Below are 55,902 nucleotides of genomic sequence, written 5' to 3'. Positions count from 1 at the left end.
TGACCACGATTTCCTGGATCGCCTGCTCCTCGCCTGCGGGCAGGCCGCAGGGCACGAGGTACTGGGTGTCGTCGGTGAAGTACTTGTTCTGGTAGTCGTAGTTGCCCTCGGGCGCCACGATGCGGATCACAGGCAGGGCGCGCGCGCTGTCGCCGGAGCCCAGGACCGGGCAGGTCACTTCGTCGCCGCTGATGAACTGCTCGCACAGCACATCGGTGTCGAGCGCGGCGGCCTGGTCCACGGCATCGGCCATTTCAGAGTAGCCCTGCACCTTGGCCACGCCGATGGACGAGCCTTCGCGGGCCGGCTTGACGATCAGCGGCAGGCCCAGGTCGTCGGGGATGGCTATCACCTGCTGGCGGTCGTAGGCGCCCCGGCGCAGCAACGTGTACCGCGGCGTCGGCAGCCCCTCGGCCAGCCAGACGCGCTTAGTCATGACCTTGTCGATGGAAATGCTCGAAGCCATCACGCCCGAGCCCGTGTACGGGATGCCCAGCAACTCGAGTGCGCCCTGCACGGTGCCGTCTTCGCCGAAGCGGCCATGCAGCGCGATGAAGCAGCGCTGGAATCCCTCGCGCTTGAGTTCCGACAAGTCGCGCTCGGCCGGATCGAAGGCGTGGGCATCCACGCCTTTCGATTGCAGCGCCTTGAGCACACCGCTGCCCGACATCAACGAGACCTCGCGTTCAGCCGAATGGCCGCCCATGAGCACGGCGACCTTGCCGAAGCCCTTTGAATCTTTTTTGCCTGCGGTCATGCGCCGCCTCCTGTTTCCGCCAGCTTGGCCGGCACGCCGCCTATCGATCCGGCACCCATGCACATCACCACGTCGCCGTCGCGGACCATTTCCTGGATGGCCGCCGGCATGGCCGCGATGTCATCCACGAACACGGGCTCGACCTTGCCGGCCACGCGCACCGCGCGCGCCAATGAACGGCCATCGGCGGCGACGATGGGCGCCTCGCCGGCCGCATACACCTCGGCCAGCAGCACCGCGTCGGCCTGGCTGACCACCTTGACGAAATCCTCGAAGCAGTCACGGGTGCGGGTGTAGCGGTGCGGCTGGAACGCCAGCACCAGGCGGCGGCCCGGAAACGCGCCGCGCGCGGCCGCCAGCGTGGCCGTGATCTCGACCGGGTGGTGGCCGTAGTCCTCGATCAGGGTGAAGTGGCCCCCACCGTTCGCGGCAGTCACCGGCACGTCGCCGTAGCTCTGGAAGCGGCGGCCCACACCCTTGAATTCGGCCAGCGCCTTGCACACCGCCTCGTCGGGGACGTTGAGCTCCACCGCGACGGCGATGGCCGAAAGCGCATTGAGCACGTTATGGTGCCCGGCGAGGTTCAGCTTGACCTGGAGGTCGGGCAGCGTCACGCCGTTGCGCCGCTGCACGGTGAAATGCATTTGCCCGCCCACAGGGCGTATGTCGACGGCCCGCACCTGGGCCTCTTCGCTGACGCCGTAGCTGGTCACCGGGCACTGCACGTCGGGGACGATGTCGCGCACCGCCGGATCGTCGATGCACAGGATCGCCGTGCCGTAGAAAGGCATGCGGTGCAGGAATTCGAGGAATGCACCCTTGAGCTTGCCGAAGTCGTGCCCATAGGTTTCCATGTGGTCCGCATCGATGTTGGTCACCACGGCCATCACCGGCATCAGATTCAGGAACGAAGCATCGGACTCGTCCGCCTCGACGACGATGTAATCGCCACTGCCCAGCTTGGCGTTGGCGCCCGCGCTGTTCAGGCGCCCGCCGATCACGAAGGTGGGGTCCAAACCGCCTTCGGCCAGCACGCTGGCCACCAGGCTGGTGGTCGTTGTCTTGCCATGGGTGCCGGCGATCGCGATGCCCTGCTTCAGGCGCATCAGCTCCGCCAGCATCATCGCCCGCGGCACGACGGGAATCACGCGCTTGCGCGCGGCCAGCACCTCGGGGTTGTCGGCCTGCACGGCCGTGGATGTGACCACCGCGTCGGCACCGATGATGTGGCTGGCCGCGTGGCCCACATAGGTCTTGATGCCCAGCGCCTGCAGCCGGCTCAGGGTCGGGCTGTCATGCAGGTCGGAGCCCGAGATCAGGTAACCCTGGTTGCGCAGCACCTCGGCGATGCCGGACATGCCGGCGCCGCCGATGCCAACGAAGTGAATATGTTTGACGGCGTGTTTCATTTGCGGACCAACTCTTCGCAGGCCGCGACCACTTCGGCCGTGGCGTTGACTCTTTGCATGGCCTTGGCGGCCAGCGCGCGCCGGATCAATTCCGGCCGCTCGATTTTCTGGATCAGGTCGGCCAGCCACTCGGGGCTGAGATCGCGCTGCTGCACCAGCCAGCCGCCACCGGCATCGACCAGGAACCGGGCATTGGTCGTCTGGTGATCGTCCACGGCCGAGGGGAACGGCACGAACACCGCCGCCGCTCCCACGGCCGCGATCTCGGTCACCGTGCTGGCGCCGGCGCGGCAGACGATGAGATCGGCCTGCGCGTAGGCCTGCGCCGTGTCGTCGATGAAAGGTGTGAGTTCGGCCTGCACACCGGCGACGGCGTAGTTCGCACGCAGCTCGTCGATCTGCTTGGCGCCGCTCTGGTGAAGCACCGTCGGGCGCTTTTCCGCCGGAATCATCGCCAGCGCCTTCGGCACCGTATCGTTCAAGGCCCGCGCGCCCAGGCTGCCCCCCACCACCAAGAGTCGCAGCGGCCCCGTGCGCGAGCCGAGGCGCTCCGCCGGTCCGGGCTGCTGCACGAAGGCGGGACGCAGCGGATTGCCGACCCAGGCTGCCTTCTTGAACACGTTGGGGAAAGCCGTGAATACGCGATCGGCCACGCCCGCCAGAACCCTGTTGGCCATCCCGGCAATGGAGTTCTGTTCGTGCAGCACCAGCGGCTTGCCCAGCAGCACACTCATCATGCCGGCGGGGAAGGTGATGTAGCCGCCCAGGCCGATCACGACGTCGGGCTGGACCCGGCGCACGACCTGGATGCTCTGCCAGAAGGCCTGCAGCAGGCGCAGCGGCAGAAAGAACAAGGTCTTCACGCCCTTGCCACGCACGCCCGAGAAGGCAATGGTTTCGAAGGCGAAGCCGCGCGGCGGCACCAGCTGGCTTTCCATGCTGCCGGGCCCGCCCAGCCAGTGGACTCGCCACGAGCGTTCGCGCAGCGCCTCGGCCACCGCGAGCCCCGGGAAGATATGGCCGCCGGTACCGCCGGCCATGACAAGAGCGCAGCGCTGGCTCATCGCCGCCCTCCCCGCATCAGAACCTTGTTCTCGTAGTCGATCCGCAGCACCACGGAAATCGCCACCAGGTTCATCAGGATGGCGGAGCCGCCGTAGCTCATCAGCGGCAAGGTGAGTCCCTTGGTCGGCAGCGCGCCCAGGTTCACGCCCATGTTGATGAAGGCCTGGAAGCCGATCCAGATGCCGACCCCCTGTGCCACGAGCCCGGCGAAGACACGATCCAAGGCGATGGACTGGCGGCCGATGTGCATGATGCGGCGGGTCATCCACAGAAATGCGACGATCACCGCAAGGACGCCGATCAGGCCGAATTCCTCGCCAATCACCGCCAGCAGGAAGTCGGTATGGGCTTCAGGCAACCAGTGCAGCTTCTCCACGCTGCCACCCAGGCCGACGCCAAAGATCTCGCCGCGCCCGATGGCGATGAGCGAATGGGAGAGCTGGTAGCCCTTGCCCAGTGCGTGCTTTTCGCTCCAGGGATCCAGGTAGGCGAAGATGCGCTCGCGACGCCAGTCCGACAGCGCGATCATCAGCACGAAGGCGACCGTCATCACCGCGGCGATCAGGAAGAACATGCGGGCGTTGACGCCGCCCAGGAACAGGATGCCCATGGCGATCACGGCAATGACCATGAAGGCGCCCATGTCCGGCTCGGCCAGCAGCAGCAGCCCCACGATGGCCACGGCCGCGGCCATGGGCAGCACGGCGCGGAAGAACCGCTCCTTGACGTCCATCTTGCGGACCATGTAGTCGGCCGCGTAGAGCAGCACCGCGAACTTCGCCAGCTCGGAGGGCTGGAAGCTCATGAAGCCCAGGGTGATCCAGCGCCGGGCGCCGTTCACTCCCTTGCCCACGTGCGGGATCAGCACCACCACCAGCAGGAGCAGGGAAAGCACGAACAGCCAGGGAGCCACCTTCTCCCAGGTAGTCATGGGCACCTGAAACGCGAGCAGAGCGACGATGAACGACAGCACCATGAAGGCCGCGTGGCGCAGCAGGAAATGAGTGTGGGCGTAGCGCGCGAACTTCGGATTGTCCGGGAGCGCGATCGAGGCCGAATACACCATCACCAGGCCGAACGCCAGCAACGCCACCGTGACCCACAGCAGGGCCTGGTCGAAGACCTGCACCCGCACCGGCTGCGCGGCGCGGCCGTAACCCAGGCGTTGGGCGAAGGCGTTCATTCGGTGCCGTCCAGTTCCACGCCGGCCTGCTCGGCGGTGGCGCGCACAGCGGCGCGGAACACCTGGGCGCGGTGCGGGTAGTCCCGGAACATGTCGAAGCTGGCGCAGGCCGGGGACATCAGCACGGCATCGCCGGCATGGGCGCGTTGCGTGGCCAGCGAAACCGCCTGCTCCATTGACTCCGCGTCCAGCAAGGGCACGCCGGTCGGCTCGAGCACCGCACGGATCTGAGGTGCATCGCGTCCGATCAGCACGGCGGCCCGGGCGTGGCGCGACACCATGGGTGCCAACGGCGAGAAATCCTGGCCCTTGCCGTCGCCGCCGAGAATGACCACGACCTTGCGCTCGGCGCCCAGGCCCTGCAGTGCCGCCACGGTGGCGCCCACGTTGGTGCCCTTGCTGTCGTCGAAGTATTCGATCTGGTTGATGATGCCGACCGACTCCACCCGATGCGGCTCGCCGCGATATTCCCGCAGGCCATAGAGCATGGGGCCGAGCGCGCAGCCGGCGGCGCTCGCCAGCGCCAGGGCCGACAGCGCATTGACGGCGTTGTGGCGGCCGCGGATGCGCAAGGCGTCGGCGGGCATCAGGCGCTGGAAGTGCAATTCCTCGTCGATGTCCTTGCGCTTTTTCAGCGTCTCGTCGGCTTCCAGCGCCCGCACCAGCCAAGCCATGCCATTGACGACCTCGATGCCGAAGTCGCCCGGCCGCTGCGGCATATCGGCGCCAAAGGTCAGATACGGACGCTGCTCCATCTTGCCGCCCTTGATCCTCACAGCTTCGGGAAGCATCTTCATGACCAGCGGGTCTTCGCGGTTCATCACCATCAGGCCGCTCTTGCCGAACACGCGTGCCTTGGCGTCGGCGTAGGCTTGCATGTCGCCGTGCCAGTCCAGGTGATCCTGCGTCAGGTTCAACACCGCCGCAGCGGTGGGCTCGAAATCACCGGCGGTATCCAGCTGGAAACTCGACAGCTCTATCACCCAGACCTGCGGCAAAGCCGACGCGTCCATCTTTTGCGCCAGCGTGTCCAGCAAGGTGGGGCCGATGTTGCCCGCCACCGCCACGGTGCGACCGCTGCGCTCGACCAGTTGCCCCGTCAAGGCCGTGACCGTGGTCTTGCCGTTGGTGCCGGTGACGGCCAGCACGGCGGGCGCATACGACTGCTGGGCCTTCAAATCCGCCAGTGCGCCGGCGAAAAGGCTCAACTCGCCACCGATCGGCAGCCCGCTTGCGCTGGCCGCGGAGACCACCGGCGCGACTTGCGCCGGCGACAGCCCCGGGCTGCGGAACACGGCCCTGACTCCGTCGTCCAGCAGCGCGGCATCGAAGGCGCCTGCGACGAAGCGCGCCTGCGGTACCTGCTCGCGCAAAGCCGGCAGCTGGGGCGGCGCCTCGCGCGTATCGGCCACGGTGACCTGCGCACCGCAGCGCGCGCACCAGCGGGCCATCGCCAGGCCGGACAGGCCCAGGCCGAGGATGAGAACGTGCTGGTCTTTGAGGTGTTCCACGGGTTACCTCAGCTTCAACGTGGATAGGCCGAGCAGGCACAGCAGCATCGTGATGATCCAGAAGCGCACGACGACCTGCGTTTCGGTCCAGCCGCTCTTTTCGAAGTGGTGGTGCAGCGGCGCCATCTTCAGGATGCGGCGGCCCTCGCCGTATTTCTTCTTGGTGTACTTGAAATACGTCACCTGCGCCATCACGGACATGGCCTCGACGACGAAGATGCCGCCCATGATCGCCAGCACGATTTCCTGCCGCACGATCACCGCGATGGTCCCGAGCGCGCCGCCCAGGGCCAGCGCGCCGACGTCGCCCATGAACACCTGGGCCGGATGCGTGTTGAACCAGAGGAACGCCAATCCCGCGCCCGCCATGGCGGCGCAGAAGATCAGCAGTTCGGCCGACCCCGGGATGTGGGGGAAGAACAGGTACTTGGAATACACGGCGCTGCCGGTCACATAGGCGAAGACGCCCAGCGCCGAGCCCACCATAACCACCGGCATGATCGCCAGCCCGTCCAGGCCGTCGGTTAGGTTCACCGCGTTGCTGGCGCCCACGATCACGAGGTAGGTGAGGATCATGAAACCGAACACGCCCAGCGGGTAGCTCACTTCCTTGAAGAAGGGCAGCAGCAGGCCGGCCTTGGGCGGCAGGTTCACGTCGAAGCCCGATTTCACCCAGGTATAGAACAGCTGGAGCACGCGCCAGTTGGAGCTTTCCGAAATGCTGAACACCAGGTACAGGGCCGCCAGCAAACCGATCAGCGACTGCCAGAAATACTTCTCGCGCGAGCGCATGCCTTCCGGGTCCTTGTGCACGACCTTGCGCCAGTCGTCCACCCAGCCGATGGCGCCGAAGCCCAGCGTCACCGCCAGCACGATCCAGACGAAGCGGTTGGTGATGTCGAACCAGAGCAGCGTGGAAATGGCGATGGACAGCAGCACCAGCACCCCGCCCATGGTCGGGGTACCGCTCTTGACCAGGTGCGACTGCATGCCGTAGCCGCGCACGGGCTGGCCGATCTTGAGCGAAGCCAGGTGCCGGATCACCCACGGCCCGGCGATCAGGCCGATCAGGAGCGAAGTCATTGCCGCCATCACGGCACGGAAGGTGATGTACTGGAACACCCGCAGGAAGCCGAACTCAGGGCTCAGGGTTTGCAGCCAACTGGCCAGGCTAAGCAACATCGGTTGCTCCTTGTTCTTGTTGTTGTGCGAAGGCCGTGATCGCGTCCACCACCCGCTCCATCTTCATGAATCGCGATCCCTTGACCAGGACGCTCGCCACACGCGGCAATTCGGCCAGCACGGCGGCATTGAGCGAGTCGACGTCGGCAAAATGCCGGCCCTTCATCGCCGTCGACTGGTCGCCGAGCGTGAGCAACTGCTCGATACGCCGGGCCCTGGCGTAGTCGCCCACTTCGGCGTGGAACTGCGGCCCCTGGTCCCCCACCTCGCCCATGTCGCCCAGCACCAGCAAACGGGGCCCAGGCAGCTCGGCCAACACATCGACAGCGGCGCGCGCCGAATCCGGGTTGGCGTTGTAGGTGTCGTCGACCAAGGTGATGACGCGGCCGCCCAGCTTCACGCCCAGCGCGCGCGAACGGCCCTTGACCGGCTCGAAGGCTTCCAGGCCTTGCGTGACCGCAGCCGGCGGAACGCCCGCCGCCAGGGCGCAGGCAACCGCGGCCTGCGAGTTGCGCACGTTGTGGCGGCCGGCGATATGGAGTCGGTAGGACAAAAGGCCGGCGGGCGTTTTCACGCTCACCTGCCAATGCCCGCCTTGCCATTCAGTCCCGGCCAAAACGATGTCGGCATGTTGAGCGCCGAAAGTCATGCAGGCCCGCGAGCCCGCCAGTTCCTTCCACAGCGGCGTGAATTCCTCGTCTGCGGGGAATACGGCGACGCCGCTAGCGCCCAGTGCAGCCAGCACCGAGCCGTTTTCTCGCGCCACCGCTTCCACGGTGGCCATGAATTCCTGGTGCTCCCGCTGGGCGTTGTTCACCATGGCGACGGTGGGCGCGGCGATGCCCGCCAGGTAAGCAATCTCGCCTGGATGGTTCATGCCCAGTTCCAGCACCGCGATGCGATGCTCCGCGCGAAGCCGCAGCAGCGTCAGCGGCAGGCCGATGTCGTTGTTGAAATTGCCTTGCGTCGCCAGCATGGCCTGGGGCTGCCAGGCGCGCAGGATGGAGGCGATCATCTGCGTGACGGTGGTCTTGCCGTTGCTGCCGGTGACGGCGATGAGGGGCAGGTCGAACTGCGCGCGCCAGGCGGCCGCGAGCGAACCCAGCGCCAGCTTGCTGTCGTCGACCTCGATCCCCGGAAAGCCCGCGGGCAGTTTGCCGCGATGGGCGATCGCCGCCACGGCGCCCTTGGCCTGGGCTTCGGCCAGGAAATCATTGGCGTCGAATCGCTCGCCCTTGATCGCCACGAACAGGTCGCCCGGCTGCAGCGTGCGGGTGTCGCTGTGGACGCGCTCCACGGACAGCGAGCCGTCGCCCACCAGCTTGCCGCCTGGGATCCATGGCAGCGCCTGGGCCAAGGTGAACATGCCGCTCATTGCGCCCCCCTCGCACGAAGCGCGGCCCGGGCGTGCGCCTGATCCGAGAACGGCAGCTTGACGCCGGCGATCTCCTGGTAGTCCTCGTGCCCTTTGCCCGCGAGCAGCACCACATCCTCGGGTGCCGCCAGCCCGATGGTCTCGGCGATGGCCAGCGCCCGATCGGCCTGCACCTCCACGCATTCCCTGCGCGACAGGCCCAGCAGGATCTGGCTGATGATGTTCTCGGGCTTCTCGCTGCGCGGGTTGTCGCTGGTCACGACCACGCGGTCCGCATTCTTTTCCACCACGGCGGCCATCAGCGGGCGCTTGGTCGGGTCGCGGTCACCGCCGCAGCCGAACACGCACCACAGCTTGCCGCCGCGCTGGTGGGCCAGGGGAGCCAGTGCCTGCAGCGCCTTGTCCAGCGCATCGGGCGTGTGGGCATAGTCCACCGCCACCAGCGGCTTGCCGGGCTCGCTCAGGCGCTCCATGCGCCCGGGCACCGGCAGCAGGCCGGCACAGGCCCGCACCGCCTGTGCCAGCGGCACGCCCATCGCGCGCATGGCGCCAATGACGCCCAGCAGGTTGGATACGTTGTACTGGCCGATCAGGCGGGTGCCCAGCGGATGCCGCTGGGCATCCTCCTGCACCACGAAGCGCAGGCCCTGGTCGTCATAGCCGATGTCGCGGGCCATCAGGCGCGCCGGCTCCGCGCAGGACACCGTCCACAGGTCGAGCTTGCCTCCTTGCAGCGACTGCGAAAGTTCCCGCCCCTTTTCATCGTCCAGATTGACGACGGCAGCCTGCAAGCCCGGCCAGCTGAACAGTTCGAGCTTGGCTTCCCAGTACGCCTCCATCGTGGCGTGATAGTCGAGGTGGTCCTGCGTGAAGTTGGTGAAGACCGCCACGCGGATCTGCGTGCCGTCCAGGCGCCGCTCGACGATGCCCACCGACGAGGCTTCGATCGCACACGCCTTGACGCCCTCTTCCAGGAAGCGGCGGAACTGGCGCTGCAGCAGCACCGGGTCAGGCGTCGTGAGCCCGACGAATTCGACGTGGGGCGGCCGACCCGTGCCCAGCGTGCCGATCAGACCGCAGGGAATGGACTCCGGCGCCAGGTTCGAGAGCGCCTGGGCCAGCCACCAGGCGGTCGAGGTCTTGCCATTGGTGCCGGTGATGGCGAGCACGTCGAGCTGTTCGCTCGGCGCGCCGAAATAAGCTGCAGCGATCGGGCCCGTGGCCGCCTTGAGCTGCGGATAGGCAGCGATGCCCGGCACGCCGAAATCGAACGCTTCCACGCCTTCGCGCTCGACCAGGCACGCAGCCGCACCCTGGGCCAGCGCGGCATGCACATGCTTGCGCCCGTCGGTCGCCGCGCCCGGCCAGGCGATGAAACCGTCGCCCGAGGTGATCTTGCGGCTGTCGCACTGCAGCGTGCCGGTTACCCGGCTGCGCAGCCATTGAGCGGCTTCCTGGGGGCTGTGGAGTTCGAGCATCAGAACGACTCCTCCACCGCTTGCACCACGATCTGCGGCTTGACGTTCATGTCGGGCTGCACGCCCAGCATGCGCAAGGTCTGCTGCACCGTGGCGCTGAATACCGGCGCGGCCACGTCGCCGCCGAAATACTTGCCGCCGCTGGGCTCGTCGATCATCACCGCCACCACGATGCGCGGCTTTTCCACCGGCGCGATGCCTACGAAGAAGCCGCGGTACTTCTTGTCGGCATAGCCCTTGCCTTCCTGCTTGTGGGCAGTGCCGGTCTTGCCACCCACCGAGTAACCCATGGTCTGGGCCTTGGGCGCGGTGCCGCCCGAAAGCGTCGCAAGGTGCAGCATGTGGCGCACTGCCTGCGCGTTCTTCGGGTCCAGCACGCGGATGCCGGCTGCACTGTCCTCGGACTTGAGGAGGGTCACGGGCACCAGATCGCCGTCGCGCGCGAACACCGTGTAGGCGCGGGCCAACTGGAACAGGCTGCCGGACAGGCCGTAGCCATAGCTCATCGTGGCCTGCTCGATGGGCCGCCAGGTCTTGTAGGGCCGAAGCTTGCCGCTGACGGCGCCGGGGAAAGGCAGCTGCGGCTTCTGGCCGAGCCCGACCTGCGAGAACATCTCCCACATATCGCGCGGCTGCAGCTGCATGGCCATCTTCACCGTGCCGACGTTGCTGGACTTCTGGATGATCTCGTTGACGGTCAGCAGGCCGTGGGGATGCGCGTCTCCGATGGTCGAGCCGCCGATGGTCAGGCGTCCGGGCGCGGTCTGGATCACCGTTTCCGGCCGCACCAGGCCCTTTTCCAGCGCCAGCGCGGCGATGAAAGGCTTCATGGTCGAGCCGGGCTCGAAGGTGTCGGTGAGTGCCCGGTTGCGCAGCTGCGCACCGGAGAGATTCTGGCGCTTGTTCGGCACGTAGCTCGGGTAGTTGGCCAGCGCCAGCACTTCGCCGCTGGCCACGTCCAGCACGACCACGCTGCCCGCCTTGGCCTTGTTTTCCAGCACTGCGTCGCGCAGCTTCTGGTAGGCGAAGAACTGGACCTTGCTGTCCACGGAAAGCTGGAGGTCGCGCCCGTCCACCGGCGGGACCTGCTCGCCCACGTCCTCGACGATACGGCCAAGACGGTCCTTGATCACGCGGCGCGAGCCGGGCCGGCCGGCCAGTGCCTTGTCGAACGCGAGTTCCATGCCTTCCTGGCCGTGGTCCTCGACGTTGGTGAAGCCCACCACATGGGCGGCGGCCTCGCCTTCCGGGTACTGGCGCTTGTATTCCTTGCGCTGATAGATGCCCTTGATGTTCAGGGCCGCGATCTGCTGCGCCACGGCCTCGTCCACCTGGCGCTTGAGCCAGACGAAATTCTTGTCTTCGTCTTCGAGCTTCTTTTCCAGCTCGGCCAGCGGCATCTCCAGCAACCTCGCCAGCTTCGCGAGCTTGGCCTTGTCGCGCTCCAAGTCCTCCGGGATGGCCCAGATGCTGGGAACTGGCACGCTGGTGGCGAGCAGGAGGCCATTGCGATCCAGGATGCGACCGCGGTTGGCGGGCAGCTCCAGCGTGCGGGCAAAACGCACTTGGCCCTGCTTCTGGAAGAAATCGTTGGCGAACACCTGGACCCAGGCTGCGCGCCCGGCCAATGCGGCAAAGCCCAGGGCGATCGCAGCCACGATGAACTTGCTGCGCCATACGGGCGTCTTGCTCGCCAAGAGCGGGCTGGAGGTGTAGGCCACGCTACGGCTCATGGCGTACCCACGGCCGGCGCTGGCGCCGGCCCCTTCATGTTGACGTACTGGGTGATGGCCGGCGTCGCAGGGCGCATCTGCAACTGCTCCTTGGCCAGCTTCTCCACGCGCAGCGGTGTGGCCTGCCCGCGCTTTTCGACTTGCAGGCGCTCGTGCTCGATCTGCAGCCTGCGCGACTCGACCAGGGTCTTGTCGACCTCGGCGAACAGCCGGCGCGACTCGTACTGGGTGCGCACCAGGTACAGCGCACTCACCAGCACGGCGATCAGCAGGACGAGATTGAGGCGCGTCATTGCACTTCCGTCCTCTCGGCCACGCGCATGATGGCGCTACGCGAGCGCGGATTGGCCTTCACCTCTTCGGCCGATGGCTTGATACGGTCCAGTGCCTTCAGCTTCATGGCCTTGGGCGGGGCAAAAGGCGCCCGGCGATCGAAGACCTCGCGCGAATGCTGCGCGATGAACTGCTTGACGATGCGGTCTTCCAGCGAATGAAAGCTGATCACCACGAGACGTCCATGCGACTGGAGGATGTCCAAGCTGGCCTCTAGCGCCTGTTGCAGCTCTTCAAGCTCGGCATTGATGAAAATCCGAAGAGCCTGAAATGTGCGCGTTGCAGGGTCCTGGCCCGGCTCGCGGGTTTTGACCGTGCCAGCCACGAGTTGGGCCAGCTCGGCGGTGGTTGCAAGAGGGCCCCGCTCCTGTCGGCGAGCCACAATCGCCTTTGCAATCTGAACAGCAAACCGTTCTTCGCCATATTCACGTATCACCTCCGCGATCTGCCCGGCCTCCGCCGTGGCGAGCCACTCGGCCACGCTCTCGCCCCGCGTGGTGTCCATGCGCATGTCCAGGGGCCCGTCGCCCCGAAAGGAAAAGCCGCGCGCCGGGTTGTCGATCTGGGGCGAACTCACGCCCAGGTCCATCAGCACCCCGGCCACGCTCGCGGCCGGCAGCTCGCCCAGATGGGCAAAGCCCTCGTGCCGTATCGAAAAGCGCGGGTCGTCGATACGGCCGGCCTCGGCGATCGCATCGAGGTCCTTGTCGTACGCCATCAGGCGGCCCTGCGGACCCAGCCTCGACAGGAGCAGGCGCGAGTGGCCACCGCGGCCGAATGTTGCGTCCACGTAGGTTGAATCCGGCTTGGTGAAAAGAGCTGCTACTGCTTCGTTCAACAAGACGGTGGTGTGTTGCCATTTGCTTTCCACCGCCTGCTCTCAAAAGGAGAATTCCTTGAAGACGTCGGGCATATCACCCCGCATCGCCTCCGCTTCCTTGGCCTCGTACGTCGCCTTGTCCCAGAGCTCGAAGTGGTTGCCCATGCCGAGCAGCATGGTTTCCTTCTCGATGCCCGCCGCGGCACGCAGTTCAGGAGAGATCAGTACACGGCCCGTGCCGTCGAGTTCGCCGTCCATTGCGTTGCCAAGGAATATTCTCTTCCACCACTGGGCGGACATAGGTAACGCGGCGATACGTTCGCGGAATTTTTCCCATTCCGGTCGCGGAAAAATCATCAGGCAGCCATGGGGATGCTTGGTAATGGTGAGCTGGTTGTTCGCGGTCGCGCCCAGGACGTCGCGATGCCGGGTCGGCACAGAAAGCCGACCCTTGGCATCCAGACTGAGGGACGAAGCGCCTTGGAACACCTGTGTAAGCCCTTGCTACGGTTGGAGTGCAAGAGTGGAGTGCGAAGGCACGATTCACCACTTAATTGCACTTTTTTGCACTGTAGCAGGAAAACCCAGCAGTGCAAGCTCGCTTGCGCTGAGTTTTTGTAATGAAATCAAGGACTTAGAGCTGATTCCGCATACAGGGAAGCAGTAAAAATCGTTCTAAATGAACCACTTAGCACAGGCAGTGAAAGTGATTCCTCAGAAGAGGACCAGGTGTTAGAGAATGTAGCGCGACAAGTCCTCGTCGCGGCTCAGTTCCTTCAGGCGGCGGTCCACGTACTCGGCGTCTATGGTCACCGTCTTGCCGCCCAGGCCCGTCGCGCCGAAGCTCACCTCGTCCAGCAGCCGCTCCATCACGGTGGCCAGGCGCCGGGCACCGATATTCTCGGTGCGCTCGTTCACGTCATAGGCGATATGCGCCAGGCGCGTGATCGCTTCGGGCGCGAACTCGAGCGTAACACCTTCCGTCGCCAGCAAGGCCTGGTACTGCTTGACCAGCGACGCGTGGGTCTGCGTGAGGATGGCCTCGAAGTCCTGCACCGACAACGACTTCAATTCCACGCGGATCGGCAGGCGGCCCTGCAGCTCGGGAATCAAGTCGCTCGGCTTGGAGAGATGGAAAGCGCCGCTCGCAATGAACAGGATATGGTCGGTCCTGATCGGGCCGTACTTGGTGGACACGGTGGTGCCCTCCACCAGCGGCAGCAGATCGCGCTGCACGCCCTGGCGCGACACGTCGGCCCCGCCGCCGCCTTCGCCGCCGAACGATCGCGAGGCCACCTTGTCGATCTCGTCGATGAAGACGATGCCGTTCTGCTCGGCATTGTGGACAGCCGCCGCCCGGATTTCATCCTCGTTGACCAGCTTGGCGGCCTCCTCTTCGGTGAGGAGCTTCATCGCCTCGGCAATCTTCAGCTTGCGGGTCTTGCGCTTGGCCCCGCCGAACTGGCTGAACATGCCGCGCAGCTGCTCGGTCATTTCGTCCATGCCCGCCGGCCCCATGATTTCCAGCTGCGGCCGGGCTTCTGCGAGATCGATCTCCACGTCCTTGTCGTCGAGCAGCCCTTCGCGCAGCTTCTTGCGGAAGGATTGACGTGCCGCGCCTTCGCCCCCCTCGATCACGCGCGTGGACAGATCGACACCGCGTGCCGAAGGAATCAGCACCTCGAGGATGCGGTCCTCGGCGGCGTCCTGGGCGCGGTCGCGCACCTTGCGCATCTCGGCCACGCGGGTCTGCTTCACGGCGAGCTCGGCCAGGTCGCGAATGATGGAATCGACGTCCTTGCCGACGTAGCCCACCTCGGTGAACTTGGTCGCTTCCACCTTGATGAAAGGCGCATCGGCCAGCCGCGCGAGCCGCCGCGCGATCTCGGTCTTGCCGACCCCGGTGGGGCCGATCATGAGGATGTTCTTGGGCGTGATCTCGCCGCGCAGCTTTTCGTCGACCTGCTGGCGGCGCCAGCGGTTGCGCAGCGCGATGGCCACGGCACGCTTGGCGTCGTCCTGGCCCACGATGTGGCGATCGAGTTCGGAAACGATTTCCTGGGGCGTCATCGACGACATCACAAAGTCTCTATCGTATGGTGCATGTTGGTGTAGATGCACAGCTCGCCGGCGATTTCGAGCGATTTCTTGACGATGTCCCTGGCGCCCAGCTCGGTGTTGTCGAGCAGGGCCTTGGCCGCGGCCTGGGCGTAGGCGCCGCCGGAACCGATGGCGATGATGCCGTGCTCGGGCTCCAGCACATCGCCGTTGCCGGTGATGATGAGCGAGGCCTCCAGATCGGCTACGGCCAGCATGGCCTCGAGGCGGCGCAGCACGCGGTCGGTGCGCCAGTCCTTGGTCAATTCGATGGCCGAGCGGACCAGGTGCCCCTGGTGCTTCTCCAACTTGGCCTCGAAACGCTCGAACAGCGTGAAGGCATCGGCCGTGGCGCCGGCAAACCCGGCGACAACCTTGTCATGGTAGAGCTTGCGCACCTTGCGCGCCGTGCCCTTGACCACCACGTTGCCCAGCGTCACCTGCCCGTCGCCGCCTATCGCCACCTGCCAGCGGCCCTGGGCGTCCTTGCGCCGCACGCTGACGATGGTCGTGCCGTGAAATTGTTCCATGGGGACTCAGCTTGGGTTCAAGGGGCCTTTTGCAAGGCAATCCGCCGGCCGAAGCGTTTCAGTCGGTACGCGCCATCACGCGAGCGTGTTCGCTGATGCCGATGACGTTGAAGAAGGCAGCCACCAGGCGATGCACTTCGACAAACTGGACCAGGCGGCCCTCGGCCTGGCGGGCCGTCACCCAGTTGAGCAAGGTGCCTGCCGCGGAGAAGTCGATGCGGATCAGGCGGGTGCAGGAAATCACCATCACATCCGCGCCGGCCAGCTTGGCGTCCAGCATTTCCAATGCTTCGGTCGCATCGCCCAGGATCTGCCCGGCCAATTCGACCGTGGAGATGTTCGACATCTGCGAGCTCGGCCCGGCGGCATGGGTATCGCTGTAGCCCATGCTCATGCCCGAAGACAGCGAATCGCGGAAAGCCTCGCCGACGATGGTGTGGCCCGTGACGTAGCTGCCGTCGGCCTGCAGCGGCTTGTACTCGCAGCGCGCGCTGTCCCAGGAAGGCGGCGAGACTTCGTAGGTGACGCAATAGTCCAACGCCACCAACTCGAATTCGTCGGGGCGGTGCATCACGCGCAGCACTTCCATGCGCAGCTTCCACCAGGCGGGGTTCACGCCCTTGTCACCCGAGGGCGTGGCCTCCTTGAGCACCTTCTCGAAGTTGTCCGCCCCGATGAACCGCAGTTGCACGGGTTGGTTGGCCCACTGCGTGAACAGCTTGGTCAGGCCCTCGATGGCGCCCTCGTCGATGCTGTTGAGCTTGACCCAGCTCAGGCGCCAGGGCGGGGTGGCCTTGGCCAGCGCCACGTTCATGGCCGCCAGCGTCTGCGTGCCCAGCGTGGCCGGGCAGGTCCAGTTGGCCAGGGGCTGCGACCCGCTTGCCGGCCCGGCGGCGGCCGGAGCTTGCATGCGGCCCACCGCCTCGGGAATGGAGAACCACTGCGGCGCCGAGCGGCCGAAGCGTCCGGCGAAGTCGATGGCCGCCGTTTCGAAGCGGTCCTGCCGGCCGCTGGCGCGGTACAGGTCGAACAGGGTCAGCCAGGTTTCGTCGTGGTCGATGCGCCCACCTTGCGGCGACAGTACTTCCATCAACCCGGCCTCGGCTCCTGCATCATCGCCATTGGCAAAGCGGATGGAAGCCTCTTCCAGCTCCGGGTCGTGGGCGAACTCCTCGACGTCGATGGCGAACAGCTTGGACGCGGAAAAGCTGTTGCTGCTGTTTCCCGGCTCGCTGACCGGGCCGGAACGCGTCACGGCAGAGAATGCGGGCCCCGCTGCCGGCTTTTCGAGCGGCGAGGCCGCACGGGCCGCCGCTTGTACCGGGGGAGGAGAAAAGGCAGGAACAGCAGCAGGAGCCGGCGCCCGGGCCTGCGGCGCGGCGGCCAGTGGTTTGGGCGGCGCCACGGGTTCGGACGTAAACGAGAACTCGAGGGGCATCCCCGACTGGAGCATGGGCTCCAGTTCCACCGGTTCGGTCTTTTCCATGCCCTGCTCCAGCGGTGCGGGCTCGGTCTTGGTATAGGCGGTGGATCGAAGCGAAGGCGATCCGACCGGCCTGCTGGGGCTTTCGGGCGGAACGTGCGATGACATCGGGAAGTTGGTGCTGCTTCCGCTGCGGCTGGACGTCTCGCCATGCTTGGTCTTCCACCACTGCATGGACATCTGCGCCTCGATCTCGTCGATCTTCTTGAGGGTGGTGGCGCGGTCGTCCGGCTTGGACGGCATCGAGCTCTGGAAGAACGAAGGCCGCGCCGCCGGATCCTGGCCCGCCATCACCTCGCTGCGGCGCATCTTGCGCAGCATGTCGAACTCGCGCTTGCGCACGAAGTCGTTGCGCCGCTTGCGCTCGATCATCTCCTTGAGCATCTGCTTGGAGTAGCTGCTCTCGCGATCGGATTCCTGCTGATCGAGGTCGGCCCAGTTCGTCGTCGGGTTCTTGACGAACTTCACTACCTTGGAAAGCAAGCCGTTGTTTTCTTCCTTCGGCGGCATGGAGGATAGTGTGGCTGGGAACTGCTGGCTGGGGGACTACGAGGGACTAGTCCCCGAACATCTTCTGCTTGAGCTCTCTGCGCTGCTGCGCCTCGAGCGACAGCGTCGCCGTGGGGCGCGCGAGCAGGCGGCCCACGCCGATCGGCTCGCCGGTCTCGTCGCAGTAGCCGTAGTCGCCGGCATCGATGCGGGCGATCGACTGTTCGATTTTCTTGAGCAGCTTGCGTTCGCGGTCGCGCGTGCGCAGTTCCAGGGCGTGTTCTTCCTCGATGGTGGCGCGATCGGCCGGGTCCGGCACGATCACGGTGTCTTCGCGAAGGTGCTCGGTGGTTTCGCCCGCGCTATTGAGGATGTCCTGCTTCAGCTGGGCGAGCTTGAGCCGGAAGAAAGCCATCTGCTTCTCGTTCATGTACTCCGAGTCGGGCATGGCCAGGACTTCGGCGTCGGTGAGCTCCGCGACTTCCTTGCTCTTCCAGTTGTTGGCGAGCTTGGGGTCTTTCTTGATGGCCACCAGGGGCGGGGGGGTTAGGACGGATGGTGACATTGTTTGTGTATAGCTTGCTTTGGCTGCGGTGGACGCCACGGATTGAGCCATTGAAGGCACCGTGATTTGCGCCAATCGCGCCGAGGGTTTGGTAGCCCGTGCCGGTTCGGCCCCCAAGGTGGCGGCGTCGGGACGGGGCGGCATGGCTCGAGGCAGTGCCGGACCGGCCGACCCATTGGCCTTGGCGCCGGTCTTGGCTGGTACTGCCTTGGGCTTGGCGGCGGCCTTGGCGGCCGGCTTTGCAGCCGGTTTTGCCTTTGGCGTTGCCACAGGTTTCTTGGCGGCCGGCTTGGCTGCCTTGACGGGCGCGGTCTTGGCCGGCGCCTTCTTCGCCGGCGTCTTGACCGCGGTCTTGGCTGTCGCCTTTTTAGCCGGCGCTTTGGCCGCCGGCTTGGCTATGGCCTTCGTGGCCGCGGGCTTCGCAGCCTTGGGTGCGGATTTGGCCGGTTTGGCCGCCGGCTTTGCCTTGGCCGCGGGTTTGCCGGCCTTGAGTTGAGGCTTCACTTCCTGTCTCCTCGCTGCGGCGGCATCGGCATGAGATAGCCGAAGGACCGCCGACCTTCCTTGTTCTGGTGATGCATCGCCTTCATGAGAGCGAGTTATACCCTGATTGTCGGGCTCCCGGCGCTCACGGTTGGGGTTTTCACCCCCACGTTCAGGTACTGACCTGCCAAAGGGGAAAGCCATAAGTTGCAGAAGCGAGACAATCATCGGGACCCCGGGCAGTTCGCAAAAGGTCGCTAGCCTAACTCAAATGAGGCACTGCCCGAGCCCCTGGAGAAAGATATCTTTGGGCAGGTCGATCCCGATGAACACCATCTTGCTGTTGCGCTGCTCGCCCTCGCCCCAGGCGGGGCCCAGGTCGCTGCCCATCAACTGGTGCACGCCCTGGAAGATCACCTTGCGGTCGGTGCCCTTCATGTGGAGCACGCCCTTGTAACGCAGCATCTTGGGCCCGTAGATGTTGACCACCGCGCCCAGGAAGTCCTCCAGTTTGGCCGGGTCGAAGGGCCGGTCGGACTTGAAGACGAAGCTTTTGACGTCGTCGTCATGGTGATGGTGGTGACCCTGGCCCTCGTGGGCGTGCGAGGGGTGGTCGCAATGTTCCCCGTGCTCGTGGTCATGGTCGTGGTGCTCATGATCGTCCTCGGCCTCATTCAGGAAGTCCGGGTCGATGTCGAGCTTGGCGTTCAGGTTGAAGCCGCGCAGGTCGAACACCTCCGACAGCGCCACCTCCCCGAAGTGCACCGCCTTGTAGGGCGCGCGCGGATTCATGTGCTTCAGGCGGTGGATCAGCGCGTCCGTCTCGTCCTTGGCGACCAGGTCGGTCTTGCTGATGAAGATCTGGTCGGCAAAGCCCACCTGGCGGCGCGCCTCCTGCCGGTCGTCGAGCTGCCGGTCCGCGTGCTTGGCGTCCACCAGCGTGAGGATGGAATCCAGCAAGTAGGATTCGGCGATCTCGTCGTCCATGAAGAAGGTCTGCGCCACCGGCCCCGGGTCGGCCAGGCCGGTGGTTTCGATCACCACGCGATCGAAGTCGAGCAGGCCCTTGCGCTTCTTGGCGGCCAGCAGCTGGAGCGTGGCGCGCAGGTCTTCGCGGATGGTGCAGCAGATGCAGCCGTTGCTCATCTGGATGATCTGCTCCTTGCTTTCGGTCACCAGGATGTCGGCGTCTATGTTTTCCTCGCCGAACTCGTTCTCGATCACGGCGATCTTCTGGCCATGGGCCTCCTCCAGCACACGCTTGAGCAGCGTGGTCTTGCCCGAGCCCAGAAAGCCGGTGAGGATGGTTGCGGGGATGAGACTCATGATGGCACCCAAAAACTTCGAAGGTGGGGCAGTTTAGCCGGTGCCGAGCCGATCTCAAACCGGCTAAGGCCCCCTCGGGGGGCAGCGAACGCAGTGAGCGTGGGGGCCCCAGTTTAGCGGGCAATTCGCAAGGCTGCGTGCCCTTCGGTTACTTGCGCACCACCACCAGGCCCTTGAGGTATTCGCCCTCCGGAAATTCCAGGGTCATCGGGTGGTCCGGCGCCCCGCCCAGCCGTTCGGTGATGTAGCCGTCCACCCCGGCATCGGCGCCGGCCGAGGCGACGATCTTGTGGAAGAGGTCGGCGCTGATCCCGCCCGAACAGGAATAGGTGAACAGCACGCCGCCCGGCTCCAGCAGCTTGAGGGCCAGCCGGTTGATGTCCTTGTAGGCCCGGGCCGCCCGGTCGGCATGGGCCGCCGTGGGCGCCAGCTTGGGCGGGTCCAGCACGATGGCGTCGAAGCTGCGCTGCTCCTCGATGAAGCGGCGCAGCGACCCATTCACGTCGGCATCGATGAAATCGGCACGCCCGGGCTCGAAGCCATTGAGCGCCACATGCGCGCGGGCCCGCTCCAGGGCCGGCGCGGACGAATCGATCGACGTCACATGGGCCGCGCCCCCAGCCAGCGCCGCCACGGTGAAACCGCCGGTATAGCAGTAGCAATTGAGCACCCGCTGGAATTTCAGGCGCTTGGCGTGGGTGGCGAATTTCCACCGGCTATCGCGCTGGTCCAAATAGAAGCCGGTCTTGTGGCCAGTCGCGATGTCCAGGGTGAGCTTCCAGTCGTGCTCGCGGATGGTGAGCTCGGTGGCTCCTTCGCCGCGTAGCCATCCAGCCTCGGCGGGCAAGCCTTCCAGCGACCGGGAACTGGTGTCCGAGCGCTCGTACAGCCTGGCGAGACCCGTTTCCTTCAGCAGCGCCTCCACCAGCAACGCCTTCCAGCGCTGCGCGCCGGCCGAGAGGAACTGCGCTACCAGGGTGTCGCCATAGCGGTCCACGATCAATCCCGGCAAGCCGTCGGACTCGCCATGCACCAGCCGCATGCCGTCGCTCTGGATGTCGAACCGGGACCGCGCCTGCACGGCGCGCCGGCAGGCCGACGCCAGGAAAGCGGCGTCGATGCGCTGGCCTTCGTCGAAACTCCAGGCCCGCGCCCGGATCTTGGAGGCCGGGCTGAAGGCCGCCCAGGCCAGGAACTCGCCCGCGTGGGACTCCACACGCACGGTTTCGCCGGCATCGGCCCCGCCCTTGGCGATCGCGGAGTCGAATACCCAGGGGTGGCGCCGCAGCAGCGAACGCTCCTTGCCTTCTTTCAGCCGAATGGTTTTCATGGCCGCTATTGTCCGGCCTGTCGTCCCGGCGATAAGGAACGGACCGGCATGGGCTCACAATACCCGCCGAGGAGTACACAAAAAAAATGGGCTTCAAGGATCGCAGGTGGCGGTGGATGGCCGCCCTGCTTCTGGCAGTCAGCGTGATGGGGCCTGCCCTGGGCCGAACCGTGCTCGATCTGGACCCGGCCCACCAACCGGTGGCGCTGCAGGACTGGGGCGACACCTGGATGGACACGACCGGCGAGGCCAAGGCCGAGAACGTCGCCACCGACCAGACCCTCCCCTGGACGCCGACCCGCGAGGGCGCGATCTATCCCCTGTCCACAGGCAAGGCCCTGTGGATCCGCTTCGCCGTGCCACCCGCGCCGGACGCCGAGCGCTGGTACCTGGAAATTCCCTATCCGTCGGTCAACCGCGTGACGCTCTACACCCCCGACAGCGTCGGGCAGTGGATTCCGCAATCCGCCGGAGACACCTTGCCCGTGGCCAGCTGGCCCGTGCCCCATCGCCACCCGTTGCTGCCAGTCGTCGTTTCGGCGGAGGAGCCGCGCAGCTACCTGCTGCGCGTGGAGAATCCGCACAGCTACAGCGCGCCCCTGTCCTTCGTGAGCGAAAGCTACCTGAGCCGCCACGAGCAGCGCACCTCGCTGATCCTGGGCATCTATTTCGGGCTGGCCGGCCTGGCCGTCATGCTGGGCGTGCTCAGCGCCGTTTCCTTGCGCGACAGCGCTTATGCCTTCTATGCGCTCAGCGTCGCCCTGATGGGCCTGAGCCAGGCGGCCATGACCGGGATCGGCGGCTTGCACCTGTGGCCCAACCTGCCGTGGTGGAACGACCTTTCGTCCATGGTGCTGCCGGTGCTCGCCGTCGGCGCCCTGGTCTGGTTCTTCTCGGCCGTGGTGTCGCTGCCGGAGCGATCGCGCCGGCTGCACCAGCTGCTGGCAGCCCTGGCCTTGCTGTCGGTCGTGACGGCGGCGGCCGTGATGCTGGCCCCGCCTTCGTACCGATTCCGGCTGATGGTGCCCTATATCGTTATCGCCACTTCCGTCGCGACGTTCACCATCCTCTGGGCAGCCCGCCGCGGCGATCGTTTCGCGCTCTGGTTGCTCGCCGGATCGGTGCCCGTGATGATCGGCGCCGCTTTTCCGACCGCGCGCCTGCTGGGCCTCATCCCCATCAGCTTCTGGACCATGCACGGCATGCAGGTGGGCATCGCCATCGAGTTGCCCGTGCTGTTGGTGATCCTCATGGTGCGCAGCCAGCAGCGGCGCGAGCACAACCGCCGCATCCAGGGCCTGGAGCGCATCGACCCGGCGACCGGCCTGATCAACGGCCAGGTGTTCGGCGAACGCCTGAGGCGCATGATGGTCCGCTCGCACCGGCTGAAGTACCAGAGCGCCGTGCTGCTGATCGACATCGTCAACATCGAGCAGATCCGCCGCGATTTCGGCTCCCGCTCCGCCGAGGAACTGCCGCTGCGCGTGGCCGGCCGGCTGCTGTCGGCGGCGCGCGAGATCGACGGCGTGGCCAGGCTTTCGGAACTGCGCTTCGGCATGTTGATGGAAGGCCCGGTGACCGCCGAGGAAGCCGCCTCCGCCGGGCCGCGGGTGGTGGCCCGCTGCCTCATGCCTTTCAAGAACAAGCCCATCGAATGGGTGGCGCAGGTGCGGGTGGCCCAGTCCCTGGTGCCTACCGGGCGAGCCGACCCCGATCAGCTGGTCGAACGCCTGGAGGCACTGCTCGCGGCCGTGCCGGCCGACAGCAAGCGTGCGGTGTTCGCGCTCCGGAGCTAACGCTTCGGCCGGTGAGCCCGCGGATGCGCGGCGTCGTAGGCTTTGGCCAGGTGCTGGAAGTCCAGGCGGGTGTACACCTGGGTGGTGGTGATGTTGGCGTGGCCCAGCAACTCCTGCACCGCGCGCAAGTCACCGCTGGATTGCAGCAGGTGGCTGGCGAATGAATGGCGCAGCATGTGCGGGTGCACCGGCGTCGCCAGCCCGGCCAGCAGGCTGCGGCGTTTCAGGCGCTGCCAGATGGCCTGGGCCGTGAGCCGGGTGCCCTGGCGGCCCGTGAACAGCGCCGCCTGCTCGCCATTCCCATGTTGCTCGCGCACGGCCAGCCAGAGCTCCAGCGCCTCGAGCGCCTTGCGCCCCACCGGCACGGTGCGGCGCTTGCCGCCCTTCCCCAGCACATGCGCCTCGCCGCCCTGCGGATCGATCCAGCCGCGGGCGGCACTGCTCGCCTTCGCGTCCAACCCGACCAGTTCGCCGACCCGCAGGCCGCAGCCGTACAGCAGTTCCACCATGGCCACGTCGCGCGCCTCCAGCCACGGGTCGGCCTCTTCGTTGGCATAGGCCGCCAGCTGCACCGAATCATCGACGCTCAAGGCCTTGGGCAGCGGCTTGGGCGCCTTGGGCGCGCGCACGTCCTGCACCGGATTGCTGTCCACCAGGCCTTGGCGGCCCAGCCACACGTAGAAGCCGCGCCAGCCCGACAGGATGAGCGCGATGCCGCGGCCGCTACGGCCGGCGCCATGCATCTGCGCCACCCAGCGCCGTATGTGCGTGTTCTGTACTCGGGTGAGTTCCACGCCCGCCTTGGTGGCGTTCTCGGAGAGCTTTTGCAGGTCGAGCGCATAGAGTTCCACCGTGCGAGCCGCGAGCCGTTTTTCGACCCGCACATGCTCGAGGTAGCGCTCGACCAGTTCCATACTAAGCCGCGCGCAGCCTCGACAGCGCGGCGCTCGCCAGCTCGGCGATGCGCTCCAGGAAATCGGTTCCCATGCCGCTCTGGAAGCGCTGGTGGTCCGGCGAGGCCAGCACCAGCATGCCGAAAGCCGGCCCCGTGCTGTTGGCGGCGCCATCGCGCAAGGGGATCAGCGCCAGCGACATGGCCATGGCCGTGTCATCCACCCAGTTGACGGCTTCGAAGCCGGAATTCACGCCGCAGTACGGCTGGGTGAGGGACGAGGCGAAGCTCTTGGCGTCCTCGCTCACGCCCTGCGCGAAAGCTTCCTCGGCGTAGCGGCTGGCCACGTCCCAGACCTTGATGGCGACCTGGGGCACCATGAACTGGCTGCGGATCTCGGTGGCGATGGTGGCCGGCAAGGCGCGCGCCGATTGCACCTGGAACAGGGCGCGCGCCCAGCGGTGCAGGCGGTCCGCGATGATCATGTTCTCGTTGCCGTGGCGCACCATGTCCATCACGCGGTGCTCCAGCGCCTTGATTTTTTCGCGCAGCATCTCCGCCTGGCGCTCCTGCAGGCTGACCGCGCGGTTGCCGTGCGGGCTGGTGAGCTGGACGGATGCCAGCAACTGCGCATGACGCGCGAAGAAATCGGGCGAGTTCGCCAGGTAGTTGGCGATGTCATCTTCGGTGATCGGGTTCATGCCGTCGGCTTTCATAAGGGTCTGTTCACACTGTTTTTGCCAGTGCGAACGTGGTTAAAACCGCGCCAATCTAGGCGCGCGACGACGCCAAGGCTGGCCGCCTTGGCTAGGAGCGTAACAACGAGTGGCGCGGTTTTAACCACGTTCCCTCCGGGTTGCGGCCAAAAAGGCCATGCGCCGCGTTGCGAAACGCGGCCGGGGGCCGACCCCGGCCCGCGTTTCGCGCCTTGCGCATGACCTTTTTGACTCGCAACGCATCTGGCAAAAACAGTGTGAACAGACCCTAATCTGGTACCTCAATCTCGCCTTCGAAAACGGTGACGGCCGGGCCGGTCATCATCACCGGGGAATTGCCGCCGGCCCACTCTATCGTCAGCATCCCGCCGCGCGTTTCCACGTCCACCCGGCCGTCGAGGAGGCCCAGACGGATGCCGGACACCACCGCCGCGCAGGCCCCGGTGCCGCAAGCCAGGGTCTCGCCGGCGCCGCGTTCCCACACCCGCAGGCGGATGCTGGAGCGGCTGGTTATCTGCATGAACCCGGCGTTCACCCGGTTGGGAAAGCGCGGATGGTTTTCGATCAAGGGCCCCCGCGTGCGCACCGGCGCCGCGTCCACATCAGGCACTTCCTGCACCGCATGGGGGTTGCCCATCGACAGGATAGCTACAGAAATGATAGCGGAATCGGCGCTGGTGCCGAGCGCCAGGTGCCACTTTTCCCATTGGCCGTCGGCTTGGGGCGACAGTCCGGCGGTATCGAACGGGATCGCCGCGGGCTCGAACACCGGCGGGCCCATATCCACGGTCACGCGCCCGTCGGGGTTCAGGCGCGGCTCGATCACGCCCGACACGGTGCGCACCTTGACGCTGTCGCGGGAAGTGAGGCCTTTGTCGCGCACATAGCGTACGAAACAGCGGGCGCCGTTGCCGCACTGCTCCACCTCGCCGCCGTCGGCGTTGTGGATCACGTACTCGAAATCGATTCCCTGCGCCGGCGACGGCCGCACCGACAGCACCTGGTCGGCGCCCACGCCGTAGTGCCGGTCCGCCAGGAAGCGGTATTGCCCCGGCGTGAGGTTGAGCGGGCCGCGGGTTTCATCGAGCACGACGAAGTCGTTGCCGGCCCCCTGCATTTTCGTGAAACGGATGCGCATGAACCGGATTATGGCGCCCCCACGCTTGCGGCATGCCGCTGCGCTGCCCCCCGAGGGGGCCCCTCGCGCCTTGGGGCGGCCCGACGGCGCTCGACCGCTGGCCCATTGATAATTGGTTCATGGTCCGCTCCTCCCAATTCCTTCATGCCCAGCGCGAACCCGTGCTACCGCGGCCGGCCGCGACGGTCCTGCTGCTGCGCGACGCCGAGAACGGCGTCGAAGTGCTGATGACGCGCCGTTCGCCCACGGCCAGCTTCGCGCCGGGCGCCTACGTCTTTCCCGGCGGCACGATCGACGCCGCCGACGCACAGGTCCACGACATCGCCGTGCACCGGCCCGGCCAGGAAGGCCAGCGCCTGACGCAGGCCGTGGCCGCCATCCGCGAAAGCTTCGAAGAGCTGGGCGTGCTCTTGGCCCGCCACGCGGACGGCCGGCCCGCCGATCCGCAGGATGTCGCGGCATTGGACCGCGCCCGGCCGCTGATCGAGCAGTGCCGTGAGCGGGGCCTGATGCTGGCCGCCGACCAGGTGTTCGTGCTGGCGCACTGGGTCACCGATCGCGACCTGCCGCGCCGTTTCGACGTGCCGTTCCTGGTGGCGCGCATGCCCGAGGGCCAAAGCCCGGTCGCCGACGAAGCCGAGCAGTTCGAGCCGGTCTGGGTGCGGCCCGCCGACGCGCTGGCACGCCACGCGGCCGGCAGCTTCTTCATGATCTTCCCGACCATCCGCACGCTGGAGCGGCTGGCGAAATTCGATTGGGTGCAAGCGGTGCTCCAGGCCTGCGCCGGCGGCCAGCCGCTGTGGACCAGTTGCCCGCGGGCCGGACTGCTCAAGGGCGCCGACGCGCGCTACATGGAGCATGAGATGGCCTATGGCGAGCTGACCCTCGTCAGCCCCGACGGGCAGATCGTGCATCACCTCGACTGGCAGTGCGAGCAGCCGGTGCCGTTGCTCAAGAACGTGATGCGGCTGACGGCGCCCAACCCCGGCGCAATGACCGGGCCGGGCACCAACAGCTATCTCGTCGGAGACCCGGCCACCGGGTACCTGGCCATCGACCCGGGGCCCAACGAGCCTGAACACCTGGAGCGCCTCTGGCGCGCCGCCGGCGGCAACATCCGCATGATCGTCTGCACGCATTCGCACCCTGACCATTCGCCCGGGGCCCGTCCGCTGCAGGCCCTGTGCACCGGCAAGCCGCCTATCCTGGGCCTGCCCTCGGCGCCTACGGCCCGCACGGCGAGCCAATTCACACCGGACCGCGCGCTGGTCGATGGCGAAGAACTCGTCCTCGACGGCGGCGGGCTGCGCCACACCCTGAAGGTAATCCATACCCCCGGCCACGCCGCGAACCACCTGTGCCTGGTGCTGCTGGAAGATGGCCTGCTGTTCTCCGGCGACCACGTGCTCAACGGCAGCACCACGGTGGTCGATCCGCCGGACGGCGACATGACGGCCTACCTGGACTCGCTCGACAAGCTCTCGGCCGCCTGCGAAACGCACGGCATCGAGTTCATCATGCCGGCGCACGGCTACGTGCTGGGTTTTGCCCCGCAAGCCATCGCCCGCCTGAAGGCGCACCGCCTGCAACGCGAGGCCAAGATCATCGGCGCCATGCAGGCCCGGCCGCAGGGCACGCTGGATGACTGGGTCGAGCTGGCCTATGACGACGTGCCGCAGCGCATGTGGCCGGTGGCCCAGCGCTCGCTGCTGGCCCACGTGCAGCGCATCGAGGCCCTGGGCCTGGCGCAATGACAGAACCTATCCGGCTGGCCAAGCATGTGGCGGCGATGGTGCCGTGCTCGCGCCGCGAGGCCGAGCAATACATAGAGGGCGGCTGGGTCCGGGTCGATGGGGTGGTGGTCGAGGAGCCCCACTTTCGCGTGACCGACCAGAAGGTCGAGTTGGACCCGGGCGCCAACACAGCGGCCCTGGAACCGGTGACCTTGCTTTTGCACAAGCCTGTTGGAATTGCCTACGAAGACCAGCGCCTGCTGGTGCCGGCGAACCGGAGCAAGGACGATGCGTCCGGCATCCGCACCGTGAAGCGCCATTTCGCGCAGCTGGCCAGCCTCGTGCCCTTGCCTTCGCAGGCCAGCGGCCTGGCGGTGTACAGCCAGGATCGGCGCATCGTGCGCAAGCTCACCGAGGACGCGCTGCACATCGAACAGGAATTGGTGGCCGAGGTCTCCGGGCAGATCGCGCCGGACGGACTGGCTTTGCTGTGCCACGGGCTGGCCTTCGAGGGCCGGCCCCTGCCACCGGTGAAGGCGAGCTGGCAAAGCGAGAAGCGCCTGCGCTTCGCCGTGAAGGGCATACCGCCGTACGTGGTTCCCTGGATGTGCGAGCAGGTGGGCCTGCGCCTCACGTCGCTCAAGCGCATCCGGTTGGGGCGGCTGCCGATGGCCGGCCTGGCGCCGGGCCAATGGCGCTACCTGCAGCCTGGCGAGCGGTTCTAACGCGCTGCTACACTGATTTCACACTCGGCAGGAGGAAGTAGAAGATGAACACCGACAGTTCGCCACTCGGCTCCATCACCCGCATCGACACGCGCGGCGGGGGCCCGGACATAGAGGCCTTCCCGCTGGAGTTTTCCGGGTCCGGAGGCGAATTCTTCCGGGTCTGGATCGTCAATCTCCTGCTGACCATCGTCACGCTGGGCTTCTACACCCCGTTTGCACGCCGGCGCACGGCGCAATATTTCTACAGCCACACCCTGGTCGCCAACAGCCCGCTGGAGTTCACGGCGCAGCAGCGCAAGATGGTGTTCGGCTTCCTGCTGCTGGTGGTGATCTACGTGGCATTCAAGCTTGCCGCGGAAACCGGCCAGGACGCCGCCGTTTCGCTGTTCCTGCTGGCCGGCGCCGCGCTGGCGCCCTACTTCTGGGCCAGCGCCATGCGCTTTCGGCTGGGTGCCACGCGCTGGCGCGGTGTGCGGCTGCAGTTCGCCGCCAGCTGGGCCGAGGTGTACAAGGCCAGCTGGCCCGTTTTCGCGCTGGCGCTGGTCTGGATCGCCGTGGTCGCCGCGTTCGCGGTTTTGGCCGACGCCGCACCCGCGAGCGGCACGGCGGTGGTGCGGCTGCTGCCCAAGGTGCCGCCGCTGGCCTGGCTGCTGGTCGTGGGCGCCTTGATCGCCAGTGTGCTGTGCCTCATCCGGCTGGAATTCAACTACAAGAGCCTGCTCGTCACCAAGGCGCATATCGGTGCGCAGGCGGGCCGCTGGAAGCCGGCCTATCGCGATTTCGTGCGCATCTGGGCCGCGGCCCTGGGCATGTTCCTGGGCGGGGCGCTGCTGTTCGCGGTACTCGTCGGGCTCGCCGTGGGGGGCACCTTGGCAAGCATTTCCGGCAAGCCGATGCACGTCAGCACCATCATTGCCTTTGTAGTGGGCGGCATTGCCTTCATCTTCGGCCTGTTCCTGATCTCCGCCCCGGCAAGGGCCTACCGCGAAGCGCGCATGTTCCAGCTGGTGTGGAACAACGTGGGCGTCAGCACCGTGGCTCGGTTCAAGTGCAAGCTGCGCACCAGACGCTTCGTATGGCTGCGCGTGATGAACATGTTCCTCACGCTGCTCACGCTGGGTTTCTACCGCCCGTTTGCCATGGTCAGCGAGTACCGCATGAAGACCGAATCCGTCACCTTGCATGTCAAGGGCGGCCTCGACCAGCTCGTGGGCCAACTGGTGCGGCAACAGGGCGGCCTGGGCGATGCGCTGGCCGATGCGGTGGGGCTGGACCTTGTGGGCTAGCCCGGTAGGCCTTCTGGCATGAGCGAGCCCATCCGCGGCCGCTGGTACGACGGGCACAGCAGCCAGGCCCGCAGCGTGCTGGTCAGCCTGCAAGCCGCCAGTCGAGGGCCCTCCCTGCGCCTGCACGAGGTCGCCCCTCCCGGGCGGACGCTCGAGTTGGGCAGCGCCCAGGTGGGCTGGCCCGAGTCATGGAGTGCCAATCGGGCGCCGCGTACGGTGGCCATCGACCTGCGCGAGCATGGCAGCCTGGAGGTCGATGACGTGGCCGGCTGGCAGGCGGCGCTGGCCGCGGCCGGCGACAGGCCCGCGCTCGCGCAACGCATGCAAACCCGCTGGCCGGTATTCCTGGCGGTGCTGGTCGTCGCCGCCGCCGCGCTGGGGGCGTTCTACCGCTGGGGCACGCCCTGGGCCGCGACCCAGGTCACGCGCCAGGTGCCGCTGGAATGGGAGACCGCCCTGTCCCAGCGCGCTTTGCAGGACCTGGACCAGTCCTGGCTCAAGCCAAGCAAGCTTCCGGCGGCGCGCCAAACCGAGCTGCGCGAGCGCTTCGACGCCCTGGCGCGCCAGCTCGAGCCGCGCCTGCAGCGCTACAGCGGCTACACGCCGCGCCTGTCGCTGTCGTTCCGTGCCGGCCTGGGCGCCAACGCCTTTGCACTGCCCGGCGGAGCCATCGTGATGACCGACGGCCTGGTGGAAGCCGCAGCCGCGCAAGGGCTGGGCGATGACGCCCTGGTGGGCGTCCTGGCCCACGAGATCGGCCATGTGGTGCACCGGCACACCACGCGCATGGTGGTGGAGCAGGCGGTCCTGAACGTGGGGCTGGGCCTGGCTTTGGGCGACGTTTCCAGCCTGGTGTCGATCGGCGGCTCGCTGCTCACCGGACTGGCTTATCGGCGCAGCCACGAAACCGAAGCCGATTGCTTTGCCGTGGCCTTGATGCGCAAAGCCCAACTGCCCACGGACCCCATGGCCGACCTGTTGCTGGCCATGGACAAGCTGCACAAGGCCGCACCGGAAGAAGGCGGTGCGGTGGCCAGCCTGCTCAGCAGCCACCCTGCAACGGCGCTGCGTGCAAGGCAGCTGAAGCAAGGCCGGCTCGAAGGCTGCTGAAAAAAGTGTGAAGTCCGCCGATAAGCCGGATTCTGTGGCGTTGGTCCTTCTTGCGAAGGCCCGACGTGACCGCCATTCATCTGGGCTGCTTGTCGCCAAGCAGCTCGGTGCTACCTACCCGTGAACTCGGCGGGCCGCCTCGACGTTCACCTATTTGGTATTGCTGCGCGTAGAGATTGCCCGTTTCACCCGGACTAAACCGGCTCGTCTCTGTTGCTCTGATCCTCACCTCACGGTGGACAGGTGTTACCTGCTACGCTGCCCTGTGCAGTCCGGACGTTCCTCCAGTGCCTGGTTTCCCAGATTGCACCAGCGGCGGTCTGGCGGGCTTCACAAGGGTATTATCCGCCCTCTCCCATTTGCCTGATGAACACGGGCCATAGGACATGATCAGACTCTCCGAAATCAAGCTCACCCTCCCCGAGGCGGAGCAACCCGAAGCCACGCTGTTCGCGGCGGCCCGGCGGCTGCTGGGCCTGGACGCCGCCGACATCGCCGGGGTCGAAGTCTTCAAGCGCAGCTTCGATGCGCGCAAGCCGATCCTCTCCGCGGTGTACATCGTCGACGTCACGCTCGCCGACCCGGCGCGCGAAGCCGAAATCCTCGCCGGATTGGCCAGCCACCCGCATATAGCGCCCACGCCCGACATGGTGTGGCAACCGCCGGTGCAGCCGCCGCCCACCGTGCCGATGCGGCCGGTGGTGGTGGGTTTCGGGCCCTGCGGCATCTTCGCCGCGCTGGCGCTGGCCCAGATGGGCCTGCGCCCCATCGTGCTGGAGCGCGGCAAGCCGGTGCGCGAGCGCACCAAGGACACCTGGGGACTGTGGCGCAAGAACGTCCTCAATCCCGAAAGCAACGTGCAGTTCGGCGAAGGCGGGGCCGGCACCTTTTCCGACGGCAAGCTCTACAGCCAGATCAAGGATCCGCGGCACCTGGGCCGCAAGGTGATGAGCGAATTCGTCAAGGCCGGCGCGCCCGCCGAAATCCTCTACGTCGCCCACCCCCACATCGGCACCTTCAAGCTGGTGAAGGTGGTGGAGAACATGCGCGAGCAGATCATCGCCATGGGCGGCGAGATCCGTTTCCAGCAGCGCGTCACGGACCTTTTGATCGAGGACGGCCAGCTGCGCGGCCTCACGGTGCTGAACCAGGCCAACGGCCAGAGCAGCGAGATGCGCGCCGACCACCTGGTGCTGGCACTGGGCCACAGCTCGCGCGATACCTTCGAGATGCTGCACGAGCGCGGCGTGTTCCTGGAGGCCAAGCCCTTCTCCATCGGCTTTCGCATCGAGCACCCGCAGGGCGTGATCGACCGCGCGCGCTGGGGCCGCCATGCCGGCCATCCGCTGCTGGGCGCCGCCGACTACCGGCTGGTGCACCACGCCGGCAACGGCCGCTCGGTGTACAGCTTCTGCATGTGCCCCGGCGGCACCGTGGTGGCCGCCACGTCCGAGCCGCAACGCGTGGTCACCAACGGCATGAGCCAGTACTCGCGCAACGAGCGCAACGCCAACGCCGGCATGGTGGTGGGGATCGACCCGCGCGACTACCCGGGCGGGCCGCTGGCGGGCGTCGCCCTGCAGCGGCAGCTGGAATCGAACGCCTTCGTCCTGGGCGGCGGCACCTATGAGGCGCCGGGCCAGCTGGTGGGCGATTTCCTGGCCGGGCGGCCGTCCACGCAGCTAGGGAGCGTCGAACCCTCGTACAAGCCGGGCGTGAAGCTGGGCGACCTGCATGGCGCCCTGCCCGGCTATGCCATCGAGGCACTGCGCGAAGCCCTGCCCGCGTTCGGGCGCAAGATCAAGGGCTTCGACATGCCCGACGCCGTGCTGACGGGCGTGGAGACGCGCACCTCCTCGCCGCTGAAGATCACCCGCGGCGACGACTACCAGAGCCTGAATGTGCGCGGCCTCTACCCGGCCGGTGAAGGCGCCAGCTATGCGGGCGGAATCCTGTCGGCGGGGGTGGATGGCATCCGAGTGGCGGAGGCCGTGGCCATCGACATCGAACGCCTGCGGGTCCATCCGGGGAAACACGGGCGGGCCCCGGCGTGATGCCCTCTTATGCTTGACGCGCGCGGCAACCGCGCGAATCAAACAAAGAGGGGTCCATGAAGTCTTTTCGCAGCAAAGTCGTTTGCATCGGCGCCTTGGTTGGCTTGCTCCAACTGGCCGGATGCGCAAGTTTCGAATTCGCCAAGCCTGCGCCTGCGCAGCAGCAGCCCCTCACGCTGAAGGTGTCGGGGGAAGAACTCTCCGGCTGGACCGATCTCCCGATCGGGGTGTATCGGATCCCGCAAAGCCACGTGATCATCTCGGGGCATCAGAAAGGCCAGGGCGCAGGTCTGCTGTTCGGGCTGATCGGGGTCGCCGTTGCCCATGCCGCGAACGCGAGTTCCGGCGCAGACGCCGTAAAGTCGGCCGAGGAGCAGCTTCGGATCAAGCTCACCGGTCAGATCGAAACCTCCATCCAGCGCATTGTGTCATCGGAGCCGTTTTTTTCGCTCGCATTTCACGGGTAGCGACCGCGTAGGCGGTTCCAAGCTGTTGCTCACCCCAGCGCTTGTTCTATCCTTCGTCAACGATTCGTCGGTACGCCCATTCGTCGTGATCAAAGCCAGCATGGTGGCGTCGGATGGCAAGCCGCAATGGAACACAAGGTACATCGCTTCGAGTGGCGAGGCCCGTCCGTTGCTGGGGAAAGACAGCTGGCTGGAGAACGACGGCGGCGCGCTGAAGCGCTCGGTCCAGGCGAACCTGGACACAGCCATGCAGACCTTGGCGACGGACGTGAGTCGGCCCTTTCCCCGCGACGAAACCAGGATGACCCTGGTCCAGGGCAATTTTCCTTATGTGAAGCAACGGCTCCAGGCGGTCGGATTCAGGCTCAACGAAGACGATCGGTACCTCACCTTCGTCCCCAAGCTGGGCGATGTGCTGGTATTTAGCGGCGTGAATATCTTCGACAAGAACTTCATCACGCACCGCCCCGCCACCAAGGACGACATGCCCTTCAAGGTCGTGGATGAGGCGCCGGTGAAGCAATAGCGGCCGGCGCCCCAAAAAAAAGCCGCCCTGGGGCGGCTTTTTCGTTTCAGGGCTGCCTCAGGCGGCAGCCGCCTGCAACCGCGCAATCCGCTCTTCGATCGGCGGGTGCGTGGAGAACAGCTTGCCCACGCCCGAGGTGATGCCGAAGGCCTGGATGCTCTTGGGCAGCTCACCGGGGACCATGCCGCCCAGGCGCGCCAGCGCATTGATCATGGGCTGCTTGCGGCCCAGCAGGCCGGCCGATCCGGCATCGGCGCGAAATTCGCGTTGACGGCTGAACCAGGCAACGATGATGGCGGCCAGGAAGCCCAGCAGGATGTCGAGCACGATGGTGGTGACGTAGTAGCCGATGCCCGGGCCCGACCGGTCGCTGCCGCGGCTGAGGAAGCTGTCCACCGCGTAACCCACCACTCGCGACAGGAACACCACGAAGGTGTTCATCACACCCTGGATCAGCGTCATGGTCACCATGTCGCCATTGGCGATGTGCGCCACCTCGTGGCCAATCACCGCCTCGACTTCTTCCCGGGTCATGCCCTGCAGCAGGCCGGTGGACACGGCCACCAGGGCATTGTTCTTGAAGGCGCCGGTGGCAAAGGCGTTCGGCTCGCCTTCGAAAATCCCGACCTCGGGCATGCCGATGCCGGCCTTGTCGGCGAATTTGCGTACGGTCTCCACGATCCAGGCCTCGTCGGCGTTGCGCGGCTGCTCGATCACCTGGACCCCGGCGCTCCACTTGGCGACCGGCTTGGAAATCAGCAGCGAGATGATGGCGCCGCCAAAACCCATGATGAACGCGAAGCCGAGCAAGGCCCCCAGGTTCAGGCCATTGGCCGTGAGAAAGCGGTTGACCCCCAGCAGGCTGGCGACGATGCCCAGCACCACCACGACGGCGAGGTTGGTCAGGACGAACAGGACGATGCGTTTCATGAATTCAGTTCTCCGGAGGTGGGACAAAGGTCACCTCGCGCCTCAGATGAGGCTGGCTGGCCCCAAATCAAGTGCGTGAGGTTTCGCGCCCGGCTGGACGAAATACCAGTGCGTCATCATAGAAGGAAAGGTCCTCGTTTTCCGCGTTCCAGCCCGGGACGCCCATCACGGGCAGCGGCGCGAACGGCTTGGCGGCCAGGCTGCCGGCGGTAAGTTGCCCGGCCAGCCAGCGATCCACCTCGGCCATGGAGCCCGACGGGCAGGCAAAGCGCCACACATGGGCAGTGATGTCCTTGCGCGGCCGCACCAGCTTTTCCAGCAGCGCATGGCCGAAGACGATGACCCGGGCTTGCGCCCACAAGGGCCGCAAGTCGATGAAGATCCGCGGCCAGTCGCGCGCTAACAAGGCCTGCCATAGCGCGGACGGCGCGTCCAGCAAGGCGCCGTTCTCGTCGAATACCGTGATCGCATCGCGCACCGGGCCGCGCACGCCGCCCACGCCCGCCCGCGCGATCTCGTCGGCCTGCAGCTCGTTGAGCCTTTTCTTGGCCAGCGGAAACTGCAGCCAGCACAGGCCGTTGAAGAAGTCGTGCAGGTTCTCCCGAGTGGGGCAGCGGGCGGTCTCGAAGATGTACTGCTCGTAGGCCATTCCCTGCGGCAGCTCCTGCGCCGCGACGAACTGCAGGTTGGTGGCGGCATGGGCATTCAGTGCTTCATGCAGCGGTGCACCTGCGGCCAGCGAAGCGGCTACCTGGTTGCCCACAAGGCGCCAAGGCGCGAACCAGGGCCCGCCCGAGTCCAGCTCGCGAAGCTGTTCCCGCCAGCCGCCCACGCTCACCTCCCCCGTGGGGCCAGGTATTGCACTTTGCTGGGCCGCGACTCGGGGGTGAGCGCAAACAGTTCGGGGTGCTTCTTGAACAGCTTGAGCGAACTTCCGCCGCGACCGAGTAGCCTGGCCGCGCGCAATGCCTCAGCGGCCTGGTTCAGTTCCATCCTCTCACCGCTGCGCATTTCGGGCACGGCATCCAGGATGCGCAGCACGTCCTCGGGCAGCACCGGCGCGATCGGCGTGGGCTCGGCCGCCTTGGCCCGGCGTGGCGCCCGCACGGGCCGCTTCGCTGCCGGAGCCCGCGCTGCCTGGTGCTGCAGATCGGTGAACTCGTCGTATACCGTCGTGGTCTCTTCGCCGGTCTTGCCCTGCTGGCCGATGCCGCACACGCGGCAGCCCTTCTCGCGTAGCCGGATCACCAGCGGGGCGAAGTCCGAATCGGACGACACCAGCACGACCACCTCGGGCCGCTCGGCAATCACCAGATCGAGCGCATCGACGGCCAGCGCGATGTCGGTGCTGTTCTTGCCTGCCGACAGATTGACCATGGGGCGCACCGAAAGCCGCTTGAACAGGGCTTGGTGCTTCACCGCCGCCTCGGCGTTGCAATAGGCGCGGCGCACATGGATGGCGCCGTACTCGACCATGGTGCGCTGCACCGCCTGCTCGATCACATCGGCCGAAACGTTGTCGGCGTCGATGAGCAGCATCACCCGGCGGGAGTTGTTCATGCCAGCTTCCAGGCCAGCGTTTCGCCCCCGCGCAAGGGCTTCAGCTGGGCCTCACCGAACGCGAAGTTCTCGGGCACGGTCCAGCTCTCGCGTCGCAGGGTGATGGTGCCCGTGTTGCGGGGCAAACCATAGAAGTCGGCGCCGTGGAAGCTGGCAAAGCCTTCCAGCTTGTCCAGCGCCTTGGCGTTGTCGAAGGCCTCGGCATAGAGTTCGATCGCCGCATGCGCCGTGTAGCAGCCGGCGCAGCCGCTGGCGTGCTCCTTCAGGTGGGCCGGGTGCGGCGCGCTGTCGGTGCCCAGGAAGAACTTGGTGCTGCCGCAGGTCGCCGCCTCGACCAGCGCCACGCGATGCACTTCGCGCTTGAGCACCGGCAGGCAGTAGTAATGCGGGCGGATGCCGCCGGTGAAGATGGCGTTGCGGTTGTAGAGCAGGTGATGCGCGGTGACGGTGGCCGCGGTGAAGCGGTCCGCCGCATGCACATACTGCGCCGCCTCGCGCGTGGTGATGTGCTCGAACACTATCTTCAGCTCGGGGAAATCGCGCCGCAGCGGAATCAGCTGGGTGTCGATGAAGGCGGCTTCGCGGTCGAACAGGTCGATCTCGGGCGACGTCACTTCGCCGTGGACCAGCAGCACCAGGCCCTCGCGCTGCATGGCTTCCAGCGTCTTGTAGGTCTTGCGCATGTCGGTCACGCCGGCGTCGCTGTTGGTGGTGGCGCCGGCCGGATAGAGCTTGACGGCGACAACCCCGGCCTCCTTGGCCCGCTTGATTTCATCGGGCGGCAGGTTGTCGGTGAGGTACAGCGTCATCAGCGGCTGGAAGCTCGAGCCCTTCGGCACCGCCGCCTGGATGCGCTCCCGGTAAGCCGTGGCCTGCGCCGCCGTCGTGATTGGCGGCCTGAGGTTGGGCATGATGATGGCGCGGCCGAACTGCGCGGCCGTGTGCGGCACTACCGCCATCAGGGCCTCGCCGTCTCGCACGTGCAGGTGCCAGTCGTCGGGACGGGTGATCGTGATTTGCTGGGTCATGGGACGTATTGTCCCAAACTGGCCGGCACGTCGAGATGGATGCCGGATCAGGTCCGGCATGACAGCAGGCTTAATGCGCCAGGATCTTGTTGAGGAAATCCTTGGTGCGCGGCTGGCGCGCCTCGGGATGCCCGAAGAAATCGTCCTTGGAGCAATCCTCCAGGATCTTGCCGCCCACGTCGATGAAGATCACGCGGCTGGCCACCTTGCGCGCGAAGCCCATCTCGTGCGTGACCACCATCATGGTCATGCCTTCCTTGGCCAGCGTCACCATCACGTCCAGCACCTCGCCCACCATTTCGGGGTCGAGCGCCGAGGTGGGCTCGTCGAACAGCATCACGATCGGGTCCATCGACAGCGCGCGGGCAATCGCCACGCGCTGCTGCTGGCCGCCCGACAGCTGGCCGGGAAACTTGTCCTTGTGCGCCATCAGGCCCACGCGGTCGAGCATCTTCAGCCCGCGCGCCATGGCCTCGTCCTTGCTGCGGTTGAGCACCTTGATCTGGGCGATGGTGAGGTTCTCGGTGACCGACAGGTGCGGGAACAGCTCGAAGTGCTGGAACACCATGCCGACCCGGCTGCGCAGCTTGGGCAGGTCGGTCTTGGGGTCGTGCACCGGGATGCCGTCCACCGTGATCTCGCCCTTCTGGAAGGGCTCCAGCGCGTTGACGGTCTTGATCAGGGTGGACTTGCCCGAGCCCGAGGGGCCGCAGACCACCACCACATCGCCCTTGTTGATCTTGACTGAGCAGTCGGTAAGGACCTGCACCGGCCCATACCACTTCGATACGTTCTTCATTTCGATCATGGCAGCTTCTCTTTGACTCTTTAACGAATGATGGCGATCTTGGCCTGCAGGCGCTTGACCAGGTAGGACAGGCTGTAGCAGACGGCGAAATAGACGATGGCGGCGAGCAGGTAAGCCTCTTCGGGGCGGCCGTAGATCTTGCCCGCCGTGACGAAGCCCTTGAGCAGGTCGTAGGCGCCGATGGCGTAAACCAGCGAGGTGTCCTGGAACAGGATGATGGTCTGCGTCAGCAGCACCGGCAGCATGTTGCGGAAGGCCTGCGGCAGGATCACCAGCCGCATGTTCTGGGCGTAGGTCATGCCCAGCGCCTGGCCTGCATAGACCTGTCCGCGGGCGATCGACTGGATGCCGGCACGCATGATCTCGCTGAAGTACGCCGCCTCGAAAGCAACGAAGGTGATGATGGCCGAATACTCGGCCCGATTATTGGCGCCGTTCGGCAGGTAGCTGTAGACCACCGCGGGCACCAGCAGGAAGAACCACAGGATCACCATCACCAGCGGAATCGATCGCATTCCGTTGACGTAGAAGGTGGCGGGATACGCCAGGATGGCCTTGCCCGACAGCCGCATCAGCGCCAGGATGGTGCCGAAGATGATGCCGCCGATGGTGGCGATGAAGGTGAGCTGCACGCTGAACCAGAAGCCGTTGACGACGAACTTGCTGATCAGGTCCCAGTTGAGGAAGGTGAGGTCGAGGTTTCCCATGTCAGTGGCCTCCCGTTCCGCCGGCCACGATGAAGCCCGGTATCCGCACTTTCTTCTCGATGAAAGCAAAGATGCGGTTCACGGCGAAGGCCGACAGCGCGTACATGATCGTCACGCCCATATAGATCTCGATGCCGCGCGAGGTTTCCTCCTGCGCCTGCATGGCGAACATGGTGAGTTCGGCGATGGACACGGCAAAGGCCACCGACGAATTCTTCAGCAGGTTCATCGACTCGCTGGTCAGCGGCGGCAGGATGATGCGGAAGGCCATCGGCAGGATGACGTAACGGTAGGTCTGCGCGGTGCTGAACCCTACGGCCATGCCGGCATAGCGCTGGCCGCGCGGCAGGGCCTGTATGCCCGCCCGGACCTGTTCGGCAATGCGGGCCGAAGTGAAAAACCCGAGCGCGAAGATCACCAGCAGGAACCCGGGCACCTGCTGAAAAGCGGGGAACAACTTCGGGATCACGAAATACCAGATGAACAACTGCACCAGGATGGGCACGTTGCGAAACACCTCGACCCATACATTGGCCACCCGCACGATCCAGGGGCTATTGGGGAGTGTGCGCAATGTTCCGATCAGCACACCCGTGATGACCGCGATCACCCACGCGCTCCCGGCGACCGAAAGCGTCCAGCCCCAGGCGCTGAGCATCCAGTCCAGGTAGGTGATGTCGCCGCCCTTGCCAAAGCAAGAGGGCATCACGGTGCCGTCGTCAGTCGTCTTGCAGAATACCTGCCAATCCCAAGCCATACAAAGTCTCTCTCCGGGGTATCGTTTGAAATTCTTGTGGAAAGGCACGCCCGACGCGTGCCTCTCCTACCTTAAAGCAGAAACCCCGCCTGGGCAATAGCCGGCGGGGTTTCGCTTGCCTGCCCGGCTGATTACTTCTTCAAGTACTCTTCCAGCGGCTTGTCATTGGGGCTGGCCCAGGCCGACTTGGTCGCGTCGCTGGCCGGCAGGCCCACGCGGGTGTTCTTCGGCGGGATCGGCTGCACGAACCACTTGTCGTACATCTTGGCGAGCTCGCCCGTGCGGATCAGCTCACGGATGGTGTCGTCGGCCAGCTTCTTGAAGGCCGGGTCGTCCTTGCGCAGCATGATGGCGATCGGCTCGACGCTGATCACCTCGCCCACGATCTTGTAGTCGGCCGGGTTCTTGGAAGTGGCGATGTTGCCGGCCAGGATCTGGCCATCCATCACGAAGGCATCGGCGCGGCCCGATTCGAGCAGCAGGAAGCTCTCGGAATGGTCCTTGCCGAACACTTCCTTGAAGTCCACGCCGTTGGCGCGCTCGTGCTTGCGCAGCAGCTGCACGGAAGTCGTGCCGGTGGTGGTGGCGACGTTCTTGCCGTTCAGGTTGGCCAGGGAAGTGATGCCCGAGTTGGCCTTGGTCGCGATGCGCACTTCTTCCACGTAGGTGGTCAGGGCGAAGGAAACGTCCTTCTGGCGGGTCGCGTTGTTGGTGGTCGAGCCGCACTCGATGTCCACCGTGCCGTTTTGCACCAGGGGAATGCGGTTCTGCGAGGTCACCGGCTGGTACTTGACTTCCAGCTTGCGGCCGGCGGCCTTTTCCAGGTTGGCGATGATGCGCTGGCAGACCTCGACGTGGTAGCCGGCGTACTTGCCGTCACCCAGGGTGTACGACAGGGCGCCCGACGAATCGCGCACGCCCATGGTGACGACGCCGGAGGCCTTGGCCTTGGCAATGGTGTCGTTCGCCTGGGCGAACGCGCCGCCGACGGCCAGGGCCGCGACTGCAAAAGCCAACAAATGCTTCTTCATACATATCTCCTGTGGTGAAGCGTTAGGGTTAACTGACAACGAAATTCTAGAGATTCGGGCTTGCGGGAATACCCTGAACCCCCTCTTTCTGTTGAGCAAGCAGGCTCCGTGCCCGCTCTCCTTCTACGTGGCAAGTCGCAAGGGCTCCGTCAGTTTTTCCGGGACGAGCAGCGCCTCGATCTGCTCTTTGGTGAGTATGCCCAACGATTGCGCAACCTCGTCGATGGGCGCGCCGGTGGCCATCGCCGTCTTGGCGATGAGAGCGGCCTTCTCGTAGCCGATGATCGGGTTCAGCGCCGTGACCAGCGTGATGGACTCGCGCACGCGCCGGGCCAGCAGTTCCCGGTTGGCCTCTATGCCGGCCACGCAGTTCGCCTGCAGCGTCAGGCATGCATGGCTCAGGTGCGTGATGCTCTTGAACAGGCTCCAGCCCATGATCGGCTCGAAGGCATTGAGCTGGAGCTGGCCGGCTTCGGAGGCCATCGTCACGGTCATGTCGTTGCCGATCACCTCGAAAGCCACCTGGTTCATCACTTCGGGGATCACGGGGTTGACCTTGCCCGGCATGATCGACGAGCCGGCCTGCCGCGGCGGCAGCTTGATGTCGCCGAAGCCCGCCTGCGGGCCGCTGGACAGCAGCCGCAGGTCGTTGCAGGTCTTGCTCAGTTTGGTCGCCACGCGTTTGAGCACGCCCGACAACTGCACGAAGGCGCCGGTGTCCTGTGTCGCCTCGACCAGGTTGTGGGCCTTCACCACGGGGATGCCGCTCTCTTCGGCCAGGAACTTGCACGCCATCTCGGCGTAGCCCGCCGGCGCATTGATGCCGGTGCCTATGGCCGTGGCGCCCAGGTTGATCTCCTGGATCAGGGCACGGGCCTCGCGCAGCCGGGCCTCGTCCTCCTCGATCATCACGGCGTAGGTCGAGAACTCCTGCCCCAGGGTCATGGGCACGGCGTCCTGCAGCTGTGTGCGGCCGATCTTGAGCACATCGCCGAACTCCACGGCCTTGGCCTCGAAACCCTTGCGCAGGATGGCCATCGATTCGAGCAGCCCGTCGATGCCGGACCACAAGGCCAGGCGCACGGCAGTGGGATACACGTCGTTGGTGCTCTGCGAGGCGTTGACATGGTCGTTGGGGTGCAGCAGGTCGTAGCGGCCTTTTTCGTGGCCCAGCTTTTCCAGCGCGATGTTGGCGATCACCTCGTTGGCGTTCATGTTGGTGGAGGTTCCAGCGCCGCCCTGGATCACGTCGACCACGAACTGCTCGTGGAACCGGCCGGCAATCAGTTCGTCGCAGGCGCTGATGATGGCGGCGGCGCGCTTGTCATCGATTGCGCCGAGTGCGGCGTTGGTGCGGGCCGTCGCCTTCTTGACGTAGCCGAAGGCCCGGATCAGGTCGGGCATCGCCGAAATGGCCGTGCCCGAGATCGGGAAGTTCTCCACCGCCCGGGCCGTGTGAACACCCCAGTAGGCCTCGGCGGGAATCTGCTTCTCGCCCAGGAAATCTTGCTCGACCCGGAAGTTGGAGGACATTGTTACAGCTCGTTTTGGGATGGCGCGAACTGTAGGGGCCGCCTCGTGCAAACGCCAATGCTGTTTGCAAAGGCCCTTTATGCAAAAGATTAATAACCCCGAAAAAGCATCACTTGACGGTACTGCTGCCGGCCAAATAGGCCCAGAGTGCCTGAGCTGTACCCTTGGGCGCCTCTTTGCCTAGGGGTTTCTCCCGATAAGCGCGCACGTCCATCATCATCTCCAGGCCCTTCATTTCGGGCGGTGCGGCGCTGACCAGGCGGCGCGATCGCAGCTCCTTCTTCACCGCGCTGTGGGGCAGGAAAGCGACGCCATGGCCTTCCAGCGCCATGACCTTCAGGCCCTCGGCCATGTCGGTTTCGTACACCCGGTCCAGGTGAATGGCCGTGCCCGACTGCTTCAAGATCAGTTCGGTCACCCGCCCCAGGTAAGCGCCCGGCGCGTAGCCCAGGTAAGGCAGGGGCTGGCCGGCGCGTCCCGGCAGCTTGAACATCGGCTCGCCGTTCGAATCCGCCTTGCAATAGGGCGACATGATCTCCTGCCCCAGCGTGACCATCTCGTAGCGGTCGGCATCCAGCTGGAACGGCTGCGAGGGGTGGTGATAGGCGATCAGCAGGTCGCAGCCGCCCTCCACCAGGCGCATCACCGCGTCGTGCACGTTCAGTGCGATCAGCCGGCTCTTGATCGGGCCGAACTTCTCGCGCAGGGACGACACCCAGGCCGGGAAAAAAGTGAAGGCCAGGGTATGCGGCACGGCGAACTCGATCACGTCCTGCCCGGCCGCCGAGTGCCCGCGCAGCATCGCCCGGGTGCTCTGCAGGGCCTGCAGCATCTCGAGCGACTGGGAATACAGCGTCTCGCCTGCCGGCGTGAGACGCGTGGGGTACGAGCTGCGATCCACCAGGTCGGTGCCGGCCCAGGCCTCCAGCGCCTGGATGCGGCGCGAGAACGCGGGCTGGGTCACGTGGCGCAGCTGGGCGGAGCGGCTGAAACTGCGGGTCTCGGCGAGGCTGACGAAGTCCTCTAGCCATTTGGTTTCCATGCGGCGATTATTGCGGGACCGGCTTACAGGGTCCTAGGGATTCAATCGGCGGTCTCAATGCGAACCAGCTTCATCCGGCCGGAAGCGCCGCTTTTGATGGAAACGGCGGACTTGCGGCAAGCAAACTGCTTGGCCACCAACGCAATGAGTTCCTCGTTGGCCTTGCCATCGATGGGAGGCGACTTGAGCTGGGCCAACCACACGCCGGGGCTTTGTTCTTCCAGCGCGCTGACGCGGGCGTTCGGCTTGACTTTGACCTGGATAACCTTGATGGAAGGGTCAGGCCGCATTCTCGCCCACGGTGCGCGTCAGATTGACACGAGCTTGCTGCTCCAGGAGACCGAAGAAGTGCGGCGTGCTGTAGATGCGCGGCCTTGCGATGAACGACTGAAGTATCGCTCGACGCTTCTCGCGGAACATAGCTTCAGGAACGAACGAGTACTCCTCGCGGATCTGGCGCTCGTACTCCGCAAAGCGCGGCTCGGCGGCGCCCAGAATCGAGAGGTCAACGTCGACGAGAAGCTGCTCGTCGGGGTCTTGGGGTGACGCCGTGTGCTTGGTGGCGAGGACCAGCGCTGCGACGCGCGCGCGGACCTCACTCGGAACGCCGACGCCAGAAAGCCTGCCCTGTGCGAGATGGGCGCTTTGCTCCTCGTTGTCACTGCGCTGCAACTCGTAGACTGCGTCGTGGAACCACAGGCCTGCTTCAACCTCTGCAGGATGAGCCGCCAGGTGCGCTGCCGACTTGAAAGTGGCGATGCACTCTCGCAAGTGCTGCAGCGTGTGGTACTTGCGCCATGGCTCCGAGTAACGAGCCAGCAGCTCTTCGTATGCGGCAGCACCGTCACCTGTCGCTCCGAGGCCCGCCCACATCCGGCGCCACGAGGTGCTGAGAAGGTTCTCCACTTGCGGCCGAACATTTGACATGGAAGGGTTAGGCCGCTGGTTGAACAAGGTTGATGAGGTTTCCACAGGTATCTTAAAACAGGACCGTGGTGGTGGGGCCCATGCGGCTGGAAATGAGCCTAGGCGCTTCTCGATGCGTTCCCATTGGCACGCTCCCATGACTCGATAGGACCTGGCTGAACACGAAACAGCGGGTGGCACTCTGCAGAGCTGATCGCGGACGGTTGTTTGCATTCGCGCGCGGCCGATCTTGCTGCGATCGAAGGAATAGCCGCGGGCGGCTGCCTCGGCGTGAATGCCTCGCAGGTACGAACTGATTGCAGAAAGCGGCGCTGATTGAGAGCGAAAGCGCTCAAGCTGCGGATGATTTCGATAGCCGCGGGTATTGCCGGCCAGTACGGCGCGAGCCAACAGCGCTTCTCGCCACAGCGCGACAAGCCCTTGGGGGTCGAGATACCGAGGATGCAACGACCAGAGCCGCATTTGAGGCGCGCCTACCCTTCCTCAGGCATCTTTCCTGACCAGTTAGAACTCATAGAAAATCCCCGCCGCAACAATCGCCAATATGAGGATCACCAGGCCGACGGCAGTGAGCTTGCGTGCCCGCCGAGACTCTTCTGCCGTCGTAGGCGTGGCCGGCAGGAACAAGGAAACCGTGAAACTGAGGGGCCAGAACAATAGAAGGCCCCAAAGAGGCCAAGACGATCCGTACCAGAAAGCAAAGCCAAGTGCGCCAATGAGGAAGGGCAATGAGAAAAGAGCGACTGCGGCAGAAAACCGAGCGTTCGAGTAGGCAAGACCTCCGCATACCCGGCACCGAGCAGGGCCACCCTTGCTAGAGAACAGTTTGCTTCCAACCGATAGGCCGTCTTGATCGCAGTGGGGGCAGCGCAACTTCATGAGTTCTAACGTTTGACGCAACCGTCTGGTTTGTAGACGCGTTGCGTGGAAGCGAGGGCATGCCTCACAGCCACCGCCGGACCCTTGCCTTGTACGATGCGTATTCCGCACCGAAGAGCTCCGACAAGGCCCGCTCCTCGGGCTTGATTTGGAGTTCGTTGATGTAGAGAACGAACACCGGCACAAAGAGCAGCGCGAGCCAGCTTGACAAGTACGAGGTCCACGCAAGCAGGTACAGCAGAAGACTGAGGTACATGGGATTGCGCGTGAAGCGAAACACGCCGCCGGTGACCAGCGACGATGCAGCACCGGGCTTGGTTGGGTTCATTGTTGTTTTTTCCCTTAGAAACGAGAGCATGGCGGCGACGCCGAGAGTTAATCCAGCGGAAACAAGAACAACTGCAACACCCACCCGAGCAGCGAACGGAACTGCGACCGGCGCAACCATCGAGGAAGCGAGCCACATGAGCAGGCCAAAGAGCAACGCCACGGCCGGCGGCGGAACCTTCACTCTAAGCGAAACCATATAAGGAACACTGTGCGCGGCAGGACCGATTGAAGAGCCCGATGCATTCAGCCTTCGCCGCTAGCAGCCGCCTCCAAGGCTTCACGCAGCAGCCTTCCAGCCCTGGCGACCCCTTGCCTGCCTTGCGCCAACACCTGATGGTAGTTGGGCCAGATGTGGAACATCCTCGGCCAAATCTCCAGCCGCACGCTCACATCGGCGAGACCCGCCGCGCGGGTGAGTGCGATCGCATCATCCAGCAAAGCCTCCGTGGCGCCCACGAAGATCGTCAGAGGCGCGATCCCGCTCAGATCGGCGAAAACCGGCGACGCGAGGGGCGTCTCTCTTGGCCGCTTTCCCAGGTACTGTTCGGCCAAAAATTGCATGGTCTCGCGGTTGAGGACCGGATCTCGCTTCGCGTTGCGGCTGTAACTGTCCGCGGTCGCTGTCATGTCGACCCAGGGCGAGAGAAGAAGCGCGCAGGCTGGCTGCTGCGTGCCCAGTTCTTTCAGCCGTACGAGCAACGCCACGGCTAGGCCCGCTCCTGCGCTATCGCCGGCGACCGCGATCTGACGCGGCTTGAAGCCGGAATCCAGGAGGAATCTGTATCCGCTGACCGCATCTTCCAGGGCCTGCGGAAACGGGAACTCGGGAGCGCGCCTGTAATCGAGGGCGAGCGTTCTCATCGTCGCCGCGCGACCCACCTCACTCACGAGGTGGCGGTGGCTCTTCAGCGAGCCCCAAGCATATCCACCGCCGTGCAGATAGAGGATGACTTCGCTGGTGCTCGCGACGGGCGTGGACGTCCACTCAGCGGGAACGCCGTGCGCCCCCACCTGTTCCACACGGACGTCCGCTGCCAGCGGGAAGATGTCTCCTTGAGCTTCGTAGGCCGCCCGACGTTGCTCAGTGGCGAGGGATGCCGGCCGTGCACGAAGCATGGCTTCCAGTCGTTCAAGCTCATTCATCGGAACACCTCTTTCAGCACAACGGATCCCAGGGCCCCTTAAACACGCACCTGATTGGGCACACTAAGTATGAATGAGGCGACCGCCACCGAATGACCAGTTTTCCCAAGACGTTTCTTTGAAGCAAACCATGACATGTTCGGGATCGAGCCCTTGCTGGGATAGGGAAGCCATGAGTTCTTCGAGCAGTTTCTTCTTGACCTTGACGCTCCGACCGACGGACCAGAGGATCTCGACCAGGACGAAATTCTCGGTTCGTTCGGACTTCAGATCTGGATAGCTCGGATCGAAGCGAAAGTCTTCATTCTCGAGTTCGATGACGCGTTGAAACTTGTCTGTGACTGGAACGCCTGACGACACGAGCGCTGCGTGCACAGCGTCAAGAACGCCGGCCTTGAACGCGGCAGACTTTGGCTTGCGAACGGTGAGCGTGACGAGTGGCATGCGTGGCTCCTGGAGTGCCTAGCGTTTGACAATAGCGGTTAGGCTTCACTTAGGTAGCCGCGCTCCAGCTGCTGCTGTTGATTCTCGAAGATTGCCATGGCTGTCTTCATGCGCAGGAAGCCAAACTTCCGGTAGAAGGCCTCCTTGCCCGGAACGGCATAGAGGATGATCTTCTTGTGCCCGCGGGACCTCTCGACGAGGTGGCTGACGATCTGTTTGCCCAGCCCAGTGCCTTGATGGCTCGGCAGGACAGCGATGTCGCAGATGTAGGAACAGTCCGCACCATCAGCCAGTGCCCGACCCGCTGCGACGAGACGAGCGTTCTCATATACGAAGCATCGGAACATGCTGTTAGAGAACACGGTCTGCAGCTGCAACGGCTTCTTGTCTCCAAGCGGGGCTGCCCGGTACAGCGCGGAGAGTTCTTCCCAGTCGACTCCGTCGGTGGAGTGTTTCCATTCGAGCGCCACGCGATCTCTCCTCATGAAGCAAGCCACGACGGCCTGGGCCCATCCTCCAAACGTTCGAATGCGAATATAGCCGCAATGGAGCACGTGCGCTCGATGGAAGGGTTAGGCGGCCGGTTGCAGAAGGACCTCACGGCTTGCCCTTCCTTGCGCGAATGGAAGCGAGCTGACCCGGAAAGCCAGCGGTAACTCTCGACCGACGCCTCACTGCCCGATGTACTCAAGCTTGCGAAGCAGATGATCTTTGGCTTCCGAGCCGCGGAACCAGGAGCCATTGCGACTGAATCGCATCCCGAGGCCTCCAGCTTGGAAAGCAAGGAATGGATCTCCAATCGCACTGGCGCGGCCGTTGGACCAGCGAAGGCTGCACCGCACAGGAGCGCGAGTACGATGGAAGGAAGAGTGCGAGTCATTTTCGTGCCGCCCAACGTTTGACATGAGCGATGGAAGGGTTAGGGCGTGTCGTGGTTGGACTACTTGAGCTTTCGATCTTCACGCTTCGCCTCCGCCATTGCTTCTGGCTCTAGCTCCTCAGCGTAGCGATTGAAACGGATGAAGACACCCCAACAGGCAAGGAGCACTCCGGCGGCCAACAAGATGCTCGCCGCATACAGCAGTTGGGTCGGATCTTCGTGTACGGCCTTGAATGTAGCAACGAGGCCTTCGATCACTAGCGCAACTACGACTACGACCAGGAATCGCGACAAAAAACGCCTCACGCGCGTGGGCGCACTGATCTGCGCGTCACGAACCACTTCCTCCTCAGTGATGGTTTGTGCGATCTGAAGGGCTACCACTGCGGCAGCAAGTAGGCCTACTGCTTCTATGATTCCTTGCGCTGCTTGCAGGTTCAGGCCGGTGACAAAGGCGAACCAACCCATCTTGGCCGCAATCATGATGAGCATGATCGCCGCGCAAGCGAAAAGAGCGGCCATCAAGGCATGGACGATCGAGAAGGCGCGCAACAGAGCTTTCATTTGGCAGATGGCGACATAGACGGTCGCATGACTGTATGCACACACTCTAACGTGAAAATGAAGATTGACATGTTGAGTCCGTCCTTCATCTTCAGCCCACCCCGGATGGCGTTGATCAATGCCGTCGCGGTCGGGCTGCCGATGATGCGCCCGGTCCGCGCAGCCACCTCGATCGCGAGCGATCAGTCTGGGCACCAGGTGAGCCGATGTCCTCCGACGCGAAGCCCTCGATGACGGACGATCTCGCGACGTCTCGGCGGCCTGAGGCGCCCGGGCACCGAGTTTCCGGTCAATTGACCTTAATCAAAGAGGACGGGCGACGCAAAGGCAAGTATCTGGATTCTGGCAAAAGGGGCGCCCCGGACGTGGGGTTTCTCGGTCTTGTACTCATGGAGGGTCATCATGAAGCGTGTCGTTGTTGATCACTTCGGCGGGCCCGAGGTCTTGAGGGTGGTCGAGGACAAGGATCCCCGACCGGGTCTGCATGAGGTCCGCGTTCGGGTTCTGGCCGCCGGCGTGTCGTTCACCGACGCTCAGCTGCGTGCTGGTACCTACCTCGGTGTGCCAAAACCGCCGTTCACGCCCGGTTATGAGCTTGTTGGCGTCGTCGAGGAGTTGGGAGCGGGCTGCTCCCGCCTGCGCGTCGGGGACCGTATCGGCGCTCTGACGGTGTGGGGCGCCGACGCAGAGCGGGTCTGCGTACCGGAGGCGAACGCGGTCGAGGTGCCCGAGGACCTCGACCCGGCGGAGGTCTTGAGCCTCGTTTTCACGTACATGACCGCCTACCAACTGCTTCACCGCACGGCGAAGGCGAAGCGCGGTGAGGCAGTGCTCGTACATGGCGCGGCCGGCCGGGTGGGCACCGCGGTCCTCGAGCTGGGAGCGGTGGCCGGGCTTCGCCTCTACGGGACCTGTTCGGCCCGCGACCGCGCTGCGGTCGAGCGGCTCGGGGCGGTGGCGATCGACTATCAGAACGAAGACTTCCTGGCTCGGGTGCGAGAGTTCCCCGACAAAGGCGTGGATGTCGTGCTCGACGGGATCGGCGGCGCGCTGTCGCTGCGCTCCTTCCGCGCGCTGCGGCACGGTGGGCGACTCGTCGTATTCGGGCATTACGCCGCGCTCGTGCAGGGGCACAAGAGCTGGCGCGGGTGGATCGAGTGGTATGCGGCGACCGCGGCCGTTGCGCTCTGGGGCTTACTCTCGCCTCACCGGCGGGTCCGCACCTACCGCATTCAGAAGCTGCATGAGGGTCATCAATGGTTTCCCGTGGCTACACACCGCCGAGCGCTTCCGGTGGGCGGAGGTCCCCGCGACCCAGAGCGCTTCCGCGAGGACTTCCGCGCGCTGCTCGAGCTGCTTCGGCGCGGCGAGATCCACCCGGTCGTCGCCGAGCGCATGCCGCTCACCGAGGCGCGACATGCGCACGAGTTGCTGGAGAGTTCCGCGGGGGTCGGAAAGCTCGTGCTCTTGCCGTAAAGCCGGCGAAGACGCTCTGATGGGCTTTGGCGGGCAACCCAGGTCGGTGGCGTCAGAGGGTTAGGCATCGCTCTTGCCAAGTAACAACTGTTCGTTCTTTTGGTCATCCCTGCGCGTGTAGCGGGGATTGCTGGTTTCGCGTCGAACCCTCTGCCGGCTCAGGCTGACGGGGGCGGCAAGCGGCTGAGAATATCCAGCATCGCAGGCGAAATGTCCGTGTGGTGATGGACAAGTTTCCAGGATCCGGCTTCTCGTCGATAGATATTTGTTACTCGATGCTCCAGACTGACTGGGTGCCCGGCCATCTTGAACTGGCCATGCTCGATACCTACCTCATAGGCCATGTCCCCGGCGACCTGGATGAGTTGATCCTTCAGTTCAATCTTCGCGTCTGAAGCCACTTTGGCCACTCCGTCAAATGATTCCTTCACTGCATCCCAGCCGACTTGTCGGCCACCGATCGGGTGCAGGGTCGTGACGCCTGCGCCGTGCGACCAGATGTCTGAAAGTGCGCCGGCTTCTCCGTTACCCATACGGTTCAACCCGGCATAGAACTGCTCTGACGCCTTGCGGATTTCGTTGTCTGTTGACATGAGTAATCTCCAGTTGTTGATGCGCCACAGGGGCTTATGATGCGATTCGGGACGAGTCGCACCAGAAATTAATGGTAGGACAATGGGTCTGAAGAGCAACTCCTTTTTGCTAACGCGGAATGTCCTCCAGAGCTGGTGGCGACGACCGGGGGCCGCGTATGGACTAAGCGATGCCTAACGAATGAAAGGGACTTCATCAACTCGCTAGGCAGGCGAAGCGTGCCGCCACGACGTCCGTCTGGGCTGACCTGTTAGGCGTCTGGACGAGGTCGCGCACGGGATTCATCTTCCTCCTTGGCGCAATTTGCAAAGCCACTCAGGGTACGCATCTTCTTCTGAAATCCATCGAGTCCTGCGTGGCGCTTGGCCAGCGGGGTCATCGCTGTGAACAGCGTGGGCAAAGGCCGCGGCTGATGGCTACACGCTCGGCGTCAGTCCGCCCGGGCCATGCACAACGACGCCCTCCAGCGCGTCGACCGGTTCGTTCCATGGCGCGCTCTCGATCATCTGCTGCGCGTCCCGCAGCCCCGCCTCCCATCGCTGCCGTATGCCTGCGCCGCTGAAGTCGATGTCCTTGAAAAAGTCCTCGCTATCAAGCGTCGGCGCCAACAGCCGAACGATATGCATGGTTGTGCCGCAACCGTAGGCTGTCAGTTCGCGGCAGCCGGTGCTCTCTCTCTTCGATTCGGGCAGATGCTTGGCCAGTTCCCGGATGACGTGACGCAGTTGGTGAAGTTCCTTCTGCCGCGCAATGTGCGTATCGGTGCGGCTGGCGTACTGGATGTCCTTCTGCCGGCCCATCACTTCCCATATCGACTTCGGCTCGACACCGTTCGGCTGCCATACGTTGACCGCGAAGATCACGGAACTGCGCCGGGGGCTGTCGTCGAGGACCGCCTCAATGGGCGTATTCGAGTACACGCCCCCGTCCCAATACGCCTCGCCGTCGATGCGTACCGCGGCAAACGCGGGCGGCAGCGCTGCAGACGCCATTACGTGGTCGAGGCCAAGAGGAGCGTCACGACTGTCGAAATACTTCAGCTCGCCACTGCGCACGGAGACCGCGCCCATCGTCAACCGCGTCTTCGCATGCGCTAGGACATTCAAGTCCACCAGCGACCCGAGCGTCTGCCTCAGCGGTTCAGTGGAATAGTACGAGGCTTCATCGAGCCCGACGGGGGCAAGCGGCCCCGCCCATGCAGCGGGACGCGGACGATAGAAGCTCGGGATGCCCTGAAACAGGGCGCTCCACATTCCAGTGGCCGGCGCTTTCTCCAGCCGTTGCCAGAACTCGCGAAGCCGCGGCAGACGGTTGCCCGGCGTGTTTCCGGCGATCAGCGCACCGTTGATCGCACCGATCGACGTGCCGATGACCCAATCCGGCTCGATGCCCGCATTCGAGAGCGCCTCGAATACGCCGGCCTGGTACGCGCCCAAAGCGCCGCCGCCCTGCAGGACCAGGACGACCTGTCCGGGAAGCCTTTGCCGTTTCGTTTTCATGTGCAGTCCGATCTCGCGATTCACACCGAGGCGCAAGCCCACGCAAACTGCGCCCCGCGCTTTGATTAACGCTGGGCAGTGCTCGCTCGAGGTGACAGGTTCAGTCTGCCGGCCTGAGCCAAAGCCGTTTCCATAGTGATTTCCACCGCGTGATGCGCAGGCGTTGATGAGTGAAGGTTGGACCTGCGCGGGGAGAGCCTGTTCATCATCTCCACGTACAAGGGCTTCCCTCTTTGTGAAATAATAAAGGGCAGCGATGAGCGACTGCTCATCGTTTGAGTTCAGCCGCGGGTGGCAGCCGGCGAAGGCGGCTGACGCACGTCGGCTGCAATGAAGGGTTGGGCGTCACGTTCCTCCAGACGAGGAAGGCAGGTCAAGCAATGAGGTGCGATGCTCGATCGTTCCTTCCTCGTTGAGTCGCCGCTGCAGTCGGCTTCGCCACTCAGCTCGATCCATGGATCCCGGTGCCGCCTGAACCATCGCCTGGGTCACGGTGTATATCTCGTCGTCTGAGAGCGCGAAGTCGAGCGGAACCGAAACAGGAGGCATGTACCACGGGGTCTGCGTGAACAGTTCGATCCTGTTGCCCTCTGGGTCTAGGAAGTACACAGACCAAGACCCACCATGGTTGGTTGGATTGAGATCACGAACCCCGAGCGCGAGAATCTTTGCATGCAGGCGCCGGAGTTCGGGGAGCGACACGACCCGGAACGAGATCTGATTGAGCGTCGAAAGGCTATGTGACGCGCGCCCGGGGACTAGCACGATCTGGTGATGTTCGTCTGGGTTTCGCGACAGGAAGACGACGTCGGCACCGCGAATGTGGGCCTGATCGGTGATGGAGAAGCCGAGTACGCCGGTATAGAAGCTGACCATCGCGGCCATGTCCGCAACGTACAGACCGATGTGTGAGAACGCCATCCTCGGTGCTTGGTCCATGATCAACCTCTCTGACGCTCCGGCGCGTGCGTGGTGTGTGACGCCCAACGTGAAGATGACCGGACCACCAACATGAGCGGCGAAGCCGCCTCCTGCTGTTGTGGGTCCGTGTCGATTGCCATGTTATCCGTCCCCTTCCCGCATGGCGCTCGCGGTGCTAGACTGAACACCATGAACGCCCGCGTAGACCACCTGCTTGATGAGGTTCTTGGCCTCCCGGCCGAGGAGCGCTCAGCCTTGGCGGTTGCTCTTCTCGACAGCCTTGAGACGGCCGACGAGGCGACGGTGTCCGAGCTGTGGCGCGCCGAGGCAGGCCGACGCCGCGCGGAATTACGTGCGGGGCGAGTGCAAGCCGCTCCCTGGACCGAAGTTCGCCAGCGCCTCAGTTCCCTGTGAGTTCCTTCGACGTTGAGGTACTGCCCGAAGCGGAGGCAGAGGCCCGCGAGGCATTCCTCTGGTATTTCGAAAGAAGCCCAATGGCAGCCGATGCGTTTCGGGTTGAGCTGTTCGATGCCATCGATGGTTTGAGCGAAACGGCAGAGGACTGGCCGGAAGACCAGGACGGTTTTCGCCACTACCATCTCAGGCACTTTCCATACACGGTGATGTATGAAGTTCTTGGCCGGAACGTGACCGTCTTTGCGATCGCGCATCAACGTAAGCGCCCAGGATATTGGCACGATCGCTGACACGCACCGACGACAGCGATTGACGGATAACGTAAAAATGACCGGACCACCACCATTCGCGGCGAAGCCGCTTTCTGCAGATGTGGGTCCGTGTCGATTGACATGTTATACGGGGACACTCACACCTCCCGCGGTTCGTGGACGCTCGAGGTACTTCCCCGCCATTTGGAGAAGACAGCTGCAATTTGTGACTTCCCATAGGCGAGATGCTTCCTTAGAAGGTCATCGGACACCAACCCGAGCAAGCTATTCAGTGAGTTGTTAATCGCGAGCCCTACGATCTCATCTGATTCATCCACATTCGGCCAAGCATCAACAACAGCCACTACTTGCGCAGGCTCAACTCCCAAGAGGGTTTGAAACTCCCAGTCATGCGGGATTACGCGGCCCGACGCCACGCACTTCAAACATGCGAAAACCAGCGCGTTCTCTTCGGGCAGAAGGTCAACCAGCGGCATGTCCCGTTCCCGTATAACGTTTGACATGAGGCGCGGCCGCAAGCAGGCGAAGCCTGCTTGTGGACGTCCCCTCGATGGAAGGGTTAGGGCGCACCGTGGGCCAAACGCCGAAAGTGCGCTCCCTGAAGCCCCGCAGATTGCCATGCAGCGCGAAGTGACTCAAGGGCGAATAGCTCACCGAGAACCTGCGGATGCCCCGGGGCTGGAACGCGGAAGCAAGGGGGCAGCCGTGTTCGGCTTGGCTTGAGTTTCACGCTCACAAAGTGAAATGGAACTGGTGGCTCTAGCGGGATGGTGTGGATGGCGATGGAGCATGGAAAGTCAATGACGTCGTGACTGACCAGCGGGACGTGAGCCTTGAAGCTTCTGCTACCCAGCACTCGAAATCTGCAGTCCACAAACTCGGTGTCGGAGCAGCCTTCCGAAAGAAGAAGCTCATACCCGGCCTCTGAGAAGACAGGGATCCAGCCAAACAGAAGTAGGTCGCCTACGGGGACTGCCTTTTCAAGAAGACCCTTGCCGTCGGGGCGAATCAGTTCAAGCGTGAGGGGCGCACTTCCGAGCGACTCTGCGATCGCTCTCCTCACGGTGGCTGGCGAGATGCCGCCTTTCAATGTGGCCGCGAGCAGGTCTTTGTCTGCAAGGAACGTGGCAGGCACCGTCTCGGCGACTTCCAATGACCAGAGTGCGTCAGACATATGTTCCGTGCGCCCTAACGTAAAAATGACCGGACCACCAACACCAGCGGCGAAGCCGCCTCCTGCTGTTGTGGGTCCGTGTCGATTGATATGTTATCCGTCACAGGGCGCCCTCCGTGAGCTCGATGTCGTTCTCGGCCGCCCATGCGCGCAGTGCTCGTTCCACTCCACTCGCTTCATAAGCGTACCAAGCCTCAAGACTGCCCCGTTCCGCCAGCAAGTCTTTGAACTTCGCGTATGCGCCCGGCTTCGCAAAGAAGCCTCTGACTTTCCCAGAGCAGTCGGGCAGTTCTTGCGCGGTGAATTCGAGCGCAAGGCTTCGTCCCAGATCGAGCTCCGTCTTGCTTGGGACCATGAGATACAACGTATCGTCGTCCGCATCCTCCGGAGGATCGTCGCCGGTGTCATCAAAGTCAGAGACAAGCGATATTTGTCCCGATTCCCGGCTCACATACGCCAAGTTCTCGAAAGGCCCATCCGCGCTCGCCCACTCGAAGGCATTGAGGAGTTCAGACAGGCTGACGCGAGTGCTCATATCACACTGACGGATAACGTTGAAGGTGACCGGACCGCAACACTTGCGGCGAAGCCGCCCCCTGCAGTTGCGGGTCCGTGTTGACCGACCAGTTAAGCATCACCAGCACTCCCATAGGCAAGATCGTACCCCGGCGCGGCATTTCCCCCGATGGTGAGACGAACTCCTTGTTCTAGCAGTGCATGGGCGGCAGGCCCCACCCAATAGGACTGTACGCGTTTGAACCGCTTGCCGATCGCCAGCGCGAATGCCCGATGAATATCGGCCGCTGGGCCGGCGCTAGCGGTTGTGCCAATAACACCAGGCAGCAGGACGTCGCGACCGCACGCACGCCCAAGCCGTAACGTTGCGCTCGCAGGGTTCGCCAGCTCATCGACCGCAAACAGCGTTCCGCCGCTGCGCTGCGGTACGGAACGGACCTTAACCGCCAGCTCAGATGGTGTGACCAAGAACGCTGAGTCGGCGCGTGACTGCGGAACAGGTAGATTTGCGCCAGACTCAAACTGAGTTAGCGCTGCAGAAGTGAACACTCCAGCGGCGACGTATGCGACGCGATGGTAAGCACGCGGTGATCCCGTCTTGACGACGGCCGCGGTATCAGATTGCCGCCGAAGCCGGCTGCCATCTGTGCGGCAGCAGTTCGTCGATGCGGCTGGCCGGTTGGGTGGGCAACCGTTCAAGGACGTCGCGCAGGTAGGCGTAGGGGTCGTGTCCATTGAGCCGCGCCGAGTGCACCAGGCTCATGATCGCCGCGGCGCGCTGGCCCGCGCGAAGCGATCCGGCGAACAGCCAGTTCTTCCTGCCTGTGGCGATGGGCCGGATCTGGTTCTCCACCCAGTTGTTGTCGGCGGGCAGA

At 64.8% G+C, this 55,902-nt stretch carries 55 protein-coding genes, 1 other RNA gene and 1 pseudogene (1 of these 57 only partly in view); 11 read left to right on the top strand and 46 right to left on the bottom strand.

Features of this window, described 5'->3' with window-relative positions:
- The 18 genes from HNE04_RS10615 to HNE04_RS10530 form a co-directional block, all read right to left on the bottom strand.
- Window positions 1–757, bottom strand: partial view of a D-alanine--D-alanine ligase gene (locus tag HNE04_RS10615; RefSeq protein ID WP_172218616.1) — the 5' portion only. It extends 227 nt beyond the left edge of the window; only the first 757 of its 984 coding nucleotides appear in the window; its start codon is at window positions 755–757; its stop codon lies off the left edge, out of view.
- The gene (murC, locus tag HNE04_RS10610; RefSeq protein WP_207717530.1) at window positions 754–2,166 is read right to left on the bottom strand and encodes a UDP-N-acetylmuramate--L-alanine ligase; all 1,413 of its coding nucleotides are present in this window, start codon (window positions 2,164–2,166) and stop codon (window positions 754–756) included. Before murC ends, HNE04_RS10615 begins: the two co-directional genes overlap by 4 nt.
- Window positions 2,163–3,230, bottom strand: a complete 1,068-nt coding sequence (gene murG, locus HNE04_RS10605; RefSeq protein WP_172218614.1) for an undecaprenyldiphospho-muramoylpentapeptide beta-N-acetylglucosaminyltransferase — start codon at window positions 3,228–3,230, stop codon at window positions 2,163–2,165. Before murG ends, murC begins: the two co-directional genes overlap by 4 nt.
- Window positions 3,227–4,414: a putative lipid II flippase FtsW gene (gene ftsW / locus HNE04_RS10600; protein ID WP_172218612.1), complete on the bottom strand. Its 1,188-nt coding sequence runs from the start codon at window positions 4,412–4,414 to the stop codon at window positions 3,227–3,229. The genes murG and ftsW overlap by 4 nt, the downstream gene beginning before the upstream one ends.
- Window positions 4,411–5,925, bottom strand: a complete 1,515-nt coding sequence (gene murD / locus HNE04_RS10595; RefSeq protein WP_172218610.1) for a UDP-N-acetylmuramoyl-L-alanine--D-glutamate ligase — start codon at window positions 5,923–5,925, stop codon at window positions 4,411–4,413. Before murD ends, ftsW begins: the two co-directional genes overlap by 4 nt.
- A gap of 3 nt (window positions 5,926–5,928) precedes the next feature.
- Window positions 5,929–7,107 (bottom strand): phospho-N-acetylmuramoyl-pentapeptide-transferase, encoded by a 1,179-nt coding sequence (gene mraY, locus HNE04_RS10590; RefSeq protein WP_172218608.1) that lies wholly within the window; start codon window positions 7,105–7,107, stop codon window positions 5,929–5,931.
- A complete protein-coding gene (locus tag HNE04_RS10585; RefSeq protein WP_172219108.1) occupies window positions 7,097–8,473 on the bottom strand; it encodes a UDP-N-acetylmuramoyl-tripeptide--D-alanyl-D-alanine ligase in 1,377 nt (458 codons plus the stop codon). Before HNE04_RS10585 ends, mraY begins: the two co-directional genes overlap by 11 nt.
- Before the next feature lie 5 nt (window positions 8,474–8,478).
- Window positions 8,479–9,960: a UDP-N-acetylmuramoyl-L-alanyl-D-glutamate--2,6-diaminopimelate ligase gene (locus HNE04_RS10580; RefSeq protein WP_172218606.1), complete on the bottom strand. Its 1,482-nt coding sequence runs from the start codon at window positions 9,958–9,960 to the stop codon at window positions 8,479–8,481.
- Window positions 9,960–11,693 carry a peptidoglycan D,D-transpeptidase FtsI family protein gene (locus HNE04_RS10575; protein WP_172218604.1) on the bottom strand — a complete coding sequence of 578 codons (1,734 nt, stop codon included), beginning with the start codon at window positions 11,691–11,693 and terminating at the stop codon, window positions 9,960–9,962. The genes HNE04_RS10580 and HNE04_RS10575 overlap by 1 nt, the downstream gene beginning before the upstream one ends.
- Window positions 11,690–11,986, bottom strand: coding sequence for a cell division protein FtsL (ftsL, locus tag HNE04_RS10570; RefSeq protein WP_172218602.1), 297 nt, complete (start codon window positions 11,984–11,986; stop codon window positions 11,690–11,692). Before ftsL ends, HNE04_RS10575 begins: the two co-directional genes overlap by 4 nt.
- Window positions 11,983–12,897: a 16S rRNA (cytosine(1402)-N(4))-methyltransferase RsmH gene (gene rsmH, locus HNE04_RS10565; protein WP_172218600.1), complete on the bottom strand. Its 915-nt coding sequence runs from the start codon at window positions 12,895–12,897 to the stop codon at window positions 11,983–11,985. The genes ftsL and rsmH overlap by 4 nt, the downstream gene beginning before the upstream one ends.
- Window positions 12,898–12,906: 9 nt before the next feature.
- Window positions 12,907–13,335, bottom strand: coding sequence for a division/cell wall cluster transcriptional repressor MraZ (gene mraZ, locus HNE04_RS10560; protein WP_172218598.1), 429 nt, complete (start codon window positions 13,333–13,335; stop codon window positions 12,907–12,909).
- A 243-nt stretch (window positions 13,336–13,578) separates the two neighbouring features.
- Complete coding sequence (hslU, locus tag HNE04_RS10555) at window positions 13,579–14,925, bottom strand: ATP-dependent protease ATPase subunit HslU (protein ID WP_172218596.1); 1,347 nt, start codon at window positions 14,923–14,925, stop codon at window positions 13,579–13,581.
- The gene (gene hslV / locus HNE04_RS10550; RefSeq protein ID WP_172218594.1) at window positions 14,925–15,473 is read right to left on the bottom strand and encodes an ATP-dependent protease subunit HslV; all 549 of its coding nucleotides are present in this window, start codon (window positions 15,471–15,473) and stop codon (window positions 14,925–14,927) included. Before hslV ends, hslU begins: the two co-directional genes overlap by 1 nt.
- A gap of 58 nt (window positions 15,474–15,531) precedes the next feature.
- The gene (locus HNE04_RS10545; RefSeq protein ID WP_172218592.1) at window positions 15,532–17,466 is read right to left on the bottom strand and encodes an STAS domain-containing protein; all 1,935 of its coding nucleotides are present in this window, start codon (window positions 17,464–17,466) and stop codon (window positions 15,532–15,534) included.
- 46 nt (window positions 17,467–17,512) lie between these two features.
- Window positions 17,513–18,514 (bottom strand): RNA polymerase-binding protein DksA, encoded by a 1,002-nt coding sequence (gene dksA / locus HNE04_RS27840; RefSeq protein WP_172218590.1) that lies wholly within the window; start codon window positions 18,512–18,514, stop codon window positions 17,513–17,515.
- Between the two features lie 246 nt (window positions 18,515–18,760).
- On the bottom strand, window positions 18,761–19,819 hold the full coding sequence (locus tag HNE04_RS10535) for a CobW family GTP-binding protein (RefSeq protein WP_172218582.1): 1,059 nt from the start codon (window positions 19,817–19,819) through the stop codon (window positions 18,761–18,763).
- A 148-nt stretch (window positions 19,820–19,967) separates the two neighbouring features.
- A complete protein-coding gene (locus tag HNE04_RS10530; RefSeq protein ID WP_172218581.1) occupies window positions 19,968–21,149 on the bottom strand; it encodes a class I SAM-dependent rRNA methyltransferase in 1,182 nt (393 codons plus the stop codon).
- Between the two features lie 116 nt (window positions 21,150–21,265).
- Here HNE04_RS10530 and HNE04_RS10525 point away from each other — a divergent pair, with 116 nt between their 5' ends.
- On the top strand, window positions 21,266–22,945 hold the full coding sequence (locus HNE04_RS10525) for a sensor domain-containing diguanylate cyclase (protein ID WP_172218580.1): 1,680 nt from the start codon (window positions 21,266–21,268) through the stop codon (window positions 22,943–22,945).
- Here the strand turns inward: HNE04_RS10525 and HNE04_RS10520 are convergent.
- The 3 genes from HNE04_RS10520 to dapF form a co-directional block, all read right to left on the bottom strand.
- A complete protein-coding gene (locus HNE04_RS10520; RefSeq protein ID WP_172218572.1) occupies window positions 22,942–23,859 on the bottom strand; it encodes a tyrosine recombinase XerC in 918 nt (305 codons plus the stop codon). The genes HNE04_RS10525 and HNE04_RS10520 overlap by 4 nt on opposite strands.
- Before the next feature lies 1 nt (window position 23,860).
- The gene (locus HNE04_RS10515; RefSeq protein WP_172219107.1) at window positions 23,861–24,538 is read right to left on the bottom strand and encodes a DUF484 family protein; all 678 of its coding nucleotides are present in this window, start codon (window positions 24,536–24,538) and stop codon (window positions 23,861–23,863) included.
- A 283-nt stretch (window positions 24,539–24,821) separates the two neighbouring features.
- Window positions 24,822–25,691: a diaminopimelate epimerase gene (dapF, locus tag HNE04_RS10510; RefSeq protein WP_172218570.1), complete on the bottom strand. Its 870-nt coding sequence runs from the start codon at window positions 25,689–25,691 to the stop codon at window positions 24,822–24,824.
- 119 nt (window positions 25,692–25,810) lie between these two features.
- On the opposite strand from dapF, the gene HNE04_RS10505 reads away from it, so the two are divergent.
- The 4 genes from HNE04_RS10505 to HNE04_RS10490 are packed head-to-tail and all read left to right on the top strand — an operon-like array spanning window position 25,811 to window position 30,548.
- A complete protein-coding gene (locus HNE04_RS10505; RefSeq protein WP_172218568.1) occupies window positions 25,811–27,445 on the top strand; it encodes an MBL fold metallo-hydrolase in 1,635 nt (544 codons plus the stop codon).
- Window positions 27,442–28,149, top strand: a complete 708-nt coding sequence (locus HNE04_RS10500) for an RNA pseudouridine synthase (RefSeq protein ID WP_172218566.1) — start codon at window positions 27,442–27,444, stop codon at window positions 28,147–28,149. Before HNE04_RS10505 ends, HNE04_RS10500 begins: the two co-directional genes overlap by 4 nt.
- Before the next feature lie 44 nt (window positions 28,150–28,193).
- Entirely contained in the window at window positions 28,194–29,438 is a 1,245-nt protein-coding gene (locus HNE04_RS10495; protein ID WP_172218564.1) for a YjgN family protein, read from the top strand.
- An 18-nt stretch (window positions 29,439–29,456) separates the two neighbouring features.
- Window positions 29,457–30,548: a M48 family metallopeptidase gene (locus HNE04_RS10490; protein ID WP_172218562.1), complete on the top strand. Its 1,092-nt coding sequence runs from the start codon at window positions 29,457–29,459 to the stop codon at window positions 30,546–30,548.
- 5 nt (window positions 30,549–30,553) lie between these two features.
- On the opposite strand, the gene rnpB is transcribed toward HNE04_RS10490, so the two are convergent.
- Window positions 30,554–30,880: RNase P RNA component class A (rnpB, locus tag HNE04_RS10485), an RNA gene on the bottom strand.
- Between the two features lie 54 nt (window positions 30,881–30,934).
- Between rnpB and HNE04_RS10480 the strand changes: the two genes are divergently transcribed.
- The 3 genes from HNE04_RS10480 to HNE04_RS10470 all read left to right on the top strand — a co-directional run bounded on the left by HNE04_RS10480 (window position 30,935) and on the right by HNE04_RS10470 (window position 33,595).
- On the top strand, window positions 30,935–32,602 hold the full coding sequence (locus tag HNE04_RS10480; protein ID WP_172218560.1) for an NAD(P)/FAD-dependent oxidoreductase: 1,668 nt from the start codon (window positions 30,935–30,937) through the stop codon (window positions 32,600–32,602).
- Between the two features lie 104 nt (window positions 32,603–32,706).
- Window positions 32,707–33,069, top strand: coding sequence for a hypothetical protein (locus HNE04_RS10475; RefSeq protein ID WP_172218558.1), 363 nt, complete (start codon window positions 32,707–32,709; stop codon window positions 33,067–33,069).
- Between the two features lie 85 nt (window positions 33,070–33,154).
- Entirely contained in the window at window positions 33,155–33,595 is a 441-nt protein-coding gene (locus tag HNE04_RS10470) for a hypothetical protein (protein ID WP_172218556.1), read from the top strand.
- Window positions 33,596–33,652: 57 nt separating this feature from the next.
- On the opposite strand, the gene htpX is transcribed toward HNE04_RS10470, so the two are convergent.
- From htpX to HNE04_RS10385, 18 genes and pseudogenes are all read right to left on the bottom strand, one after another.
- Window positions 33,653–34,525 carry a protease HtpX gene (gene htpX / locus HNE04_RS10465; RefSeq protein ID WP_172218554.1) on the bottom strand — a complete coding sequence of 291 codons (873 nt, stop codon included), beginning with the start codon at window positions 34,523–34,525 and terminating at the stop codon, window positions 33,653–33,655.
- Window positions 34,526–34,592: 67 nt separating this feature from the next.
- A complete protein-coding gene (locus HNE04_RS10460) occupies window positions 34,593–35,357 on the bottom strand; it encodes a DUF3025 domain-containing protein (RefSeq protein WP_328700307.1) in 765 nt (254 codons plus the stop codon).
- A 2-nt stretch (window positions 35,358–35,359) separates the two neighbouring features.
- On the bottom strand, window positions 35,360–36,085 hold the full coding sequence (locus HNE04_RS10455; protein WP_172218552.1) for an NYN domain-containing protein: 726 nt from the start codon (window positions 36,083–36,085) through the stop codon (window positions 35,360–35,362).
- On the bottom strand, window positions 36,082–37,113 hold the full coding sequence (gene pyrC, locus HNE04_RS10450; RefSeq protein WP_172218550.1) for a dihydroorotase: 1,032 nt from the start codon (window positions 37,111–37,113) through the stop codon (window positions 36,082–36,084). Before pyrC ends, HNE04_RS10455 begins: the two co-directional genes overlap by 4 nt.
- Before the next feature lie 70 nt (window positions 37,114–37,183).
- A complete protein-coding gene (locus HNE04_RS10445) occupies window positions 37,184–37,921 on the bottom strand; it encodes an amino acid ABC transporter ATP-binding protein (RefSeq protein ID WP_172218548.1) in 738 nt (245 codons plus the stop codon).
- A gap of 20 nt (window positions 37,922–37,941) precedes the next feature.
- On the bottom strand, window positions 37,942–38,628 hold the full coding sequence (locus HNE04_RS10440) for an amino acid ABC transporter permease (protein WP_172218546.1): 687 nt from the start codon (window positions 38,626–38,628) through the stop codon (window positions 37,942–37,944).
- A 1-nt stretch (window position 38,629) separates the two neighbouring features.
- A complete protein-coding gene (locus HNE04_RS10435; protein ID WP_172218543.1) occupies window positions 38,630–39,385 on the bottom strand; it encodes an amino acid ABC transporter permease in 756 nt (251 codons plus the stop codon).
- Window positions 39,386–39,516: 131 nt separating this feature from the next.
- On the bottom strand, window positions 39,517–40,416 hold the full coding sequence (locus HNE04_RS10430) for an amino acid ABC transporter substrate-binding protein (RefSeq protein WP_172218541.1): 900 nt from the start codon (window positions 40,414–40,416) through the stop codon (window positions 39,517–39,519).
- A 123-nt stretch (window positions 40,417–40,539) separates the two neighbouring features.
- Window positions 40,540–41,949 carry an aspartate ammonia-lyase gene (gene aspA / locus HNE04_RS10425; protein WP_172218539.1) on the bottom strand — a complete coding sequence of 470 codons (1,410 nt, stop codon included), beginning with the start codon at window positions 41,947–41,949 and terminating at the stop codon, window positions 40,540–40,542.
- Between the two features lie 109 nt (window positions 41,950–42,058).
- Window positions 42,059–42,991: a LysR family transcriptional regulator gene (locus HNE04_RS10420; RefSeq protein ID WP_172218537.1), complete on the bottom strand. Its 933-nt coding sequence runs from the start codon at window positions 42,989–42,991 to the stop codon at window positions 42,059–42,061.
- Window positions 42,992–43,032: 41 nt separating this feature from the next.
- Entirely contained in the window at window positions 43,033–43,281 is a 249-nt protein-coding gene (locus HNE04_RS10415; RefSeq protein WP_172218535.1) for a DUF167 domain-containing protein, read from the bottom strand.
- On the bottom strand, window positions 43,271–43,897 hold the full coding sequence (locus tag HNE04_RS10410) for an HD domain-containing protein (protein WP_328700313.1): 627 nt from the start codon (window positions 43,895–43,897) through the stop codon (window positions 43,271–43,273). Before HNE04_RS10410 ends, HNE04_RS10415 begins: the two co-directional genes overlap by 11 nt.
- A 261-nt stretch (window positions 43,898–44,158) precedes the next feature.
- A pseudogene (locus HNE04_RS28020) lies at window positions 44,159–44,380 on the bottom strand (pyrimidine dimer DNA glycosylase/endonuclease V); the annotation flags it as partial.
- A 481-nt stretch (window positions 44,381–44,861) separates the two neighbouring features.
- On the bottom strand, window positions 44,862–45,308 hold the full coding sequence (locus tag HNE04_RS10405) for a methyltransferase family protein (protein ID WP_328700306.1): 447 nt from the start codon (window positions 45,306–45,308) through the stop codon (window positions 44,862–44,864).
- Window positions 45,309–45,370: 62 nt separating this feature from the next.
- On the bottom strand, window positions 45,371–46,270 hold the full coding sequence (locus HNE04_RS10400) for an alpha/beta hydrolase (protein WP_172218531.1): 900 nt from the start codon (window positions 46,268–46,270) through the stop codon (window positions 45,371–45,373).
- A gap of 63 nt (window positions 46,271–46,333) precedes the next feature.
- Window positions 46,334–46,714: a tautomerase family protein gene (locus HNE04_RS10395; protein WP_172218529.1), complete on the bottom strand. Its 381-nt coding sequence runs from the start codon at window positions 46,712–46,714 to the stop codon at window positions 46,334–46,336.
- Window positions 46,715–46,752: 38 nt separating this feature from the next.
- A complete protein-coding gene (locus tag HNE04_RS10390; protein WP_172218527.1) occupies window positions 46,753–47,184 on the bottom strand; it encodes a GNAT family N-acetyltransferase in 432 nt (143 codons plus the stop codon).
- Window positions 47,185–47,654: 470 nt separating this feature from the next.
- A complete protein-coding gene (locus HNE04_RS10385) occupies window positions 47,655–48,158 on the bottom strand; it encodes a hypothetical protein (RefSeq protein ID WP_172218525.1) in 504 nt (167 codons plus the stop codon).
- Window positions 48,159–48,560: 402 nt separating this feature from the next.
- On the opposite strand from HNE04_RS10385, the gene HNE04_RS10380 reads away from it, so the two are divergent.
- On the top strand, window positions 48,561–49,634 hold the full coding sequence (locus tag HNE04_RS10380) for a medium chain dehydrogenase/reductase family protein (protein WP_172218523.1): 1,074 nt from the start codon (window positions 48,561–48,563) through the stop codon (window positions 49,632–49,634).
- A gap of 158 nt (window positions 49,635–49,792) precedes the next feature.
- Here HNE04_RS10380 and HNE04_RS10375 read toward each other — a convergent pair whose 3' ends face one another.
- The 3 genes from HNE04_RS10375 to HNE04_RS10365 all read right to left on the bottom strand — a co-directional run bounded on the left by HNE04_RS10375 (window position 49,793) and on the right by HNE04_RS10365 (window position 52,648).
- Entirely contained in the window at window positions 49,793–50,227 is a 435-nt protein-coding gene (locus HNE04_RS10375) for a YybH family protein (RefSeq protein ID WP_172218521.1), read from the bottom strand.
- Window positions 50,228–50,644: 417 nt separating this feature from the next.
- Entirely contained in the window at window positions 50,645–51,727 is a 1,083-nt protein-coding gene (locus HNE04_RS10370; protein WP_172218519.1) for a patatin-like phospholipase family protein, read from the bottom strand.
- 345 nt (window positions 51,728–52,072) lie between these two features.
- Complete coding sequence (locus HNE04_RS10365; RefSeq protein ID WP_268904896.1) at window positions 52,073–52,648, bottom strand: VOC family protein; 576 nt, start codon at window positions 52,646–52,648, stop codon at window positions 52,073–52,075.
- Window positions 52,649–52,837: 189 nt separating this feature from the next.
- Here HNE04_RS10365 and HNE04_RS10360 point away from each other — a divergent pair, with 189 nt between their 5' ends.
- Both HNE04_RS10360 and HNE04_RS10355 read left to right on the top strand, forming a co-directional pair.
- Complete coding sequence (locus HNE04_RS10360; protein WP_172218515.1) at window positions 52,838–53,062, top strand: addiction module protein; 225 nt, start codon at window positions 52,838–52,840, stop codon at window positions 53,060–53,062.
- On the top strand, window positions 53,059–53,355 hold the full coding sequence (locus tag HNE04_RS10355; RefSeq protein WP_172218513.1) for a type II toxin-antitoxin system RelE/ParE family toxin: 297 nt from the start codon (window positions 53,059–53,061) through the stop codon (window positions 53,353–53,355). The genes HNE04_RS10360 and HNE04_RS10355 overlap by 4 nt, the downstream gene beginning before the upstream one ends.
- 119 nt (window positions 53,356–53,474) lie before the next feature.
- On the opposite strand, the gene HNE04_RS10350 is transcribed toward HNE04_RS10355, so the two are convergent.
- From HNE04_RS10350 to HNE04_RS10340, 3 genes are all read right to left on the bottom strand, one after another.
- Window positions 53,475–53,813 carry a hypothetical protein gene (locus tag HNE04_RS10350; RefSeq protein ID WP_172218511.1) on the bottom strand — a complete coding sequence of 113 codons (339 nt, stop codon included), beginning with the start codon at window positions 53,811–53,813 and terminating at the stop codon, window positions 53,475–53,477.
- A gap of 798 nt (window positions 53,814–54,611) precedes the next feature.
- Window positions 54,612–55,046: a hypothetical protein gene (locus HNE04_RS10345; RefSeq protein WP_172218509.1), complete on the bottom strand. Its 435-nt coding sequence runs from the start codon at window positions 55,044–55,046 to the stop codon at window positions 54,612–54,614.
- 597 nt (window positions 55,047–55,643) lie between these two features.
- The coding region (locus HNE04_RS10340; protein ID WP_172218507.1) for a transposase domain-containing protein at window positions 55,644–55,902 on the bottom strand (259 nt) is incomplete at its 5' end.

This window comes from Caenimonas soli (assembly GCF_013155545.1).
Classification (GTDB): domain Bacteria; phylum Pseudomonadota; class Gammaproteobacteria; order Burkholderiales; family Burkholderiaceae_C; genus Ramlibacter; species Ramlibacter soli.
This window is presented reverse-complemented; position numbering and strand designations above follow the sequence as displayed.

Excerpts from the sequence above, each read along its gene's own strand:
- murC (WP_207717530.1), bottom strand. The coding sequence starts at position 2,166 with ATGAAACACGCCGTCAAACATATTCACTTCGTTGGCATCGGCGGCGCC.
- murG (WP_172218614.1), bottom strand. The coding sequence starts at position 3,230 with ATGAGCCAGCGCTGCGCTCTTGTCATGGCCGGCGGTACCGGCGGCCAT.
- ftsW (WP_172218612.1), bottom strand. The coding sequence starts at position 4,414 with ATGAACGCCTTCGCCCAACGCCTGGGTTACGGCCGCGCCGCGCAGCCG.
- mraY (WP_172218608.1), bottom strand. The coding sequence starts at position 7,107 with ATGTTGCTTAGCCTGGCCAGTTGGCTGCAAACCCTGAGCCCTGAGTTC.
- HNE04_RS10585 (WP_172219108.1), bottom strand. The coding sequence starts at position 8,473 with ATGTTCACCTTGGCCCAGGCGCTGCCATGGATCCCAGGCGGCAAGCTG.
- HNE04_RS10580 (WP_172218606.1), bottom strand. The coding sequence starts at position 9,960 with ATGCTCGAACTCCACAGCCCCCAGGAAGCCGCTCAATGGCTGCGCAGC.
- HNE04_RS10575 (WP_172218604.1), bottom strand. The coding sequence starts at position 11,693 with ATGAGCCGTAGCGTGGCCTACACCTCCAGCCCGCTCTTGGCGAGCAAG.
- ftsL (WP_172218602.1), bottom strand. The coding sequence starts at position 11,986 with ATGACGCGCCTCAATCTCGTCCTGCTGATCGCCGTGCTGGTGAGTGCG.
- hslU (WP_172218596.1), bottom strand. The coding sequence starts at position 14,925 with ATGTCGTCGATGACGCCCCAGGAAATCGTTTCCGAACTCGATCGCCAC.
- hslV (WP_172218594.1), bottom strand. The coding sequence starts at position 15,473 with ATGGAACAATTTCACGGCACGACCATCGTCAGCGTGCGGCGCAAGGAC.
- HNE04_RS10545 (WP_172218592.1), bottom strand. The coding sequence starts at position 17,466 with ATGCCGCCGAAGGAAGAAAACAACGGCTTGCTTTCCAAGGTAGTGAAG.
- HNE04_RS10535 (WP_172218582.1), bottom strand. The coding sequence starts at position 19,819 with ATGAGTCTCATCCCCGCAACCATCCTCACCGGCTTTCTGGGCTCGGGC.
- HNE04_RS10530 (WP_172218581.1), bottom strand. The coding sequence starts at position 21,149 with ATGAAAACCATTCGGCTGAAAGAAGGCAAGGAGCGTTCGCTGCTGCGG.
- HNE04_RS10525 (WP_172218580.1), top strand. The coding sequence starts at position 21,266 with ATGGCCGCCCTGCTTCTGGCAGTCAGCGTGATGGGGCCTGCCCTGGGC.
- HNE04_RS10520 (WP_172218572.1), bottom strand. The coding sequence starts at position 23,859 with ATGGAACTGGTCGAGCGCTACCTCGAGCATGTGCGGGTCGAAAAACGG.
- HNE04_RS10515 (WP_172219107.1), bottom strand. The coding sequence starts at position 24,538 with ATGAACCCGATCACCGAAGATGACATCGCCAACTACCTGGCGAACTCG.
- dapF (WP_172218570.1), bottom strand. The coding sequence starts at position 25,691 with ATGCGCATCCGTTTCACGAAAATGCAGGGGGCCGGCAACGACTTCGTC.
- HNE04_RS10505 (WP_172218568.1), top strand. The coding sequence starts at position 25,811 with ATGGTCCGCTCCTCCCAATTCCTTCATGCCCAGCGCGAACCCGTGCTA.
- HNE04_RS10500 (WP_172218566.1), top strand. The coding sequence starts at position 27,442 with ATGACAGAACCTATCCGGCTGGCCAAGCATGTGGCGGCGATGGTGCCG.
- HNE04_RS10495 (WP_172218564.1), top strand. The coding sequence starts at position 28,194 with ATGAACACCGACAGTTCGCCACTCGGCTCCATCACCCGCATCGACACG.
- HNE04_RS10490 (WP_172218562.1), top strand. The coding sequence starts at position 29,457 with ATGAGCGAGCCCATCCGCGGCCGCTGGTACGACGGGCACAGCAGCCAG.
- HNE04_RS10480 (WP_172218560.1), top strand. The coding sequence starts at position 30,935 with ATGATCAGACTCTCCGAAATCAAGCTCACCCTCCCCGAGGCGGAGCAA.
- htpX (WP_172218554.1), bottom strand. The coding sequence starts at position 34,525 with ATGAAACGCATCGTCCTGTTCGTCCTGACCAACCTCGCCGTCGTGGTG.
- HNE04_RS10455 (WP_172218552.1), bottom strand. The coding sequence starts at position 36,085 with ATGAACAACTCCCGCCGGGTGATGCTGCTCATCGACGCCGACAACGTT.
- pyrC (WP_172218550.1), bottom strand. The coding sequence starts at position 37,113 with ATGACCCAGCAAATCACGATCACCCGTCCCGACGACTGGCACCTGCAC.
- HNE04_RS10445 (WP_172218548.1), bottom strand. The coding sequence starts at position 37,921 with ATGATCGAAATGAAGAACGTATCGAAGTGGTATGGGCCGGTGCAGGTC.
- HNE04_RS10440 (WP_172218546.1), bottom strand. The coding sequence starts at position 38,628 with ATGGGAAACCTCGACCTCACCTTCCTCAACTGGGACCTGATCAGCAAG.
- HNE04_RS10435 (WP_172218543.1), bottom strand. The coding sequence starts at position 39,385 with ATGGCTTGGGATTGGCAGGTATTCTGCAAGACGACTGACGACGGCACC.
- HNE04_RS10430 (WP_172218541.1), bottom strand. The coding sequence starts at position 40,416 with ATGAAGAAGCATTTGTTGGCTTTTGCAGTCGCGGCCCTGGCCGTCGGC.
- aspA (WP_172218539.1), bottom strand. The coding sequence starts at position 41,949 with ATGTCCTCCAACTTCCGGGTCGAGCAAGATTTCCTGGGCGAGAAGCAG.
- HNE04_RS10420 (WP_172218537.1), bottom strand. The coding sequence starts at position 42,991 with ATGGAAACCAAATGGCTAGAGGACTTCGTCAGCCTCGCCGAGACCCGC.
- HNE04_RS10415 (WP_172218535.1), bottom strand. The coding sequence starts at position 43,281 with ATGCGGCCTGACCCTTCCATCAAGGTTATCCAGGTCAAAGTCAAGCCG.
- HNE04_RS10400 (WP_172218531.1), bottom strand. The coding sequence starts at position 46,270 with ATGAATGAGCTTGAACGACTGGAAGCCATGCTTCGTGCACGGCCGGCA.
- HNE04_RS10395 (WP_172218529.1), bottom strand. The coding sequence starts at position 46,714 with ATGCCACTCGTCACGCTCACCGTTCGCAAGCCAAAGTCTGCCGCGTTC.
- HNE04_RS10385 (WP_172218525.1), bottom strand. The coding sequence starts at position 48,158 with ATGAAAGCTCTGTTGCGCGCCTTCTCGATCGTCCATGCCTTGATGGCC.
- HNE04_RS10380 (WP_172218523.1), top strand. The coding sequence starts at position 48,561 with ATGAAGCGTGTCGTTGTTGATCACTTCGGCGGGCCCGAGGTCTTGAGG.
- HNE04_RS10375 (WP_172218521.1), bottom strand. The coding sequence starts at position 50,227 with ATGTCAACAGACAACGAAATCCGCAAGGCGTCAGAGCAGTTCTATGCC.
- HNE04_RS10370 (WP_172218519.1), bottom strand. The coding sequence starts at position 51,727 with ATGAAAACGAAACGGCAAAGGCTTCCCGGACAGGTCGTCCTGGTCCTG.
- HNE04_RS10365 (WP_268904896.1), bottom strand. The coding sequence starts at position 52,648 with ATGGCGTTCTCACACATCGGTCTGTACGTTGCGGACATGGCCGCGATG.
- HNE04_RS10360 (WP_172218515.1), top strand. The coding sequence starts at position 52,838 with ATGAACGCCCGCGTAGACCACCTGCTTGATGAGGTTCTTGGCCTCCCG.
- HNE04_RS10350 (WP_172218511.1), bottom strand. The coding sequence starts at position 53,813 with ATGCCGCTGGTTGACCTTCTGCCCGAAGAGAACGCGCTGGTTTTCGCA.
- HNE04_RS10345 (WP_172218509.1), bottom strand. The coding sequence starts at position 55,046 with ATGAGCACTCGCGTCAGCCTGTCTGAACTCCTCAATGCCTTCGAGTGG.